At 65.8% G+C, this 55969-nt stretch carries 50 protein-coding genes and 1 other RNA gene (2 of these 51 only partly in view); 16 read left to right on the top strand and 35 right to left on the bottom strand.

All coding sequences use genetic code 11. The features are described from left to right. On the bottom strand, positions 1–831 hold the 5' portion of the coding sequence (locus tag FOC67_RS27815; RefSeq protein ID WP_009314480.1) for a LysR family transcriptional regulator. Its footprint begins 84 nt before the window's first position; the window shows 831 of its 915 coding nt (coding positions 1–831); it begins with the start codon at positions 829–831; its stop codon lies off the left edge, out of view. A 96-nt stretch (positions 832–927) separates the two neighbouring features. On the opposite strand from FOC67_RS27815, the gene FOC67_RS27810 reads away from it, so the two are divergent. Next, positions 928–2121: an MFS transporter gene (locus tag FOC67_RS27810; protein ID WP_009314481.1), complete on the top strand. Its 1194-nt coding sequence runs from the start codon at positions 928–930 to the stop codon at positions 2119–2121. Positions 2122–2159: 38 nt separating this feature from the next. Beyond that, complete coding sequence (locus tag FOC67_RS27805) at positions 2160–2981, top strand: hypothetical protein (protein WP_003096295.1); 822 nt, start codon at positions 2160–2162, stop codon at positions 2979–2981. 36 nt (positions 2982–3017) lie between these two features. Here the strand turns inward: FOC67_RS27805 and FOC67_RS27800 are convergent, their stop codons facing one another. Genes FOC67_RS27800 through FOC67_RS27780 form a run of 5 tightly spaced genes read right to left on the bottom strand, consistent with a single transcriptional unit; the run spans position 3018 to position 7841 of the window. Beyond that, positions 3018–4235, bottom strand: a complete 1218-nt coding sequence (locus FOC67_RS27800) for a 2-octaprenyl-3-methyl-6-methoxy-1,4-benzoquinol hydroxylase (protein ID WP_009314482.1) — start codon at positions 4233–4235, stop codon at positions 3018–3020. A gap of 28 nt (positions 4236–4263) precedes the next feature. Further along, positions 4264–4746 (bottom strand): hotdog fold domain-containing protein, encoded by a 483-nt coding sequence (locus tag FOC67_RS27795; RefSeq protein WP_003099189.1) that lies wholly within the window; start codon positions 4744–4746, stop codon positions 4264–4266. 4 nt (positions 4747–4750) lie between these two features. After that, positions 4751–5935 carry a 2-octaprenyl-6-methoxyphenyl hydroxylase gene (gene ubiH, locus FOC67_RS27790; protein WP_009314483.1) on the bottom strand — a complete coding sequence of 395 codons (1185 nt, stop codon included), beginning with the start codon at positions 5933–5935 and terminating at the stop codon, positions 4751–4753. A 7-nt stretch (positions 5936–5942) separates the two neighbouring features. Beyond that, on the bottom strand, positions 5943–7277 hold the full coding sequence (gene pepP / locus FOC67_RS27785) for a Xaa-Pro aminopeptidase (protein WP_003096308.1): 1335 nt from the start codon (positions 7275–7277) through the stop codon (positions 5943–5945). Between the two features lie 9 nt (positions 7278–7286). Continuing rightward, positions 7287–7841, bottom strand: coding sequence for a YecA family protein (locus tag FOC67_RS27780; RefSeq protein ID WP_003099193.1), 555 nt, complete (start codon positions 7839–7841; stop codon positions 7287–7289). A 188-nt stretch (positions 7842–8029) separates the two neighbouring features. Here FOC67_RS27780 and FOC67_RS27775 point away from each other — a divergent pair, with 188 nt between their 5' ends. From FOC67_RS27775 to FOC67_RS27755, 5 genes are all read left to right on the top strand, one after another. Then, the gene (locus FOC67_RS27775; RefSeq protein ID WP_003096314.1) at positions 8030–8239 is read left to right on the top strand and encodes a TIGR02449 family protein; all 210 of its coding nucleotides are present in this window, start codon (positions 8030–8032) and stop codon (positions 8237–8239) included. Next, entirely contained in the window at positions 8236–8550 is a 315-nt protein-coding gene (locus tag FOC67_RS27770; protein ID WP_003096316.1) for a cell division protein ZapA, read from the top strand. The genes FOC67_RS27775 and FOC67_RS27770 overlap by 4 nt, the downstream gene beginning before the upstream one ends. Positions 8551–8583: 33 nt before the next feature. After that, a non-coding RNA gene (gene ssrS / locus FOC67_RS27765) (6S RNA) lies at positions 8584–8762 on the top strand. Between the two features lie 9 nt (positions 8763–8771). Next, on the top strand, positions 8772–9383 hold the full coding sequence (locus tag FOC67_RS27760) for a 5-formyltetrahydrofolate cyclo-ligase (protein WP_003096321.1): 612 nt from the start codon (positions 8772–8774) through the stop codon (positions 9381–9383). A gap of 366 nt (positions 9384–9749) precedes the next feature. Beyond that, the gene (locus tag FOC67_RS27755; protein ID WP_003096326.1) at positions 9750–10208 is read left to right on the top strand and encodes an EVE domain-containing protein; all 459 of its coding nucleotides are present in this window, start codon (positions 9750–9752) and stop codon (positions 10206–10208) included. Between the two features lie 9 nt (positions 10209–10217). Here FOC67_RS27755 and FOC67_RS27750 read toward each other — a convergent pair whose 3' ends face one another. The 4 genes from FOC67_RS27750 to FOC67_RS27735 all read right to left on the bottom strand — a co-directional run bounded on the left by FOC67_RS27750 (position 10218) and on the right by FOC67_RS27735 (position 15792). After that, the gene (locus tag FOC67_RS27750) at positions 10218–11342 is read right to left on the bottom strand and encodes an ABC transporter permease (RefSeq protein ID WP_003110669.1); all 1125 of its coding nucleotides are present in this window, start codon (positions 11340–11342) and stop codon (positions 10218–10220) included. A 3-nt stretch (positions 11343–11345) separates the two neighbouring features. After that, positions 11346–14096, bottom strand: a complete 2751-nt coding sequence (rbbA, locus tag FOC67_RS27745) for a ribosome-associated ATPase/putative transporter RbbA (RefSeq protein ID WP_009314485.1) — start codon at positions 14094–14096, stop codon at positions 11346–11348. Beyond that, on the bottom strand, positions 14093–15166 hold the full coding sequence (locus FOC67_RS27740) for an HlyD family secretion protein (protein ID WP_003099200.1): 1074 nt from the start codon (positions 15164–15166) through the stop codon (positions 14093–14095). The genes rbbA and FOC67_RS27740 overlap by 4 nt, the downstream gene beginning before the upstream one ends. Positions 15167–15372: 206 nt before the next feature. Next, complete coding sequence (locus tag FOC67_RS27735; RefSeq protein WP_003096328.1) at positions 15373–15792, bottom strand: flagellar basal body-associated protein FliL; 420 nt, start codon at positions 15790–15792, stop codon at positions 15373–15375. Positions 15793–15946: 154 nt separating this feature from the next. On the opposite strand from FOC67_RS27735, the gene FOC67_RS27730 reads away from it, so the two are divergent. Both FOC67_RS27730 and glpT read left to right on the top strand, forming a co-directional pair. Beyond that, a complete protein-coding gene (locus FOC67_RS27730) occupies positions 15947–16924 on the top strand; it encodes an NADPH:quinone oxidoreductase family protein (RefSeq protein WP_009314486.1) in 978 nt (325 codons plus the stop codon). Positions 16925–17173: 249 nt separating this feature from the next. Further along, entirely contained in the window at positions 17174–18520 is a 1347-nt protein-coding gene (glpT, locus tag FOC67_RS27725) for a glycerol-3-phosphate transporter (protein WP_003096330.1), read from the top strand. A 36-nt stretch (positions 18521–18556) separates the two neighbouring features. Here the strand turns inward: glpT and FOC67_RS27720 are convergent, their stop codons facing one another. From FOC67_RS27720 to trxA, 5 genes are all read right to left on the bottom strand, one after another. Continuing rightward, a complete protein-coding gene (locus FOC67_RS27720; protein WP_003096331.1) occupies positions 18557–19525 on the bottom strand; it encodes a CDP-6-deoxy-delta-3,4-glucoseen reductase in 969 nt (322 codons plus the stop codon). Further along, entirely contained in the window at positions 19525–20991 is a 1467-nt protein-coding gene (ubiD, locus tag FOC67_RS27715) for a 4-hydroxy-3-polyprenylbenzoate decarboxylase (RefSeq protein ID WP_003096332.1), read from the bottom strand. The genes FOC67_RS27720 and ubiD overlap by 1 nt, the downstream gene beginning before the upstream one ends. Positions 20992–21069: 78 nt before the next feature. Continuing rightward, positions 21070–23058: an acyltransferase family protein gene (locus FOC67_RS27710; RefSeq protein WP_009314487.1), complete on the bottom strand. Its 1989-nt coding sequence runs from the start codon at positions 23056–23058 to the stop codon at positions 21070–21072. A 69-nt stretch (positions 23059–23127) separates the two neighbouring features. After that, positions 23128–24387 (bottom strand): transcription termination factor Rho, encoded by a 1260-nt coding sequence (gene rho / locus FOC67_RS27705; RefSeq protein WP_003096334.1) that lies wholly within the window; start codon positions 24385–24387, stop codon positions 23128–23130. Positions 24388–24631: 244 nt separating this feature from the next. Further along, on the bottom strand, positions 24632–24958 hold the full coding sequence (gene trxA, locus FOC67_RS27700) for a thioredoxin TrxA (protein ID WP_003096336.1): 327 nt from the start codon (positions 24956–24958) through the stop codon (positions 24632–24634). A 198-nt stretch (positions 24959–25156) separates the two neighbouring features. Between trxA and ppx the strand changes: the two genes are divergently transcribed. Then, positions 25157–26662 (top strand): exopolyphosphatase, encoded by a 1506-nt coding sequence (gene ppx, locus FOC67_RS27695; RefSeq protein WP_003099207.1) that lies wholly within the window; start codon positions 25157–25159, stop codon positions 26660–26662. Here the strand turns inward: ppx and ppk1 are convergent. Together ppk1 and hemB are read right to left on the bottom strand one after the other, a co-directional pair. Next, positions 26649–28859: a polyphosphate kinase 1 gene (gene ppk1, locus FOC67_RS27690; protein WP_003096343.1), complete on the bottom strand. Its 2211-nt coding sequence runs from the start codon at positions 28857–28859 to the stop codon at positions 26649–26651. The genes ppx and ppk1 overlap by 14 nt on opposite strands. Before the next feature lie 17 nt (positions 28860–28876). Next, the gene (gene hemB, locus FOC67_RS27685; RefSeq protein ID WP_003096352.1) at positions 28877–29890 is read right to left on the bottom strand and encodes a porphobilinogen synthase; all 1014 of its coding nucleotides are present in this window, start codon (positions 29888–29890) and stop codon (positions 28877–28879) included. A gap of 243 nt (positions 29891–30133) precedes the next feature. On the opposite strand from hemB, the gene FOC67_RS27680 reads away from it, so the two are divergent. The 3 genes from FOC67_RS27680 to FOC67_RS27670 all read left to right on the top strand — a co-directional run bounded on the left by FOC67_RS27680 (position 30134) and on the right by FOC67_RS27670 (position 32126). Continuing rightward, complete coding sequence (locus FOC67_RS27680) at positions 30134–30724, top strand: DedA family protein (RefSeq protein ID WP_003096354.1); 591 nt, start codon at positions 30134–30136, stop codon at positions 30722–30724. Between the two features lie 164 nt (positions 30725–30888). After that, positions 30889–31557 carry an isoprenoid biosynthesis glyoxalase ElbB gene (elbB, locus tag FOC67_RS27675; protein WP_003096356.1) on the top strand — a complete coding sequence of 223 codons (669 nt, stop codon included), beginning with the start codon at positions 30889–30891 and terminating at the stop codon, positions 31555–31557. 95 nt (positions 31558–31652) lie between these two features. Further along, complete coding sequence (locus FOC67_RS27670) at positions 31653–32126, top strand: thioesterase family protein (protein ID WP_003096359.1); 474 nt, start codon at positions 31653–31655, stop codon at positions 32124–32126. On the opposite strand, the gene FOC67_RS27665 is transcribed toward FOC67_RS27670, so the two are convergent. The 6 genes from FOC67_RS27665 to FOC67_RS27640 form a co-directional block, all read right to left on the bottom strand. Then, positions 32111–32593, bottom strand: a complete 483-nt coding sequence (locus tag FOC67_RS27665) for a YaiI/YqxD family protein (RefSeq protein WP_003136094.1) — start codon at positions 32591–32593, stop codon at positions 32111–32113. The genes FOC67_RS27670 and FOC67_RS27665 overlap by 16 nt on opposite strands. Positions 32594–32659: 66 nt before the next feature. Then, the gene (locus tag FOC67_RS27660) at positions 32660–34561 is read right to left on the bottom strand and encodes a cytochrome c/FTR1 family iron permease (RefSeq protein WP_031627611.1); all 1902 of its coding nucleotides are present in this window, start codon (positions 34559–34561) and stop codon (positions 32660–32662) included. Positions 34562–34665: 104 nt separating this feature from the next. Beyond that, positions 34666–35295, bottom strand: coding sequence for a LysE family transporter (locus tag FOC67_RS27655; protein ID WP_003096365.1), 630 nt, complete (start codon positions 35293–35295; stop codon positions 34666–34668). 229 nt (positions 35296–35524) lie between these two features. After that, the gene (locus tag FOC67_RS27650; protein WP_009314489.1) at positions 35525–36283 is read right to left on the bottom strand and encodes a TerC family protein; all 759 of its coding nucleotides are present in this window, start codon (positions 36281–36283) and stop codon (positions 35525–35527) included. A 6-nt stretch (positions 36284–36289) separates the two neighbouring features. Next, positions 36290–36868 carry a mechanosensitive ion channel family protein gene (locus FOC67_RS27645; protein WP_003123700.1) on the bottom strand — a complete coding sequence of 193 codons (579 nt, stop codon included), beginning with the start codon at positions 36866–36868 and terminating at the stop codon, positions 36290–36292. Further along, positions 36868–38784, bottom strand: a complete 1917-nt coding sequence (locus FOC67_RS27640; protein ID WP_009314490.1) for an ATP-binding cassette domain-containing protein — start codon at positions 38782–38784, stop codon at positions 36868–36870. Before FOC67_RS27640 ends, FOC67_RS27645 begins: the two co-directional genes overlap by 1 nt. Positions 38785–38829: 45 nt before the next feature. Between FOC67_RS27640 and FOC67_RS27635 the strand changes: the two genes are divergently transcribed. Then, complete coding sequence (locus FOC67_RS27635; RefSeq protein WP_009314491.1) at positions 38830–39309, top strand: TIGR02444 family protein; 480 nt, start codon at positions 38830–38832, stop codon at positions 39307–39309. On the opposite strand, the gene algP is transcribed toward FOC67_RS27635, so the two are convergent. Beyond that, entirely contained in the window at positions 39306–40403 is a 1098-nt protein-coding gene (gene algP / locus FOC67_RS27630) for an alginate regulator AlgP (RefSeq protein WP_009314492.1), read from the bottom strand. The genes FOC67_RS27635 and algP overlap by 4 nt on opposite strands. Before the next feature lie 125 nt (positions 40404–40528). Between algP and FOC67_RS27625 the strand changes: the two genes are divergently transcribed. Further along, a complete protein-coding gene (locus tag FOC67_RS27625; RefSeq protein ID WP_009314493.1) occupies positions 40529–41158 on the top strand; it encodes an FKBP-type peptidyl-prolyl cis-trans isomerase in 630 nt (209 codons plus the stop codon). Between the two features lie 61 nt (positions 41159–41219). Here the strand turns inward: FOC67_RS27625 and rsd are convergent, their stop codons facing one another. From rsd to algZ, 8 genes are all read right to left on the bottom strand, one after another. After that, positions 41220–41702: a sigma D regulator gene (gene rsd, locus FOC67_RS27620; RefSeq protein ID WP_003120370.1), complete on the bottom strand. Its 483-nt coding sequence runs from the start codon at positions 41700–41702 to the stop codon at positions 41220–41222. 279 nt (positions 41703–41981) lie between these two features. Further along, entirely contained in the window at positions 41982–42473 is a 492-nt protein-coding gene (locus tag FOC67_RS27615) for a disulfide bond formation protein B (protein ID WP_003099230.1), read from the bottom strand. Positions 42474–42652: 179 nt separating this feature from the next. Next, the gene (locus tag FOC67_RS27610) at positions 42653–43891 is read right to left on the bottom strand and encodes a heme biosynthesis protein HemY (protein ID WP_009314494.1); all 1239 of its coding nucleotides are present in this window, start codon (positions 43889–43891) and stop codon (positions 42653–42655) included. After that, entirely contained in the window at positions 43888–45018 is a 1131-nt protein-coding gene (locus FOC67_RS27605) for a uroporphyrinogen-III C-methyltransferase (RefSeq protein ID WP_009314495.1), read from the bottom strand. The genes FOC67_RS27610 and FOC67_RS27605 overlap by 4 nt, the downstream gene beginning before the upstream one ends. Positions 45019–45044: 26 nt before the next feature. Beyond that, positions 45045–45800, bottom strand: a complete 756-nt coding sequence (locus tag FOC67_RS27600; RefSeq protein WP_003114032.1) for a uroporphyrinogen-III synthase — start codon at positions 45798–45800, stop codon at positions 45045–45047. Beyond that, on the bottom strand, positions 45797–46738 hold the full coding sequence (hemC, locus tag FOC67_RS27595; RefSeq protein WP_009314496.1) for a hydroxymethylbilane synthase: 942 nt from the start codon (positions 46736–46738) through the stop codon (positions 45797–45799). Before hemC ends, FOC67_RS27600 begins: the two co-directional genes overlap by 4 nt. A gap of 108 nt (positions 46739–46846) precedes the next feature. Next, positions 46847–47593: an alginate biosynthesis regulator AlgR gene (gene algR / locus FOC67_RS27590; RefSeq protein WP_003096397.1), complete on the bottom strand. Its 747-nt coding sequence runs from the start codon at positions 47591–47593 to the stop codon at positions 46847–46849. A gap of 4 nt (positions 47594–47597) precedes the next feature. Then, positions 47598–48674, bottom strand: coding sequence for an alginate biosynthesis two-component system sensor histidine kinase AlgZ (algZ, locus tag FOC67_RS27585; protein ID WP_003096404.1), 1077 nt, complete (start codon positions 48672–48674; stop codon positions 47598–47600). A gap of 224 nt (positions 48675–48898) precedes the next feature. Between algZ and argH the strand changes: the two genes are divergently transcribed. Continuing rightward, positions 48899–50293, top strand: a complete 1395-nt coding sequence (gene argH, locus FOC67_RS27580) for an argininosuccinate lyase (RefSeq protein WP_003114030.1) — start codon at positions 48899–48901, stop codon at positions 50291–50293. Between the two features lie 143 nt (positions 50294–50436). Here argH and FOC67_RS27575 read toward each other — a convergent pair whose 3' ends face one another. From FOC67_RS27575 to FOC67_RS27565, 3 genes are all read right to left on the bottom strand, one after another. Continuing rightward, positions 50437–51060: a hypothetical protein gene (locus tag FOC67_RS27575; RefSeq protein WP_019485038.1), complete on the bottom strand. Its 624-nt coding sequence runs from the start codon at positions 51058–51060 to the stop codon at positions 50437–50439. A gap of 578 nt (positions 51061–51638) precedes the next feature. Then, positions 51639–54908: a hypothetical protein gene (locus FOC67_RS27570; RefSeq protein WP_009314498.1), complete on the bottom strand. Its 3270-nt coding sequence runs from the start codon at positions 54906–54908 to the stop codon at positions 51639–51641. After that, positions 54905–55969, bottom strand: partial view of a type VI secretion system tip protein VgrG gene (locus tag FOC67_RS27565; protein WP_009314499.1) — the 3' portion only. Its footprint extends 1011 nt past the window's final position; the window shows 1065 of its 2076 coding nt (coding positions 1012–2076); the start codon falls outside the window, past its right edge — the gene reads right to left on this strand; it ends in the stop codon at positions 54905–54907. Before FOC67_RS27565 ends, FOC67_RS27570 begins: the two co-directional genes overlap by 4 nt.

Genomic DNA, 55969 nt, shown 5'->3' with positions numbered 1-55969 from the left:
GCGGGTGAAGACGAGGAAATCGGCCAGCGCCTCGGGCTCGGCCAGCGGGCGATAGACGACTCCGGCCCGGGCCAGCGCGGTGCTGCAACGCGGCACCAGGGCAACGCCCTGGCCGGCCGCGACCAGGGCGATGATCGAGATGATCTGGCGTCCGGCCGGTCCCCTCGTCAGCGCCAGCCCGGCCTTCCGGTAGAGGCGCTCGATCAGTTCGTTGAGGCCGGAGCCGTAGTCCAGCGGAAACAGGATCAGCGGCCGATCACGCAGATCGTACAGGTCGATCCGCTCTTGCCGCGCCAGCGGATCGCCGTTGGGCACGGCCACCACCAGCGGCTCGCCGCCCAGGGCCAGCACCTCGATGCCGACCTGGCCTTCCGGCGGCGGCAGGCGCCCCAGCCCCACATCGATGCCGCCTTCGGCGATCTGCGCCCATTGCGCCGCCGAAGCGCCTTCGAGCAGCTCCAGTTGCACCTCCGGATGGCGCTCGCGGAACAGTCGGATCGCCTCGGTGAACAGGTTCGACAGGGCGATGGAGCTGGCGTAGCCGAGGGTCAGGTGGCCGGCCAACCCCTGCGCCAACTTGCGGGCGAAGCCGGCGGTGCGCTCCAGTTGGTCCAGCAGGCCGCGTGCGTAAGGCAGGAACAGGCTGCCCTCGGCGGTGAGGGTCACCGCCCGGCTGGAGCGGTCGAACAGGCGAAAGCCCAGCTCTTCCTCCAGCGCGGATATCTGCCGGGTCAAGGGCGGCTGCGCCATGTGCAGGCGCTGGGCGGCGCGGCCGAAATGCAGGGTTTCGGCAACGGCTGCGAAGCAGCGCAGGCGGCGTAGGTCGAGCATGCGGTTCCTCGGTATCGATCGGTCCTGAATCGGTATTGGCCAGCCCGTCGGGAGCGCCCCTATAACAGGGGGTTTCTCGTCCAGACAGAGCGTTCCATGAATTCGTCCCAGGGTTTCCCCCGCCTCGCGCTGTTTCTCTGCGGTTGCGCTGCGTTCCTCAATCTCTATACCACCCAGGGCATCTTCGACGAACTGGCGGCGAGCTTCCACATCAGCGCCCATCAATCGAACTGGAGCATCACCGCCACCACCCTGGCGGTGGCCCTCGCCGCGCCCTTCGTCGGCCGGCTCAGCGGCGGTCGCGAGCGCAGCCGGGTGATCGCCTTCGCCGCCAGCCTGCTCTGCGTGCCCATGCTGCTGGCCGCCCATGCCGGCAGCTTCGCCGCCTTCCTGCTCTGGCGCTTCGCCGAGGGGATGCTGATTCCCCTGCTGTTCGCCAGCAGCGTGGCCTACACCGGCGAACGCTGGAGCGGCGGCGCGGTCATCGAGCTGACCAGCCTCTATGTCGCCGGAACCATCCTCGGCGGCTTCGCCGGACGCTTCCTCACCGGCCTGCTGACCGAGGAGTGGGATTGGCGCGTCGCCTTCCGGATCCTCGCCGGACTGACCCTGCTCATCGCCGTCGCCATCCGCGCGCTGCTCCCTGCCAATTCTGGCAGGCACTCGCCCGCACCCGGGAAACGCCCCTTAGTATCCCGTGAACTGTTCCGGGCTCCGCTGCTGTCGTCCTACGCGGTGGGGTTCTGTGTCCTCTTTTCCCAGGTCGCCATGTTCACCTATATCGGCATCCATCTCAGCCGTCCGCCGTACAGCCTGGACACCGCTCAGCTCGGCTCGATCTACGCGGTGTTCCTCCTCGCCCTGCTGGTGATTCCCGCCAGCGGCCGCCTGGCCCGCGCCCGCCCGCACCGCCAGTTGCTGCTGGGCGCATCGCTGCTGGGCGTCTGCGGCTCGCTGCTGACCCTGGCGCCGGGCCTGCCGACGATTCTCGTCGGCCTGGCTCTCAGCGCCACCGGCGTGTTCCTCGCACAGTCCACGGTCAACGCTTTCACCGCCAGCAACGCCGGGACCGACAAGGCCGGCGCCGTCGGCCTCTACCTGACCTGCTACTACGCCGGCGGCAGCCTCGGCGCGGTGCTGCCGGCGCCATTCTGGGACCGCTGGGGCTGGCCGGGCTGCCTGGGCCTGATCCTCCTGGCCCAGTTGCTGCCGTTGCTGCTGACCCGCTACGGCTGGTCCGCACCACAGGCCGAACGCGCGGCCCTGCGCGCGTCGCAAGGAAGACCGTAACCATCGCAAGAACAACAAGAACCGACAGGAGGTTAGCCATGAACCATGTCATCACCCCCCACAGCAAGCTGCTCGGCGTCATCGAGCCAGTCCTCAACGACATGCCCGCCGGACCCCTGCGCCATGCGCTGTTCCGGGCCTTCTGGGACGAGACGGCGTCGTTGCTGGACATCGAGGACGCCTTCGCCCGGGTCACCGCCCGGCGCCAGGCGGTCGAGCCGCTGCGCAAGTTCTTCGCCAGCTGGTCGAAGACCAACAACTCGGCGGCCAGCGTTTCCGGGCTGGCCAATCGCCTGACCCTGCTGGCCCGTTCGGAACAGGGTTCGGCAGCGGCAGACCAGCTCTATCGAGCCTGCGGCAGCCTGCAACGGATCACCGACGAAGACCTCGGCGCCCTCGGCAACACCGTGCATGCCGATCTTTTCTACACCATGGCCACCACCCTTTGCGGCGACGACCGCTGGCTGCTGCGCGAGAACTGCCTGCCTTCGGCGCAGGCGTTCAAGGACTGGACCGACCGCCAGCGCCTGCGCGAGCGCGACCTGATGCAGGGACTGCTGACCACGCTGGTACACGAGGTCTATACCCACGGCGAGGTGGAGTACATCCACCCGCTGTACAAGGAATGGTTCAGCCGCGACATGGGCGTACCCGCCGAACGCGCCCGCGCCACCGTGGCCTGGGTAACGGTGCACACCGGCGGCACCGAGAGCAATCACTTCGCCCACGCCACGGCGGCGGTGAACGCCTTCGTCGAGGCGATGGAAATCGAGGTGAACGAAGAAGCCGCGCGCAACCTGTTCGGGCTCTACCTGCGCAACAAGGCGCAGGTCATGCGTGACTGCGCGGCGCTGTTCTGAGGACTGGCGGCCCTCCCGTCAGGGGAGCCGCCCCGCTCAGACTCGTGCCAGCGCCGGCAGGTCGCCGCTGAGGCCAAGCGCCTGGCGGACGAACAGCGCCTTGGCCTCGTGATGGCCGTCGACCAGGCGCAGGCCGGCGTTGCGCAGCCAGCGCAGCGGCAACCGGTCGGCCTGGAACAGGCGTTCGAAGCCTTCCATTGCCGTCATCATGCCCAGGTTGTGCGGCATCCGCCGCCGCTCGAAGCGACTCAGCACGCGTTCGTCGGCAAGCCGTTCGCCGCGCTCCAGGGCGTGCAACAGGACCTCGGACAGCACCGCCGCATCGAGGAAACCCAGGTTCACGCCCTGTCCGGCCAGCGGGTGGATGGTGTGCGCAGCGTCGCCGACCAGCGCCAGGCCCGGCTCGACGTAACGCTTGGCGTGCCGCTGGCGCAGCGGGATGCACAGGCGCCGGTCGGCATGCAGGATGGCGCCCAGGCGCTGTTCGAAAGCTTCGCCGAGGGCGGCGCGGAAGCCATCCTCGTCCAGCGCCATCAGCCGTTCTGCCTGTTCCGGGGTGGTCGACCAGACGATCGAGCACCAGTGTTCGTCGCCGCGGTCCGGCAGGGGCAGGAAGGCCAGCGGGCCGTCGTCGGTGAAGCGCTGCCAGGCGGTTGCGCGGTGCGCGTTCTCGCAGCGCACGCTGGTGACGATGGCGTGGTGCAGGTAATCCCATTCGCGGGTGGCGCAGCCGGCCAGGCGGCGTACCGCCGAGTTGGCGCCGTCGGCGGCGACCACCAGCGGCGCGCGCAGCTGACGGCCGTCGGCCAGGGTCAGCAGCCAGTCGTCACCGGAGTGGCGCATCTGTTCCAGGCGCGCGTTGGCCAGCAGGCCGGTGGTGGAATCGTGCAGGCGTTCCAGCAGGGCGTCCTGCACCACCCGGTTCTCGACGATATGGCCGAGCACCTCGGCGTGCACGCTGGCGGCGCTGAAGCCGATCCGCCCGGTGCCGGAGCCATCCCACACCTGCATCTCGCGATAGGGCTCGGCGCGGCGCGCGACGATGCCGTCCCAGGCGTGCAGGCGCTGGAGAATCCGCCGGCTGGCTTCGGACAGCGCACTGACCCGCGGCTCGTAGGGCGCCTCCGGCTTGAACGGCGCCACGTCGAGCGAGCCGCCGTCCACCAGCAGCACCTCCAGGCCGCTGCCCTCCAGGGCCAGGGCCAGGGCGCTACCGACCATGCCGGCGCCGACGATGACCAGATCCGCGTGCATATCCTCGTTCTCCACTCGTGGGCCCTCTTCAGGCCGCGTTCCGCAGGCGCGGCTTGAGCCGCACGTACAGGGTTTTCTGAACCCGCGCCACCAGGGTGCCGGCGTCGTCGCGCACTTCGGCGTGCAGCCGGGGCAGGTACTTCTCGCCGCCGGCGGTCCGCTCACGGACCTCGTCGAGCAGCTTCTGGTCGATGCTGAAATGCGCATGCACCGGGCCCTTGCCCGGGCTGACGAACTCGATGTTGGCCGCCTTGTCCCAGACCACGTAGTCGCGGCCCAGGTTCTCCATCAGCATCAGCATGAAGAACGGGTCGGTCATCGCGTAGAGGCTGCCGCCGAACTGGGTGCCTACATAGTTGCGATTGAGCCGGTTCAGGCCCATGCGCACCCGAACCTCGCGGAAATCGCCGGCGATGTGCCGCACACGGATGCCCGCCCCCAGGAAGGGCGGGTAGAGGTTCATGGCGAAGCGCAGCAGGCGGGCCTTGCGCGCCCTCGACCAGACCGGCATGGCGCTACAGCGGCCGCGCGCCGAGGCCCATGGCCTGACGGGCGAACCAGCGCTTGGCCGGCGGCAGCAGGTCGAGCCCGAGCAGGCCGAGGTTGCGCCCGGCGCCGAGCAGCGCGCGGTCGTTGGAGAACAGCCGGGTCACCCGGTCGGAGAAGCCGACGGTCATCTGCTGGTCCAGGCGCTGCCCATCGAGGTAGCGCTGCAGCACGGCGAACTCGCCCAGCGGCGCGTCGTCGTGGAGCAGGGCGTCGACCAGCGCCAGGGTGTCGCGCAACGACAGGTTGAAGCCCTGGCCGGCGATGGGGTGCAGACTGTGCGCAGCGTTGCCCAGCACCACCAGGTGCGGACGCACCTGCTCGCGGGCCTCGACCAGGTGCAAGGGGTAGCAGTGCCGTGCGCCGACCTGGCGGAAGGCGCCGAGGCGGTAGCCGAAGGCAGCCTGCAGCTCGCCGAGGAAGGCCGCGTCATCGAGGCCACGCAGACGTTCGGCGTCCTTGCCTGGGCGGGTCCAGATCAGCGCGCAACGGTTCTCCGGCAACGGCAGCAGGGCCATCGGACCGCTGGGGGTGAAGCGCTCGAAGGCCTGCCCGAGGTGCGCCTCGGAGGGCGATACGTTGGCGATCAGCGCAGTCTGCCGGTACGGCGTCTGCTCCACGGCGATGCCGAGTTGTTCGCGCAGCCCGGAACGACCGCCATCGGCGAGGATCGCCAGCTCGCAATCGAGTTGCGTCTCGTCGTCGAGGGTAAGCCGGTAACCGCCCTCCCGGGCTTCCAGGATCTTCACTTCGGCCGGGCAGTGCCAGCGCACCACCTCGGGGTCGAGCGCCTTCCACAGGCACTGGCCGAGCCAGGCGTTCTCCACCACGTAGCCCAGCGCCGGCACGCCTTCCTCGATGGCGGTCAGGCGGGTGGCGCCGAAGCGGCCGCGGTCGGAAACATGGATATGCAGGATCGGCTCGGCGCGCTCGGCGATCGCCGGCCACAGGCCGAGACGCTCGTAGATCTGCCGGCTGCCGTAAGACAGCGCCGAAGAGCGGGCGTCGTAGCTGGGCTGGTAGGCATTGCCGGGGGCGAAGGGTTCGATCAGCACGATCGACCAGCCGCGCTCCCGAGCGCCGGCCTGCAGGGCCAGCGCCAGCGAGGCGCCGACCAGGCCCCCGCCGATGATCGCCAGGTTGACCTTGCTCATCGTCACCTCAGGCTGCCTCGCTCTTGGCCGCGGCCATCAGCGCCTCGATCTCGGCGACGGTCTTCGGCACGCCGTTGGTCAGCACTTCGCAGCCATTGCGGGTGACCACCACGTCGTCCTCGATGCGTACGCCGATACCGCGCCACTTCTTCGCCACCGAGGTATTGTCCGGGGCGATGTAGATGCCCGGCTCGACGGTCATCGCCATGCCCGGTTCGAGCACCCGCCATTCGCCGCCGACGCGGTACTCGCCGACGTCGTGCACGTCCATCCCCAGCCAGTGGCCGGCGCGGTGCATGTAGAAAGCCTTGTAGGCCTCGTGGGCGATCAGCTCGTCGACGTCGCCCTCCAGCAGGCCCAGGCGCACCAGCCCGGCGGTGATGACCCGTACGGTGGCCTCATGGGCCTCGTTCCAGTGGCGACCGGGGGCGATGTAGTCGAACGCCGCCATGTTGGCTTCCAGCACCAGTTCGTAGATCGCCTTCTGCTCGGGGCTGAAGCGGCCATTGGCGGGGAAGGTACGGGTGATGTCGCTGGCGTAGCAGTCGATCTCGCAGCCGGCATCGATCAGGATCAGGTCGCCGTCCTTGATCGCCGCATCGTTCTCGCGGTAGTGCAGGATGCAGGCGTTGCGTCCGGCGGCGACGATCGAGCCGTAGGCCGGCATCTTCGCCCCGCCCTTGCGGAACTCGTATTCCAGCTCGGCTTCCAGGTGGTACTCGAACAGCCCCGGCCGGCACACCTCCATCGCCCGGATGTGCGCCCGGGCGGAGACCTCGGCGGCGTAGCGCATGACCTTCACTTCGTTGGCGCTCTTGTACAGCCGCTGGTCGTGCAGCAGGTGGTCGAGGGCAACGAACTCGTTCGGCGGCTGCGCGCCCTGGCGGGCCTTGGAGCGGATCACGTTGATCCAGTCCATCAGCCGGCGGTCGAAGTCGGGATTGGCGCCAAGGGCGTAGTAGACCCGGTCGCGGCCTTCGATCAGGCCGGGCAGGATGTCGTCGATATCGCCGATGGGAAAGGCGTCGTCGGCGCCGTACTGGCCGATCGCACCGTCCTGGCCGGCGCGCAGGCCGTCCCACAGTTCACGCTCCGGATCTCGCTCGCGGCAGAAAAGCACGTATTCGCCGTGGGCACGGCCGGGAATCAGCGCCATCACCGCCTCCGGCTCGGGGAAGCCGGTGAGGTACTGGAAGTCGCTGTCCTGGCGGTAGACATGCTCGACGTCGCGATTGCGGATGTACATCGGCGCCGCCGGCAGGATGGCGATGCTGTTGGGTTCCATCTGCGCCATCAGCGCCTTGCGCCGACGGGCGTACTCCGACTTGGGGATACGGATCATGCAGAAACCTCAGTGCAGTGAAGGCTTGGGAGCGGGCTCCAGCGGCTTGCCGCACTCGGCGAACAGCAGCAACGGAGCGACCCGCAGGTATTCCATGACTTCCATATAGTCCGTCTCGCCGTCCTCGCTGTCTTCCAGCTGGCCCTGGACCTGGGCGATGGCGGCCATGTCCTGCAGCACTTCCTCGGCCTCGCCGGTCAGGCTGCCTTCGCGGGCGGTGAGGCCGAAGCCGGCGAGGAAACCCTGGCACCATTGGCCGAGCGCCTCGGTGCGCTGGGCGAGCGGGGTTTCGTCGTCGGGCAGGAGCATGACGACGGCGACCTCGCCGGCGGAAAAGTCCTGCCGGACCATGCCGAGCAGGCCGGACAACGCGGCCTTGAGTCGTTCGCCCGGCGCGCCGCCGAGCAGTTCGGCGGCGGCGTGTTGCCAGGCGGCCTCGTCGAAGCCGGCGCCGGCGCAGACCCGACCCAGCAGATGGCCGTGCAGCTCGGCCGGCGAGACCGGCATGGCCGCCTCGGCGAGAAGGGAGGAAAAGGCGCTGTAGGCGGAATTCTGAGTGGACATCTCGGGACCCTGACGGCTGGGCGCCATTGGGGCGCTACACGTGAAATGAAGATGGTTATCCTAGCACCGCCCGCCCCGGCAAGACCATGCGACCGGTTGCCGGCGCGCCGGCCCGGCCGGGGCATTGGCCCCGACCGGGGACGATCCTATATAGTTGTCCAATCACCCCAATTCCCAAGCGAGAGCCCATGGAAGACGCCGATCTGCAATTGTTGACGGCCAAGTTCGACCAGCTGCTCCAGAAGCTGGAACAGCTCAAGGCGGAGAACCGGCTGCTGCGGGCGAACGAAAAGTCCTGGCGCGAAGAGCGCGCTCATCTGATCGAAAAGAACGAAATGGCGAGACACAAGGTCGAAGCGATGATTTTGCGTCTGAAAGCCTTGGAGCAGGACACATGAGCCAGTCGAATACCCTCACCGTGCAGATTCTCGACAAGGAATACTGCATCAATTGCCCGGACGACGAGCGCGCCAACCTGGAAAGCGCCGCCCGTTACCTGGACGGCAAGATGCGCGAGATCCGCTCCAGCGGCAAAGTCATCGGCGCCGACCGGGTTGCCGTGATGGCCGCCCTCAACATCACCCACGACCTGCTGCACCGCAAGGAGCGCCTGGACCAGGAAAGCAGCTCGACCCGCGAGCGCGTGCGCGAACTGCTCGATCGCGTCGACCGCGCCCTGGCGAATCCGGCCGATGCCGGCGAAGCCTGACCCGGGCGCGGCCAATTCGGGTATACTGGCCTCCGCTCCCTGGTGTGTTGGCCAGTCGGTGATGTCCCTGAGCCGATAACTGCAACAACGGAGGTTGCCAGTTGGACCGGTGTGCATGTCCGCACGACGGAAAGCCTTAAGGTCTACTGCAACCGCCACCTTGAACTTTCGGGTTCAAGGGCTAACCCGACAGCGGCACGACCGGGGAGCTACCTTTCCACATGATCGAATCGCAAGACCTCAGCCGCCCGGCCCTGCGCCGCAAGCTCCGCCAGGCGCGCCGCGCGCTCTCCCCCCTGCAGCAACGCCTCGCCGCCCGCGCCCTCTATCGACAACTGGCGCAGCATCCCCTTTTTCGCCGTGCCCGCCATATCGCCCTGTACCTGCCCAACGACGGCGAGATCGACCCGCGTCCGCTGCTGCGTGCGGCGCAGAAGCGCGGCAAGGCCACCTACCTGCCGGTGCTGGCGCCCTGGCCGCGGACGCGCATGGTGTTCCAGCGGGTCGGCAGCGGCGAACGCTGGACCCGCAACCGCTTCCGCATCAGCGAACCGCTGGCCGACGCCGGCCGCCAACGCAAGGCCTGGGCGCTGGACCTGGTACTGCTGCCGCTGGTGGGGTTCGACGAACAGGGCGGGCGCCTGGGCATGGGCGGCGGCTTCTACGACCGCAGCCTGGCCTACCTGGCGAGGCGCAAAAATGGTCACAAACCGACGCTGATCGGCCTGGCCCATGAATGTCAGAAGGTGGATCGACTGGCGCTGGCCAGCTGGGACATTCCCCTGGCGGGAACGGTGACCGATGCGGGCTGGTACGTGGCAGGGAAACGCTAGGAAGGAGGGAGAACCCTGGGTACCGCGTTCCATGCGATACCCGGCGAGTCTTACGGCTGTTGCGTCACCTGGGCGGGCGTACTGGCCTGTCGTTCCCAGAGGCTCTGGGTATAACCGGTGGTGACGACCCCAAGTCCGAAGATGATGACCAAAACCCACAGCAAGTCTGGCTTGCGCTTCATCGATTGCCTCCCCCTTCCAGGCAATTTTCGAGGCCGGTCCTTGCGATTATCTTATCGCCTGAGCACCCTGCCCCGCTGAAAAACGGCATTTTCCGATAAGCTGAAGTCATACGCAATTACACCGGCGACCGGTGGTCACGCGCAGACGTTTCCTACGTACATCTACGAAAGAGGAGCAAAGTTCATGCCTGCCTACTGGCTGATGAAATCCGAGCCGGACGAACTCTCGATCCGCGACCTGCAGCGCCTCGGAACCGCCCGCTGGGATGGCGTTCGCAACTACCAGGCGCGCAACTTCATCCGCAGCATGAACCCCGGCGACCTGTTCTTCTTCTACCACTCCAGTTGCCCGCAGCCCGGCATCGCCGGTATCGCCCGCATCGAGGGCGAAGCCTATCCCGATCCCACGGCCCTGGATCCCGCCAGCCCTTACCACGACCCCAAGGCCAGCGCCGAGAAGAATCCCTGGAGCGCCCGCGACGTCAGCTTCGTCGAAGCCTTCGCCGAGGTCGTTCCACTGGCCCGGCTGAAGGCGCAGGACGCCCTGGCCAACCTCGCCCTGGTGCAGAAGGGCAGCCGTCTCTCGGTGATGCCGGTCAGCGCCGAGGAATGGCAGGCGATCCTGCCGCTGGCGAAACGCTGAAGCCATCGCTCAGGCCATCTGCGAGATGGTCCGGCGGAAACGCCAGAGCGCGCCGAAGAAGAACGCCGAACCGATCGCCACGATGCCGGCGAACTGCGGCCAGACGATGTCGAAACCGGCGCCGCGGAACAGGATCGCCTGGGCCAGGCTGACGAAATGCGTGGTCGGCGCCGCCAGCATGATGTTCTGCACCAGTTCCGGCATGCTTTCCCGTGGCGTGCTGCCGCCCGAAAGGATGTTCAGCGGCAACAGCACGAGGATGGTCAGCAGCCCGAGCTGCGGCATCGAGCGCGCCACCGTGCCGAGGAATATGCCCATGGAGGTGGTGGCGAACAGATGCAATCCGGCGCCGAGCAGGAACAGCCCCACCGAGCCGCTGATCGGCACGTCCAGCCAGCCACGCACCACCCACTGCAACGAGAGCCCCGCCGCCACCAGCACCACCAGCCCCATCGACCAGACCTTGGCCATCATGATCTCGAAGGCCGACAGCGGCATCACCAGCAGGTGCTCGACGGTGCCGTGCTCGCGCTCGCGGATCAGCGCGGCGCCGGTGAGGATGATCGACAGCATGGTGATCTGGTTGATCACTTCCATCACCCCGCCGAACCAGGCCTGGGTCAGGTTCGGGTTGAACTCCATGCGCACCTCGATCTGCGCCGGCATGCTCGGCTCCGCGCGGTAGCGGCTGACGAACTCGCGCACCTCGGTGGCGACGATGTTCTGGATGTAGCCCGCGCCGGAGAACGCCTGCCCGGTCTGGGTCGCGTCGACGTTGACCTGGATCGAGGGCTTGCGCCCGGCCAGCACGTCGCGCTGGAAGTCCGGCGGGATATCGAGGGTGAAGGTATACAGGCCGACGTCCATGCCGCGATCCATCTCGGCATGCCCGATCATTTCCGGCGGCCGGAAGTACGGGGGCTGGAAGGCATTGACGATACGCGACGAGAGTTGCGAGCGGTCCTCGTCGACCACCGCGATCGGCGCGTGATGCAAGGTTTCCGGAATACCGGTAGCGGAACTGTAGACGCCCAGGGTGAAGGCCCAGACGATCAGTGCCAGCATCGCGTAGTCGCGGCCGAGGCTGCGGAACTCCTTGATGCCCAGGTTGAAGATGTTGGCCAGGCTGCGCATCGCTCAGTCCTCCTGCTTCTTCAGGCAGGCCACGCTGAGCAGGGTCAGCACCACGATGGAAGCGGCAAGCGGCAGGTAGTAGGCCCAGAGATCGGGCAGGCCCAGCGATTTGGAAAAGGCGCCGCGGCTGACCACCAGGAAATGCGAGGTCGGATAGAGCTTGCCGATCCAGGCCGCCGCACCTTCCAGCGAGGACACCGGGTGGATCAGCCCGGAGAACTGGATCGCCGGGATCATGGTGGCGATCGCCACGCCGAATACAGCGGCGATCTGGCTGCGCATGAACGTCGAGAGGAACAGCCCGAGGCCGGTGCTGGTGACCACATAGAGGAAAGCGCCGATGGTCAACGCCAGGAAGCTGCCCTTGAGCGGCACGCGAAATACCACGATGGCCAGGACCAGCATCAGCAGGAAGTTGATCATGCCCATGGCGACGTAGGGCAACTGCTTGCCGACCAGGAACTCCAGGCGCGTCACCGGGGTGACATAGAGGTTGGTGATCGAGCCCAGTTCCTTTTCGCGCACCACGCCGAGGGCGGTGAGCATGGCCGGGATCATGATCAGCAGCAGCGGGATCACCGCCGGCACCATCGCCTTCAGGCTTTCCACGTCGGGGTTGTAGCGATAGCGCACCTCGGTGCTGGCCGCCGCGCTGGCCTCGGCCCCACCCACCTGCCGCGAGAGGTCCGCCAGGTAGCTGGTGTGCAGGCCCTGCACGTAGCCGAGCACGGTGTTGGCACGGGTCGGCATCGCTCCGTCGATCCACACGCCGATGGCCGGATCGGAGCCACGCTTGAGATCGCGCCCGAAGTTCGGCGGGATCTCCACCGCCAGGCTCAGCTCGCCGCTGCGCAGGCGCCGGTCGAGGTCGTCCGGGTCGGTGATCGGCGCATGTTCGACGAAATAGCGCGAGCCGGCGATGTTCAGCGCGTAGGCCTGGCTGGTGGTGGTCTGGTCACGGTCGAGGACCGCCCAGGAGAGGTCCTCGACGTCCATGTTGATGCCGTAGCCGATGATGAACATCAGCAGCGCGGTGCCGAGCAGGGCCAGGGTCAGGCGGATCGGGTCGCGGCGCAGTTCCATGGCTTCGCGGCGCGCATAGCTGAACAGCCGCAGGGGGCTGAAGCGTTGGCGTTGCGCCTGGCGCCCCTGGCCATCGCCGGGCTGCTCCGCGACGGCCGGCGCCTCGGCCGGTTGCGCTGGCGCGGCGGCACCGGCGGCTTCTTCCAGGTACGCGATGAAGGTCGCTTCCAGGGTCGGCAGGCCACGCTGGCGCACCAGCTCATCGGGAGTATCGCTGGCCAGTACCTTGCCGGCATGCATCAGCGAGATGCGATCGCAGCGCTGGGCCTCGTTCATGAAGTGGGTGGAAATGAAGATGGTCACCCCGTCGCGGCGCGACAGCTCGACCATCAGTTCCCAGAAGCCGTCGCGAGCCACCGGATCGACCCCCGAAGTGGGCTCGTCGAGGATCAGGATCTCCGGCTTGTGGATCACCGCCACCGCCAGCGACAGACGCTGGCGAATGCCCAGCGGCAGGTCGTCGGGCAGCTCGTCGGCCACCTTCTCCAGGTCGAAGCGCCGGAGCATTTCGCCGACCCGTGCCGGGATACCATCCGCCGGCAGGTGGAACAGCCGGGCGTGCAGCACCAGGTTCTGCCGCACGCTCAGCTCGGCATACAGGGAAAAGGCCTGGGACATGTAGCCGACCCGGCGACGGGTCGCCATGTCGCTGGCGTCCACCGCCTGGCCGAACAGCGCGCACGTGCCTTCGCTGGCCGGCAGCAGGCCGGTGAGCATCTTCATGGTGGTGGACTTGCCGCAGCCGTTGGAGCCGAGGAAGCCGAAGATTTCCCCACGCTCGATACGGAAGCTGACGTGATCGACCGCGACGAAGTCGCCGAAACGACAGGTCAGGCCCTCGGCCTCGATGGCGATCCGCGGCGCGCCTTCGCTCTGCGGTCGCGGCGGGATCACCAATCGATGGTGGCCGGCGCGCTTGCTTTCCGGCAGCAGGGCGATGAACGCCGACTCGAGGCTCTGCGTCCCGGTACGCTCGCGCAACTCCTGCGGCGTACCGGTGGCCAGGACCTTTCCATCGTCCATCGCCACCAGCCAGTCGAAGCGCTCGGCTTCCTCCATGTAGGCGGTGGCGACCAGCACGCTCATGCCTTCGCGGCCCGCGCGGATACGGCCGATCAGCTCCCAGAACTGGTTGCGCGACAGCGGGTCGACGCCGGTGGTCGGCTCGTCGAGGATCAGCAGGTCGGGATCGTGGATCAGCGCGCAGCACAGCCCGAGCTTCTGCTTCATGCCGCCGGACAGCTTGCCCGCAGGACGCTCGGCGAACGGCGCCAACCCGGTGCTTTGCAGCAGATCGGCGATGCGCCGCTCGCGCTCGGCCTTGTCGTGGCCGAACAGCCGACCGAAGAAGTCGACGTTCTCGAACACCGAGAGCGTCGGGTAGAGGTTCTTGCCCAACCCCTGGGGCATGTAGGCGATGCGCGGGCAGACCGCCCGGCGGTGGCGGCGGTCGCGCATGTCGCCATCGAGCACGCGGATCTCGCCATCCTGCATCTTCCGTGCGCCGGCCAACAGCGCCAGCAGGCTGGACTTGCCGACCCCGTCCGGACCGATCAGGCCGACCATGCGGTTGGCCGGGATATCCAGGCTGACGTCGTCCACCGCGCGCGTCTCGCCGTAGCGCAGCGAAACGCCCCGGAGGCTCGCCACGCCGCTCCCGCCAGCGGTCATTGCGGAACCTTGATCTGCAGGTTGGCCGGCCACTCGACCTCAGGGTCCAGTCGCAGGTAGGCCATTCCGGGCACGCCGGTCTTGACGTAGGTGATGTATTTTTCCAGCAGCGCCGGATCGAGCCGCGCCTTGACCCGGAACATCAGCTTCTCCCGCTCGTTGGCGGTTTCCACCGTTTTCGGGGTGAACTGGGCGACGCTGGCGACATAGGACACCTTGGCCGGGATCACGTAGTCCGGCACCGCGTCGATCACCAAGCGCACTTCCTGGCCCAGTCCGACCCTGCCGGCCTGCATGGATGGCAGGAAGAAAGTCATGTAGACGTCGGCCAGGTCGACCATGTTGAGCAGCTTGCCACCGGCCGGCAGCACTTCCCCCGGCTGTGCCACGCGGTACTGCACGCGGCCGTTGCGCGGCGCCTTGAGAAGGCTATCGTCGATATCCGCCTGGAGCCGGGCGACGCTGGCCTTGGCCGCCTCGATGGCCGACTGCGCCTCGATTACCTGGGAACGCCCGGCCTCGATCGCCGCCTGCGCCGAAATCACTTGCGAGCGTGCCGCGGACAACGCCGCCTGGGCGCTCTGCAGGGTCGCCCGATCGTCGTCGAGTTGCTGTTGCGGCAGGGCATTGCGCTTGACCAGCGCCTCGGTACGGGTGAAGCGCTTCTGCGCCGCTGTCAGCTCGGCCTGGCGCTGCGCCACCACGGCCTGGGCGGTGCTCTTCTCGCTCTCGCGCTGGGCCACCAGCGAGGTCGCGGTGAGCTTGGCGTTCTCCGCCTGGCGCACCTGGGCCTGGGCCTGGGCCAACTGCGCCTCGAGCACCTGGGTATCCATCCGCGCGACGATTTCGCCGGCCTTGACGAAGTCGCCCTCGTCGACCTTGATCTCGGCGACCCGCCCGGGAAGCTTGGCCGCCACGTCCACCTCGGTGGCCTCGATGCGTCCGTTGCCGCTGGCGAATCCCTCGCCCAGGCCGGTCGGTCGCGATACCTGCCAGACCAGCACGCCTACGCCGAGCAGCGCCGCCACGATCAAGGCACGGCTCAGCCACCGTTTGCTTTCCTGTTTCATCCCTTCTCCTCGCACGTCCGGCCAGGCCGCGGCGATGGCGCTCACGCTGGAAAGCGCGGCCGCCGCGGACTTCACTGGCTCGATTGTCCCTCCAGGTCGGCGCGCGGGTGTTGATGCACGTCAGACGCGCCCGACCGAACCTCACAGGAAAGCAGAATCCCCGGTGCCTCGCATCCGGGAGCGCGGGACAGAACGGATAGTTGACCTCAGGGCTGGACGATGAGGTTGTTGAACAGCAGGTCGGTCACCAGCGGCTTGCCCTCTTCCTGCTCGAGGGTCTGCTGGACCTGCTTCAGCGCCTCCTGGCGCAGGCTTTCCTTGGCCTCGACCGTACCCAGGCTCTGGTCGGTCTGCTGGGCGAACAGCATGATCAACTGGTTGCGGATCAAGGGCTCGTGATGCTCGACCTTGGTCGCCGCGTCCTTGTCGGCCACCTGCAGGGCGATGTCGGCCTTGTAGTACTGCAGGCGCGGCCCGCTGCCGTAGTTGCCGACCAGCGCCGGGGTCAGGTCGACGTAGACCGGCTTGTTCGCGCCCTCGCCTTCCGGCGCGGCCTCCTCGGCCGAGGCGAACGACGGGAACAGACTCAGGCACAGGGCCAGCGACAGGGCAATGGGGGTTCTCACGGGCGCATCTCCTCGACGAATGCCGGCAAGCATAGCCAGACTCTCGGCCGGGCCCAAGCCCGGGGTTTATGGACAACCATCAGTTGCGGCGATGCTGATTGACCCCCAGCGTCTCCCTCCTACACTGGCCGGACCGCAAACTGGAGCGTCCCCGATGAAAGCCGTCCTCTGCAAAGCCTTCGGCCCGGCCAGCAGCCTGGTCCTGGAAGAAATCGCCAGCCCGAGCCCGGCGAAGAACGAAATCCTCCTCGATGTGCACGCCGCCGGGGTCAACTTCCCAGACACCCTGATCATCGAGGGCAAGTACCAGTTCAAGCCGCCCTTCCCCTTCTCCCCGGGCGGCGAGGCGGCCGGAGTGGTCGCCGCGGTCGGCGAAAAGGTCGCCCACGTCAGGCCCGGCGAACGGGTCATGGCCCTGACCGGCTGGGGCAGCTTCGCCGAGCAGGTCAAGGTGCCCGGCTATAACGTGATGCCGATACCCGAAGGCATGGACTTCGCCAGCGCCGCCGCCTTCGGCATGACCTACGGCACCTCGATGCACGCCCTGAAACAGCGCGCCAACCTGCAACCCGGCGAGACCCTGCTGGTACTCGGCGCTTCCGGCGGGGTCGGGCTGGCTGCCGTGGAGATCGGCAAGGCCATGGGCGCCCGGGTGATCGCTGCCGCCAGTACCCCCGACAAGCTCGCCGTGGCCAAGGCCGCCGGCGCCGACGAACTGATCAACTACAGCGAAGGTAGCCTGCGCGAGCAGCTCAAGGCCTTGACCGGCGGCCAGGGCGTCGATGTGATCTACGATCCGGTGGGCGGCGAACTGTTCGAGGAGGCCTTCCGCAGCATCGCCTGGAACGGACGGATGCTGGTGGTCGGCTTCGCCAGCGGCAGCATCCCTTCGCTGCCGGCCAACCTGACCCTGCTCAAGGGCGCCTCGCTGGTCGGCGTGTTCTGGGGATCGTTCGCCCAACGCCAGCCGCAGGACAACGCTGACAACTTCCGCCAGCTGTTCGCCTGGCACGCCGAAGGCAAGCTGAAACCGCTGGTGTCGCAGCGCTTCCCGCTGGAACGGGCCGGTGACGCCATCGACGCCCTCGGCCAGCGCAAGGCGGTCGGCAAGGTGGTGGTGGAGGTTCGCTGAGCCACGAAGGCGGCGAGTATTGCCTCCCGCCCCTGCGGAGAAAGGCATGGCGGGCCGGAGCGATACACCGGCCGAGGCCCACGCTGTCAGATGTTTTTCCCCTATGAAGGCCCCGGTTTCCGACCGGGGCTTTCTTATTTCCGACCAATGCACTCAACCTGTAACATTTCCGCTATTTTTTCATTTACGAAAAATGTAGTGTTCGCAACCGCGTAAAAAGGCGCGACACAACAACAAGCGGAGCTCGCGATGTTCGGAATCTTTCGTCCCGCGCCACACCAGGCGCCACTGCCCGATGCCGAGGTGGACAGCACCTACCGGCGCCTGCGCTGGCAGATCTTCGCCGGTATCTTCATCGGCTACGCGGGTTACTACCTGCTGCGCAAGAACTTCTCCCTGGCCATGCCCTACCTCATCGAGGACGGCTACAGTCGCGGCCAGCTGGGCGTCGCGATGTCGGCCATCGCCATCGCCTACGGCCTGTCGAAATTCATCATGGGCCTGGTCTCGGACCGTTCCAACCCACGGGTCTTCCTGCCGTTCGGCCTGTTGGTGTCGGCGGCGGTGATGTTCATTTTCGGATTCGCGCACTGGGCTACCTCCAGCGTCGCCATCATGTTCGTCCTGCTCTTCATCAACGGCTGGGCCCAAGGCATGGGCTGGCCGCCGAGCGGACGGACCATGGTCCACTGGTGGTCGCAGAAGGAGCGCGGCAGCGTGGTCTCGGTGTGGAACGTCGCCCACAATGTCGGCGGCGGCCTGATCGGCCCGCTGTTCCTGCTCGGCCTGGCGCTGTTCGGCGACTGGCGCTCGGCCTTCTACGTGCCGGCCATCGTCGCCGTGGGCGTAGCCGTGTTCGCCTATTTCGCCATGCGCGACACCCCGCAATCCTGCGGCCTGCCGCCGATCGAGAAGCACAAGGACGACTACCCCGAAGGCTACGACGAACACCACGAGCGCGAGCTGTCGACCAAGGAGATCTTCGTCACCTACGTGCTGCGCAACAAGCTGCTCTGGTACATCGCCCTGGCCAACGTGTTCGTCTACCTGCTGCGCTACGGTGTGCTCGACTGGGCGCCGACCTACCTCAAGGAGGCCAAGCACTTCAACGTCGACAAGTCGTCCTGGGCGTACTTCTTCTACGAATGGGCGGGGATTCCCGGCACCCTGCTCTGCGGCTGGCTGTCGGACAAGCTGTTCAAGGGCAATCGCGGCGCCACCGGCGTGGTGTTCATGATCCTGGTGACCGTCGGCACCCTGATCTACTGGCTGAACCCGGCCGGCAACCCGGCGATCGACATGGCCGCGCTGATCATGATCGGCTTCCTGATCTACGGCCCGGTGATGCTGATCGGCTTGCAGGCCCTGGAGCTGGCGCCGAAGAAAGCGGCCGGCACCGCCGCCGGCTTCACCGGTCTGTTCGGCTACCTCGGCGGCTCGGTGGCAGCCAACGCCCTGGTCGGCTACACGGTGGACCACTTCGGCTGGGACGGTGGCTTCAAGCTGCTGATCGGCGCCTGCCTGCTGGCCATCCTGTTCCTCTGCCTGACCCTGCGCAAACCCGCGGTCCAGGCCGCGCCGCAGCAAGCCGGCTGATGACGCGGCGGCTCCGGCGCCAGGCCGGAGCCGCGTTCAGTCCCGCGGCGCGTAGGCGAACACGTCGGCGCGCATCTGGTGCGCGTCCATCCCTGCTTCGACCAGGGCATCCAGGGTCGCGTAGACCATCGCCGGCGAGCCGCTGGCGTATACATGCAGGCTCGACAGGTCGGCGAAATCCTCGCGCACCGCCTCATGCAGCAAGCCGCAACGCCCCTCCCAGCCACAGAGGTCGCTGACCACCCGGTGCAGGAACAGGTTCGGCAGGCCTTCCCACTCCGTCCAGTGCGGCAGTCGGTAGAAATCCTCCGGACGCCGAACGCCCCAGTAGAGATGTACAGGATGGGCGAAGCCGGCGGCGCGGCAGTGCTCGATCAGGCTGTGCATCTGCGACATGCCGGTTCCCGCGGCGATCAGCACCAGCGGACCGTCGGGCAGTTCCGCCAGGTGCGCGTCGCCGAACGGCAGCTGGATCCGTGCCAGGCGCTCGCGCTGCAACTGCGCGATCAGCGCGACGGCACTGTCTTCCTTGGCCAGGATGTGCAACTCAAGGTCGCGTCCCGCATGCGGCGCGGAGGCCAGGGAAAACGCCGCGCTGTCGCCGCCGTCACGCTCCAGCAACAGGTACTGCCCGGCGTGATAGCGTGGCGGCTTGCCGGCCGGCGCGCGCAGGCCGACCCGGTAGACGTCGCCGCCGACCTCTTCGCAGAAGCTCAACTGGCAGGTCAGCTTGCGCAGAGGCAGTTCACCCGGCGCCAGCACCCCGTCCCAATGCAGCACGCAGTCTTCCAGCGGCTCGGCGAGGCAGGTGAAGAGTTCGCCATGATCGCGTACCTCGCCGTTCTGGCGTACCCGCCCCTCCACCAGCAGCGCCGCGCAGATATGGCAGTTGCCGTTGCGGCAGCTCTGCGGACAGTCGTAGCCAAGCCGCCGGGCGCCATCGAGGATGCGTTCCCCCGGCAGCAGCTCGAGGCAGGCGCCGGACGGTTGCAGGACGATACGCATCAGTCGATCCCGAGGCTCGACCAGAGCGCGTCGATGCGCCGTGTCACCGCTTCGTCCTTGACGATGGCGCGCCCCCATTCGCGGCTGGTCTCGCCCGGCCACTTGTGGGTGGCATCAAGCCCCATCTTCGAGCCGAGGCCGGAGACCGGCGAGGCGAAGTCGAGGTAGTCGATGGGCGTGTTGTCGATCATCACCGTGTCGCGCTTGGGGTCCATCCGCGTGGTGATGGCCCAGATCACATCGTTCCAGTCGCGCGCATCGATGTCATCGTCGGTGACGATGACGAACTTGGTGTACATGAACTGCCGCAGGAACGACCAGACCCCGAGCATCACGCGCTTGGCGTGCCCTGGGTACTGCTTCTTCATGGTCACCACCGCCATCCGGTAGGAACAACCTTCCGGCGGCAGGTAGAAATCGACGATTTCCGGGAACTGCTTCTGCAGGATCGGCACGAACACTTCGTTCAGTGCCACCCCGAGGATCGCCGGCTCGTCCGGCGGACGCCCGGTGTAGGTGCTGTGGTAGATCGGTTTCTGCCGGCGGGTGACGCGCTCGACGGTGAACACCGGGAAGCGATCGACCTCGTTGTAGTAGCCGGTGTGATCGCCATAGGGACCTTCGTCGGCCATCTCGCCGGGGTGGATCACCCCTTCGAGGACGATCTCGGCGCTGGCCGGCACCTGCAAGTCGCTACCGCGACACTTGACCAGCTCGGTACGATGCCCGCGCAACAGGCCGGCGAAAGCGTATTCGGAAAGGGTGTCCGGCACCGGCGTCACCGCACCGAGGATGGTCGCCGGATCGGCGCCCAGCGCCACGGCTACCGGATAGGGCTGGCCCGGATGCTTCTGGCACCACTCGCGGTAGTCCAGTGCGCCGCCGCGATGGCTGAGCCAGCGCATGATCACCTTGTTGCGGCCGATCACCTGCTGGCGGTAGATGCCCAGGTTCTGCCGTTCCTTGTTCGGCCCGCGGGTAACGGTCAGGCCCCAGGTGATCAGCGGCCCGACATCGCCCGGCCAGCAGGTCTGGACCGGTAGCCGGCCGAGGTCGACGTCCTCGCCCTCCTCGACCACTTCCTGGCAGGGGGCGTCCTTGAGCACCTTCGGCGCCATGGACAGGACCTTCCTGTACATCGGCAGCTTGGCCCAGGCGTCCTTGAGGCCCTTCGGCGGCTCGGGCTCCTTGAGTTGCGCCAGCAACTTGCCGATCTCGCGCAGCGCGCCGACGTCCTCGGCGCCCATGCCCAGCGCCACGCGCTCCGGCGTACCGAACAGGTTGCCGAGCACCGGCATGTCGAAGCCGGTCGGCTTTTCGAACAGCAATGCCGGGCCCTTGGCGCGCAACGTGCGGTCGCACACCTCGGTCATCTCGAGCACGGGGGAAATCGGCACCTGGATGCGCTTCAACGCACCGCGCTGCTCCAGCTGGGCGATGAAATCGCGGAGATCCTTGAACGTCATTGGCCTAACCATTCACTGCAAGACCCCACATCCTACCTGCTCCCGGCCCATCCGGCAGCAGGCAAACGCGGCATTCGGTCACTGCTGGCTGGCGATCCTCGAGTCGTCGAGGCTCTGTAGCATCGGCTCGAACAAAGGCCCGAGTTCATGGGCCCCCTGGGTCGAAAGGTGGTTGTTATCCATGTACAGCGACCAGCCATCACGTTCGGCGAAACAATCCAGGCCATCGCAGAGCACGCTGGAGGGGTCGAGCACGCTCACCCGCGGGTTGCCTTCGGCCAACGCATCGAACAGCGCATTCACGTAGGCGACGCGCGCAGCGTGCTCAGCGAAGGGAAAACGTGCGCGCCCGACATCCTCCCCGCTCAGACTCAGCCGCACCAGCCGCGCCGGTGCCTTGAATGGCAGCAGCGGTACGTCCTTGACCAGCCAGACATGTACGTCGGCCGCGTTCAGCCTTTCGATCATCCCGCTCAGGCGTTGCCGCAGCAGCGCCTCGGCGATCGAGCTGTCCGGCGTGTCGTCCGGCTCGCGGAGAATGTTGCGGGTGCCGTCCTGCGAGTCGCCGTAGACATACATGTCCCAGCGTCCGGCGAGGATCACCCCGCCCGGCCGCTGCTGTTCGACGAACTCGAGCATCTGCTGGTTGAAACGCAGGCAATTGTCCTTTTCCAGCATCCCCAGCAACGGCGGACAGCCCGCCAGCGAAGCCTGCCAGATCGGCACCCGGCGACTGGCAGCCAGTTCGCGCAGCAGCGGGCTCAACGCCGCGGAATGGCTGTCGCCCCAACTGACCAGCAGCGGTCGTTCGGCAGCCAGTTCCGCCGGGAAGCGGCAGATGCTTTCCTGACTGAGCGCCTTCTTGTCGAACATGCAGTCGGTCTGCCCATCGCGCCATTTGGACGCCTTGGCATAACGCAAGGCTTCCTCGGAAAGACGCGACGGCACGCCGTCGTAATGCCGCACCAACTGGCCGACGACTCCCAGCAGCAGCAAGCTGCACAGCGCCGCGCCAAGCATCTGCTGGCGCCCGGCGAACAGCTTGCGCTCGCGGAACGGTGCCTCGACGTAGTACAGCGACAGTGCCGCCAGGCCGATGCTCGCCGCCAGCAACCCCAGGCGTGCCGGCAGGCCCAGGGTTTCCAGTGCGTGGTACTGGACGAAGACGTACAGCGGCCAGTGCCAGAGGTACAGCGAATAGGAGATCAGACCGAACCAGACCAGCGGTTGCCAGCCCAGCAGGCGGCGAACCCAGGTGTCGCCGGCGCCGTTGGCCCAGATCAGCAGGGCGGTGCCAAGCACCGCCGGCAGCGCCGCGAGGCCGGGGAAAGGAGTGTCGCTGTCGTAGAAGAACACCGGCAGGAGAATCGCCGCTATGCCGAGGGTGGCCGCCAGTTGCAGGGACCATTGCGAATGACCGCGGCTAGCGCCCGGCAGCAACGCCAGCGCGGCACCCGCCAGGAGTTCCCAGGCGCGCATCGGCAGGAGGAAGAATGCACTGCCAGGTCGCTGGCTCACCGCCCAGACGCTGGCCGCCAGCGATAGCGCCAGGACCGCGAGGAGGATGGCGAGCCGCCAGCGCAGCAGTCGCCCGGAGATCGCGGCCAGCAGTAGCGGGAAGAGAATGTAGAACTGCTCTTCCACCGACAACGACCAGGTATGCAATAGCGGCTTGAATTCGGACGCGGCGTCGAAATAGCCATCCTGCTTCCAGAACAGGATGTTCGAGGCGAACATCGTCTGGTAGCGAACCGAACGCCCTAACTCTTCGTAGTCGCGCGGCGCCATGAGGAACCAGCCGATCACCAGGCTCGCCGCCATCATCACGAACAGCGCGGGGAGAATGCGGCGTGCCCGGCCCGCCCAGAAGTCGACGAAGCTGAAACGTCCGGCCTGCTGCTCGCGCCGGATGATCGAAGTGATCAGGTAGCCGGAAATGACCAGGAAAACATCGACGCCCACATAGCCGCCGGTGATGCCCCCCAAGCCAAGGTGGTAGAACACCACCGGCAGAATGGCCAACGCTCGCAAACCATCGATGTCCCTTCGATAGGCCAGGCTCGACATCCACGTCCCTCCAGATATGCAAAAGGCGCCCCGGTCAACCGGAGCGCCTTTGTTTGGTACTCTCGAAGACTACTTTCGTTTCATCGAATCGAAGAACTCATCGTTGGTCTTGGTCTGCTTGAGCTTGTCGATGAGGAATTCGATCGCGGAGATCTCGTCCATCGGGTGCAGGATCTTGCGCAGGATCCACATGCGCTGGAGCTCGTCCTCGCTGGTCAGCAGCTCTTCGCGGCGGGTACCCGAACGGTTGATGTTGATGGCCGGGAACACGCGCTTCTCGGCGATCTTGCGATCCAATGGGAGTTCCATGTTGCCGGTACCCTTGAATTCCTCGTAGATCACCTCGTCCATCTTCGAGCCGGTTTCCACCAACGCCGTGGCGAGAATCGTAAGAGAACCGCCCTCTTCGATGTTCCGCGCGGCGCCGAAGAAGCGCTTCGGCTTCTCCAGGGCATGGGCGTCGACACCGCCGGTGAGCACCTTGCCGGAGCTGGGGATCACGGTGTTGTAGGCCCGCGCCAGACGGGTGATGGAGTCGAGCAGGATGACCACGTCCTTCTTGTGCTCGACCAGGCGCTTGGCCTTCTCGATCACCATCTCGGCGACCTGTACGTGACGGGTCGGCGGTTCGTCAAAGGTCGAGGCGACCACTTCGCCGCGCACGGTGCGCTGCATTTCGGTCACTTCCTCAGGGCGCTCGTCGATCAGCAGGACGATCAGGTGGCATTCGGGGTTGTTGCGGGTGATGTTGCTGGCGATGTTCTGCAGCATGATGGTCTTGCCCGCCTTCGGCGGCGCCACGATCAGGCCGCGCTGGCCCTTGCCGATCGGCGCGCAGAGGTCGATGACGCGGCCGGTCAGGTCTTCGGTGGAGCCGTTGCCGGCTTCCATCTTCATCCGCTCGTTGGGGAACAGCGGCGTCAGGTTCTCGAAGAGAATCTTGTTCTTCGCATTCTCCGGACGATCGAAGTTGATCGAGTCGACCTTGAGCAGGGCGAAGTAGCGTTCGCCCTCTTTCGGCGGCCGGATCTTGCCGATGATGGTGTCGCCCGTGCGCAGGTTGAAGCGCCGGATCTGGCTCGGCGAGACATAGATGTCGTCGGGGCCGGCCAGGTAGGAAGAGTCGGCGGAGCGCAGGAAGCCGAAGCCGTCCTGAAGAATCTCCAGCACGCCATCGCCGGAGATCTCTTCACCACTTTTCGCGTGCTTCTTCAGCAGGGCGAAGATGATGTCCTGCTTGCGCGAACGGGCCATGTTTTCCAGGCCCATGGCATCGGACATTTCCAGCAGTTCGGCAATCGGCTTTTGCTTGAGTTCGGTCAGATTCATAGGAAAGAGATAGGTACGCAGAAAGAGGAATTGGAGAAAGCGTCGAGCTTGGGAAAGCCGTGTCGCAAGGGGGCGACAGGAGCGCTAGAAAGTTCGAGTAGGAAGTGCGTCCGGGACGGCATGCAGAAGGCGACGGAAAAAACGTCGCGAACCCGAATTTAACACCGTGGCCGCGTGGCGTCTATAGAAACGCAAAAAAAAGCCCCGCGAATCGCGGGGCTTTCCAGCGAGGCCTGGGCCCGGCTCAGATATTGGCGTCGAGGAAGGCCGCCAGCTGCGACTTGGACAGTGCGCCGACCTTGGTCGCCTCGACATTGCCGTCCTTGAACAGCATCAGGGTAGGGATGCCACGCACGCCGTACTTCGGCGGGGTGTCCTGGTTCTCGTCGATGTTCAGCTTGCAGACCTTCAGCTTGCCCTGATAGTCCCTGGCGACTTCGTCCAGCACCGGCGCGATCATCTTGCACGGACCGCACCACTCGGCCCAGTAGTCCACCAGCACAGGGCCGTCGGCCTTCAGCACGTCCTGCTCGAAGCTGGCATCAGTAACGTTGACGATATGTTCGCTCATGAAATCTCTCCGTAGTCGGACGCGAATTGAAACGCGAAAGTGCCGACCATCATATCCCGCCTTGACCCTCGCCGGAAGGCGCAGCCGATTGAGAGTCTCTATCGTTGGTCGGCTGATTCCCGATTGATCGGCTGCCGCATTGGCGACCCTCGCCCTATCGTGGCAGGATGGCGCAGTTTTCCAATGGACTTGCAAAGCATGCCGCAAAAACCTGCCGAGGCATTCCCGCTGATTGCCGCCCTGGACCTGGGTTCCAACAGTTTCCACCTCTGTCTGGCCAAGGCCAATATCCACGGCGAAGTCCGCATCCTCGAACGGCTGGGCGAGAAGGTCCAACTGGCCGCCGGCCTCGACGAGGAGCGCAATCTCAGCGAGGAGGCCACCCAGCGCGGCCTCGACTGCCTGCGCCGCTTCGCCCAGTTCATCAGCGGCATGCCCCAGGGTTCCGTACGCGTGGTCGCGACCAACGCCTTGCGCGAGGCGCGCAACCGCAGCGATTTCATCCGTCGTGCGGAAGAGGTTCTCGGCCATCCCGTGGAAGTCATCTCCGGCCGCGAGGAAGCCCGCCTGATCTACCTCGGCGTCGCCAACAGCATGCCCGACAGCGGCGGTCGCCGGCTGGTCAGCGACATCGGCGGCGGCAGCACCGAGTTCATCATCGGCCAGGGTTTCGAGTCCGAGCTGCGGGAAAGCCTGCAGATGGGTTGCGTCAGCTACACCCAACGCTACTTCCGCGACGGCAAGATCACCCCGGCCCGCTACGCCCAGGCGTACACCGCCGCACGCCTGGAACTGATGGGCATCGAGAACAGCCTGCGGCGCCTCGGCTGGCAACAGGCGGTCGGCGCCTCCGGCACCATCCGCGCAGTGGCGCTGGCGATCAAGGCCGGCGGCCACGGCAACGGCGAGATCAGCCCGGACGGACTGGCCTGGCTGAAGCGCAAGGTGCTCAAGCTCGGCGACGTGGAGAAGCTCGATCTGGAAGGGATCAAGCCGGACCGCCGGACCATCTTCCCGGCCGGACTGGCCATTCTCGAAGCGATCTTCGACGCGCTGGAACTGGAACAGATGGTTCACTCCGAGGGCGCCCTGCGCGAAGGCGTTCTCTACGACCTGGTCGGCCGTCACCAGCACGAGGACGTGCGCGAACGCACCATCAGTTCGCTGATGCAGCGCTACCACGTCGATCCGGAGCAGGCTTCGCGGGTGGAGGCCAAGGCCCTCAAGGTGCTTGCCGAAGTCGGCGACGCCTGGGAGCTGAACGACGAACTGCACCGCGACCTGCTGAGCTGGGGCGCACGGGTCCACGAGATCGGCCTGGACATCGCCCATTACCACTACCACAAGCACGGCGCCTACCTGATCGAGCACTCCGACCTGGCTGGCTTCTCGCGCCAGGACCAGCAGATGCTGTCGCTACTGGTACGCGGCCACCGCCGCAACATTCCGGCGGATAAGCTGGCGGAGTTCGCCGCGGAAGGCGACAAGTTGGTGCGCCTGTGCATCGTGCTGCGCTTCGCGATCCTCTTCCACCACATTCGCGGCACCCAGGAAATGCCCTCGGTGCGCCTGAAGGCAGAGCCCAAGAGCCTTTCGGTGACCTTCCCCGAGGGCTGGCTGGAAGCCAACCCGCTGACCCAGGCCGACTTCGCCCAGGAAGCCGAATGGCTCAAGCGGGTCGGCTACAGCCTCAACGTGCGGTAAGCACCGGCGCGGCCAGCTTCTCCAGCAGGGTCGCCTGGGTATTGCGGGGGTTCTGGTTACCGGTGGGGCTGAGCCGCTGGTAGCTACCGTCGGCCTGCAACACCCAGGCCTGGGTGTTGTCGGTCAGGTACGTTTCCAGTTCCTTCTTGACCCGCTGCACCAGCTTCTTGCCTTCCACCGGGAAGCAGGTCTCGACGCGCATGTCGAGGTTGCGCTCCATCCAGTCGGCGCTGGAGAGATAGAGCTTCTCGTCGCCGCCGTTGAGGAAGTAGTAGATGCGGCTGTGCTCGAGGAAGCGTCCGATGATCGAGCGCACGTGGATATTGTGCGAGACCCCCGGGATGCCTGGCCGCAGGCAGCACATGCCACGCACCACCAGGTCGATCCTGACCCCGGCCTGGCTGGCCTTGTACAGGGCGCGGATGACCTTCGGATCGGTCAGCGAGTTGACCTTGGCCATGATGTGCGCCGGCTGGCCGAGCGCCGCCTGGGCCGCCTCGCGGTTGATCATTTCCAGCAGGTTCTTCTTCAGGGTGAACGGCGCATGCAACAGCTTCTTCATGCGCAGCGTCTTGCCCATCCCGATCAGTTGGTTGAACAGCTTGTGCAGGTCCTCGCAGAGCGCCACGTCGGCGGTCAGCAGGCTGTAGTCGGTGTACAGGCGAGCGTTGCCGGCATGGTAGTTGCCGGTGCCCAGGTGCGCGTAGCGGCGCAGTTCGCCGTCCTCGCGACGGAGGATCAGCATCATCTTGGCGTGGGTCTTGAAGCCGACCACGCCGTAGATCACTACCGCGCCGGCCTGTTGCAGGCGGCTGGCCAGTTGCAGGTTGGACTCTTCGTCGAAGCGGGCGCGCAGCTCGATCACCGCGGTGACCTCCTTGCCGTTGCGTGCCGCCTCGACCAGGGCGTCGACGATCTCAGAGTTGGCACCGCTGCGGTACAGGGTCTGCTTGATCGCCAGCACGTTCGGATCCTTGGCGGCCTGGCGCAGCAGGTCGATCACCGGGGTGAAGGACTCGAACGGGTGCATCAGCAGCACGTCGAGCTTGCTGAGGACGTTGAAGAGGTTTTCCTTCTTCTGCAAAAGACGCGGGATCGCCGGGGTGAAGGGCGGGTACTGCAGCTCCGGATGGCTTTCCAGGCCGGTGACGCTGAACAGGCGGGTCAGGTTGACCGGGCCGCTGACCTTGTACAACTCGCTTTCGGACAGGCCGAACTGCTTGAGCAGGTAGTTGGTCAGGTTCTGCGGGCAGGTATCCACCACCTCCAGGCGTACCGCGTCCCCGTAGCGACGCGAGAACAGCTCGCCGCGCAGCGCGCGGGCCAGGTCCTCGACATCCTCGGTGTCCACCGACAGGTCGGCGTTGCGGGTCAGGCGGAACTGGTAGCAGCCCTTCACCTTCATGCCGGGGAACAGGTCGTCGGCGTGGGCGTGGATCATCGACGACAGGAACACGTAGTTGTCGCCCTCGCCGCCAACGTCTTCCGGCAGCTTGATGATCCGTGGCAGCAGGCGCGGCGCCGGGATGATCGCCAGGCCGGAGTCGCGGCCGAAGGCATCCATCCCCTCCAGCTCGACGATGAAGTTGAGGCTCTTGTTCACCAGCAGCGGGAACGGGTGGGTCGGGTCGAGGCCGATCGGGGTGATGATCGGCGCGATCTCGTCGCGGAAGAAGCGCCGCACCCAGGTCTTGATCTTCAGCGTCCAGTGACGCCGGCGGATGAAGCGGATCTGGTGCTTGGCCAGCTCCGGCAACAGGGTCTCGTTGAGGATCCGGTACTGCCGCGATACCTGCTCGTGGACCAGCTCGCTGATCCGCGCCAGGGCCTGGTGCGGCAGCAGGCCGTCGGCGCCGGCCTGCTCGCGGGCGAAGGTGATCTGCTTCTTCAGGCCGGCGATGCGGATCTCGAAGAACTCGTCGAGGTTGCTCGAGAAGATGAGGAGGAACTTCAGCCGCTCCAGGAGCGGGTAGGACTCGTCCAGCGCCTGTTCCAGCACGCGGATGTTGAACTGCAACTGGGAGAGCTCGCGATGAATGTACAGGCTGCTGTCATCCACGCTGGGAACCACCGCAGGTGGCGTTTCCACCGGGATCGTTTCGGCCATCTTCACTTCTGCTTCGCTTTCCACGTTCGCCACTACGGTTTCGTCGGCGGCGATACGTTCGATCTCATCAAGTCCTTGCTGCGTATTCATTCATCTTCCCGAGGGGGTCAACGCCCCCGTCTTAATTGTTCTGCGGCCTGCTTGGCGAAGTAGGTCAGAATGCCATCGGCGCCGGCACGTTTGAAGGCGGTAAGGGATTCGAGGATCACCGATTCGGCCAGCCAGCCGTTCTGGATGGCGCCCATGTGCATCGCATACTCGCCGCTGACCTGGTAGACAAAGGTCGGGGCGCGGAATTCATCCTTCACCCGACGCACGATGTCGAGGTAGGGCATGCCCGGCTTGACCATCACCATGTCGGCGCCTTCGGCCAGGTCGGCGGCCACTTCGTGAAGTGCCTCGTCGCTGTTCGCCGGATCCATCTGGTAGGTGGCCTTGTTGCCCTTGCCGAGGTTCGAAGCCGAGCCGACCGCATCGCGGAACGGACCGTAGTAGGCGCTGGCGTACTTGGCCGAGTAGGCCATGATCCGCACATTGGTGTGACCGGCAGACTCCAGGGCCTCGCGGATCGCACCGATGCGACCGTCCATCATGTCCGAGGGCGCTACCACCTGGGCGCCGGCCTCGGCGTGGGACAGCGCCTGCCGTACCAGCACGTCGATGCTGACGTCGTTGAGGACGTAACCATCGTCATCCAGGATGCCGTCCTGGCCATGGGTGGTGAACGGGTCGAGCGCCACGTCGGTGATGATGCCCAGCTCCGGAAAGCGCTCGCGCAGGGCGCGGGTGGCGCGCTGGGCGATGCCTTCCGGGTTGTATGCCTCGGCGGCGTCCAGGGACTTCTTCTCCACCGGGGTCACCGGGAACAGCGCCAGCGCCGGAATGCCCAGGGCCACCCACTCTTCCGCCTCGATCAGCAACTGGTCGATGGACAGGCGCTCGACGCCGGGCATCGACGGAATGCTTTCACGCTGGTTGACCCCATCGAGGACGAACACCGGCAGGATCAGGTCGTCGACGGTGAGGACATTCTCGCGGACCAGGCGGCGGGAGAAGTCATCGCGGCGATTGCGCCGCAGGCGGGTGTAGGGATAGGCGCGGTTGGCGGGAGTGAAGCTCACGGTTTACTCCAGGGCCCAGATAACGGGCACAGTGTGACAGTTATAGTCCCTGATTATGACGGATTGGCAACAAGCGACGACAGTGACTCAAGGTCGCGGCATCCTGCCGCACCGCCAATCATCGCAAAAAGCCAGCGGCAAAGGCCATTCATTGCACAATCAATGACCTGGGCCGTGACGATCGCGCTTTCCCCACGCCCTCAACCGAGTTAGGCTGCGCGTTCATTTCGCTTCGCTGCCCCGATGATGCTCCAACAATTCCTGCAGGACTTCGGCTATTTCGCCCTTTTTCTCGGTACTTTCTTCGAGGGCGAAACCATTCTCGTGCTGGCCGGGTTCCTTGCCTTCCGCGGCTACATGCAGCTGGATACCGTGATTCTCACCGCCTTCCTCGGCAGCTACGCCGGTGACCAACTCTGGTACTTCCTCGGACGCCGCCACGGCCGCCGGTTGCTGGCGCGCAAGCCGCGCTGGCAGAAGCTCGGCGACAAGGCGCTGGACCATGTGCGCCGCCATCCTGACCTGTGGGTGCTGAGTTTCCGCTTCGTCTACGGCCTGCGTACGGTGATGCCGGTGGCCATCGGCCTGTCCGGCTATCCACCGGCCCGCTATCTTCTTCTCAACGGCATCGGCGCCATCGTCTGGGCCGCCGCGCTGGGCTCCGCCGCCTACTATTTCGGCAGCGTACTGGAAGGCATGCTCGGCAACATCAAGAAATACGAACTCATGGTCCTCGGCGGCCTGATCGTGCTGGGCCTGCTGCTCTGGCTATGGCGGCGTTTCAAGACACCGCGCGGCAACGGCGCGGGCGGCAACGCCGACAAATCCGAGTGAACCCGCGCCGGCGCGACTGAACAGCCGGCCCCTTCGCACACTCCAACTCCTTGTACCCTCCGCTCCGGCTGGCCGCCGGGGCCGGCGGCTCGCTATGCTTGCGCGATACCGACCCCGGCCAGGCCCGTCCGGTCCGGATCCTGCGTTCCCAAGGAGTAAGCCTCATGCACAAGAAAGTTGCCGTCATCCTCTCCGGTTGTGGCGTCTACGATGGCGCGGAAATCCACGAAAGCGTGATCACCCTGCTCCGCCTCAGCCAGCGCGGCGCCGAGGCACAATGCTTCGCGCCGAACATCGCCCAGCACCATGTGGTCAACCACCTGACCGGCGAGGAAATGCCGGAAAGCCGCAATGTCCTGGTCGAGTCCGCGCGTATCGCCCGCGGCGAAGTCAAGGACCTGCGCGAAGCCCGCGCCGAGGACTACGACGCGCTGATCGTGCCCGGTGGCTTCGGCGCTGCGAAGAACCTCAGCGACTTTGCCATCAACGGCGCACAATGCCAGGTGCAGCCGGACGTGCTGGCGCTGGCCAAGGCTTTCGCCGAAGCCGGCAAGCCAGTCGGGCTGATCTGCATCGCTCCGGCGATGGCGGCGAAGATCTACGGCGCCGGCGTCCAATGCACCATCGGCAACGACGCCGACACCGCCGACTCGCTGAAGCAGATGGGTGCCGAGCACATCGACGCGCCGGTGGACGAGATCGTCGAAGACAGCGCGCGCAAGCTGGTGACCACCCCGGCCTACATGCTCGCCCAGTCGATCGCCGAAGCCGCTTCCGGGATCAACAAGCTGGTCGACCGGGTGCTCGAACTGGTGGACCAGGACAAGGCCTGATCGGCCAAGCACGAGGGCGGTCGCGCCGCCGCCCTTTTCAAATCCGTGCCGCTACGCCAGCGTGCGTCTCGAAACCATCGAATCGAGACGCCGCGATGAGCGAAACGCCCTCCCCCGCCCTGCCTGACGACGTCCACCAACTGGTGGCGGATTTCTTCCAGCGCATCCCCTTCAACCGCATGCTCGGGATCCGCGTGGCGAGCCTGGGCCGCGAGCGGGTAGTCCTCGACCTGCCGATGAAGGACGAACTGATCGGCAACTTCGTCCAGGGCATACTCCACGGCGGGGTGATCTCCAGCCTGCTCGACGTCACCGGCGGTGCGATGGCCCTGATCGGCGCCCTCGAACGGCATCGCGAACTGCCAGGCCACGAGCGCATGGCGCGGCTGTCGAAGCTCGGCACCATCGACTTGCGCGTCGACTACCTGCGCCCGGGACGCGGCCGGACGTTCACCGCCCATGCGGTGCCGCTTCGCTCGGGCAACAAGGTCGCAGTGGTGCGCTCGGAACTGCATAGCGACGACGGCACGCTGGTCGCCGTCGGTACCGGTACCTATCTGTGCGGCTGACTCGCGCGTAGATCGGCTTCCCGCTGCAGGCGGGTGAGCAGGCGGTCCAGAGCGTTGGCGAACGCCTGGCGGTCACGCTCAGCGTAGGGCGCCTGGCCGCCGCCCATCTGCCCCTGGTCACGCAGGTCGGCCATCAGGTTGCGCATGGCCAGCTTATCGCCCATGTTCCGCGCGTCGAACTCGCGGCCGCGAGGATCGAGGGCGGCAACCTGTTTCTTGATCAGCCGATCGGCCAGCGGTACGTCGCTGCAGATCGCCAGGTCGCCCGGCTCGGCCTGCTCCACCAGGTAATCGTCAGCCGCATCCATCCCGCTTTCCACCACCACCAGACGCACGCAGGCGAACGGCGGCTTGACCTGCGGCTGGCCGGCGACCATCCAGACTTCCAGCTTGCGCTTGAGGGCGAACTTGCAGACCAGTTCCTTGGCCGCCTTGGGGCAGGCGTCGGCATCGATCCAGATACGCATGAACGGACTTCCGTAGAAATGACGACGGCCAGTATCGCACTGGCCGTCGTGGTTGCGCGAACCCGCTCAGTCGGCCGCGTTGGCCGCCGCACGCCGGCGCTCGACGATCCGGCTACGTCCGTAGAGCAGCGCGATGGCCACCAGCGCCATGGCCTGGGCCGACAGCGAATAGGCGTCGGCCTTGATCCCCAGCCAGTCGAAGTCGAAGAACGGCACCGGACGGGTGCCGATCACCCCGGCTTCCTGCAAGGCGATGACGCCATGTCCGGCGAACACCGCCGAGAGCGCACAGAGCAACGCCGCGTTGATGCTGAAGAACAACCCCAGCGGCAGTTTCGCCGAGCCACGCAGGATCACCCAGGCCAGGCCGATCAGCAGGACCACGGCGGTCGCCGCACCGCCGATCACGGCATTGTGCCCGGCCGGTCCGGCCTGCAACCAGAGGGTTTCGTAGAACAGGATGACCTCGAACAACTCGCGGTAGACCGAGAAGAACGCCAGCACTGCGAAGCCGAAGCGTCCACCACCGCCCACCAGGCTGCTGCGGATGTAGTCCTGCCAGGCTGCCGCGTGGCGGCGGTCGTGCATCCAGACGCCGAGCCAGAGCACCATCACGCAGGCGAACAGCGAGGTGAAGCCCTCCATCAGCTCGCGCTGGGCACCGCCGATATCGATCACATAGGCGGCCAACGCCCAGGTGGCGAAGCCGGCGACGAAGGCCAGCCCCCAGCCGACGTGCACGCCACGCACGGCGCTTTCCTGCCCGGTATTGCGCAGGAAGGCGAGGATGGCGGCAAGCACCAGGATTGCCTCTACCCCTTCGCGCAACAGGATCAACAGGGCGGAAACGAAACTGATGGAGAAACTCAGCGAGTCGCCGCCAAGCTGCTTGGCGGCCTCTGCCAGCTTGCCCTTGGCCAGCTCCAGCTGTTGCGCCACCTGGGTTTCCGGGAGGCCATCGCGCAACGCCTGGCGGTAGGCCATCAGCTGCTTCTCGGTGGAGCGGCGCAAATCGGCGTCGACGTTGTCCAGCGAGCTTTCCACCAGCTCGAAGCCTTCCAGGTAGGCCGCCACCGACAGGTCGTAGGCCTGGTCGCGGTCGCCTTCGCGATAGACCGCGAAGCTCTTGTCCAGGGTGGCGGCGGTATAGTCGATCAATTGCCCAGGACCGCGCTGCTCCAGCGGCGGATGCGCACGCAAGGCGCGGAAGCTCTCCGCAGCGGCCTCGCCGTCGTGCTCGGCGACTTCGGCCGGAGTCTGCGTGGCCAGGGTCGCCAGCGGGTAGGCATGGGCCTTGTCCGGCTGCGCACTGCCGGCGCTCAGGCCGGCCACATAGCTGGCCAGGTCCCAGCGCTGGCGTTCGTCGAGCTGGTCGGCGAACGCCGTCATGTCGGTGCCGGCCACGCCCAGGCCAATGACGTTACGCAGGTCGTAGAGGCTCAGGTGGTCGAGGCGCTGGCGATCGGTGAGGTTCGCCGGCGGCGGTTCCAGGCCGATGCCGGCGGGGCCGTCGCCCTTGCCCGCATCGCCATGGCAGATCGCGCACTGCTGGGCATAGATCGGCGCTGCGCGGCTCGGGTCGGGGGTGATCGCGGGGGTCTGCACCACCTGGTAGATATCCGCCACCCGTGCCTCGAGGTTGCGCGCCTGGAGGGCCACGTCCCTTCCCGGCAAGCGCTGCTCGATGGCCTGGCGCAGGCTGGCGACCCCCCTCTCCAGCTCGGCGCGCTCGGGGCGCATCGGCAGGGTCAGGACCAATGCCTGCAGGTTGCCAACGAACTCCACCTGTTCCTGGTATTCGCTGGGGTCGACGATCTTGCCGTCAGCCACGGTCGGCGGATAGTCGGCCGCCAGGTAACTCAACAGATGCAAGGCTTGGGAGGGGTCGACGGCCGTGTCGGCAATAGCTCCAAGGCTGAACGCGCAGACCAGCGGCAGCAGCCACAGCAGGATTTTCGGAGGGTGCATGGCGAAGACGAAGTGAGAATGGAAGAGATTAAATTGTCCCTTCGCCTTCCCGCCCATGCAAGAAATACTCTGTAACAATCACGCCCGTCGGCGTGTCGGTCGGCTCAGAGCGGCGCTCGGCGCACCGTCGCCAGCAGCCCCGCGGCGCCGACGAACAGGCTGGCGAAGGTACGGTTCACCAGCTTCTGCTGGCGCGGCGAACGCAGTACGCGTAGCACGCGCGCAGCCAGTCCGGTGTAGCCGGCCATGACGATCAGGTCGACGACGATCATGGTGCCGCCCATGATCAGGTACTGCGCCAGCAGCGGCTGGTGCGGGTCGATGAACTGCGGCAGCACCGCGAGCATGAAGATCACCGCCTTGGGATTGCTGGCGTTGACCAGGAAACCACGCAGCACCAGGGTCAACGGTCGCCCCAGAGGCCGTTCGCCATCGGTGCTCAAGGCCTGTGGCGGCGCCTGCCACTGGCGCACCGCCAGGTACACCAGGTAGGCCACGCCGAACCACTTGATCAGGCTGAAAGCCAGTGCCGAGGTCGCCAGCAACGCACCGACGCCGGCGGCGACGATGGCGATCTGCAGGGCCAGGCCGATCTGCAGGCCCAGCGCGTTCCAGTAGCCTCGCGCAAAGCCGTACTGCAACCCGCAGGACATCGAGGCGATGGCTCCGGCGCCCGGCGACAGGCTGATGGCCCAGCAGGCGAGAAAGAAGGCGAACCAGGTACTGACGAGCATTGCACACCTCGGAAAGCGAACGCGGCTGGCGGCGGGAACGAAAAAGCCAGTGTGCACCAAGGCGGAGCAGCCGCACAGGTTTTCCGACCACGCGCCTCGCCCAACCTTTGCGGGCGCAACCTGGCCGACAGAAAAAACCCGGCAGATGCCGGGCTTTCCCGAGGATACGCGCTCAGCCATGTTGGGCGGACCACCGCGATGCGGCTATTCGCCCTGGCCCCGAACGCTCTCAGTCCGGCGAACCCTTGCGCAGCTTCACCGGCTCTTCGCCGCGCTTGCGCGCCATGGCCCCGCGCAAGCGGATGTTCAGCGCCTCCACCGCCAGGGAGAAGGCCATGGCGAAGTAGACGTAGCCTTTCGGCACGTGCACTTCGAAGGACTCGGCCACCAGCACGGTGCCGACCACGATGAGGAACGACAGGGCGAGCATCTTCAGCGATGGGTGTTTCTCGATGAAGTCGCTGATGGTGCCTGCCGCCAGCATCATCACGCCGACCGAGATGACGATCGCCGCGACCATCACCGGCACGTTCTGCACCAGACCGACGGCGGTGATCACCGAGTCCAGGGAGAAGATGATGTCGATGATCGCGATCTGGACGATGATGCCCATGAAGCCGTGGGCCTTGCCGCCGCTCTTCTGCTCTTCTTCCGCGCCTTCCAGGCTGTGGTAGATCTCCATGGTGCTCTTGAACAGCAGGAACAGGCCGCCGAAGAAGAGGATCAGGTCACGCCCGGAGATGCCCTGGCCGAACAGGTGGAACAGGTCGGTGGTCAGGCGCATGACCCAGGTGATCGAGAGCAACAGCAGGATCCGCGTGCCCATGGCCAGGGCCAGGCCGAAGAAGCGCGCCCTCGGTTGCTGGGCCGGCGGCAGGCGCCCGACCAGGATCGAGATGAAGATGATGTTGTCGATGCCGAGGACGATTTCCAGGGCGGTCAGGGTCAGGAACGCGACCCAGATTTCAGGACTGGCGAGCCATTCCATAGATGGTTATTTCCCGTTTTTTGTTGGAGTTGAAAAACCTGGCCCACGCCAGCGACGCACGGCTTTCTGGAAGAACAGGCTGTTGGGAACCTGCAGCAGCGGGCCCGGCGAGCCATCCTCGAGGGTTTCTTCCAGTGTCGTATACAAGAGATTGATGGCAACCACGCGTCCGGTGACGCCCGGTTTGTCGGCGCTATCGATCAGCTCCACGCGGTCGCCGATGCGGAACGGCCCGACGGTGAAGATCAGCAACGCACAGAACAGGTTGGAGAGCACGCTCCAGATGGCGAAGAAGGCTACCGCCGCCACCGCGGCGAAACCGGTCAGCGCGGTCCACAGCACTTCGGCGGACACGCCCAGGCGCTCCAGCACCATGATCAGTGCGCTGACCATGATCAGCCAGCGCAGGCCGCCACGCAGCGGCAGGAGCAGCTCCGGCGGCACCGGATAACGCTCGCCGATACGGGTCACCGTGCGTCGGACCAGGCGCTGGAGCAGCCAGGCGACCAGCAGGATGAGCAGGATCTGCAGCGCCACCACCAACGGCCCGCTCCAGGTCTGCGTCAACATCTGCAGGTTATCCATCACTCACTGGCCTCCAGTTCTTTCTGCAAGGCTTCGAGGGTTTCCAGGGCCTCCAGCCAACGTTCCTCCAGCTCGCCTTCGCGAACCTTCAGGCTCGATTGTTCGGACAGCAACTCGCGCAATTCGTCCTTTCGCGATACGTCGTACAGGGCGCTGTCGCCCAGCCGCGCCTCGATAGCGGCTAGCTTTTCGTGCAGGCCGCCGAGTTCGCGCTCCAGCTTGTCGGCCTCGCGCTTGTGCGGCGCCAGCTGCTGGCGCAGCGCGGCCGCTGCCTGGCGCTGGGCGCGCTTGTCGGTGCGTTCGGACGGCGCGCCCGGCGCAGTCTCGGCCTGCGGCGCCTTGCGCGCGCGATAGTCGACCAGCCAGCGGGCGTAATCGTCGAGATCGCCATCGAACGGCACCACGCGCCCATCGGCGACCAGGAGGAATTCGTCGGTGGTGCTTTTGAGCAGGTGCCGGTCGTGGGAAACCACCAGGACCGCCCCGGAAAACTCCTGTAGAGCCAAGGTCAGGGCCAGGCGCATTTCCAGGTCGAGGTGGTTGGTCGGCTCGTCGAGCAGCAGCAGGTTGGGCTTCTGCCAGGCGATCAGCGCCAGGGCCAGGCGCGCTTTCTCACCACCGGAGAAGTTCAATACCGGCTCGTCCACCCGAACGCCGCGGAAGTCGAAGCCGCCAAGGAAGTCCTTGAGGGTCTGTTCGCGCTCGCCGGGGGCGATACGCTGCAGATGCAGCAACGGGCTGGCCTGTGGGTCCAGCGAATCGAGCTGGTGCTGGGCGAAGTATCCGATGGCCAGGTTCTCGCCGCGCAGCAGGCGGCCGCCCAATTCGGGCAGGTCCCCGGCCAGGGTCTTGATCAGGGTCGACTTGCCGGCACCGTTGGGACCGAGCAGGCCGATCCGCGCACCGGGCACCAGTTGCAGCTTGACCTTCTCCAGCACCGCCTTGTCGCCATAGCCGAGACGGCCTTCGCCGAGATCCAGCAACGGCCGGGAGATCTTGTCCGACTCGCGGAAACTGAAATTGAACGGCGAATCGACATGTGCCGGCGCCAGTTCCTCGAGACGCTCCAGCGCCTTGATCCGGCTCTGCGCCTGGCGCGCCTTGGTGGCCTTGGCCTTGAAGCGGGCGATGAAGCTTTCCATGTGCGCACGCTGCGCCTGCTGTTTCTCGTAGGCCTGCTGTTGCTGAGCCAGCCGCTCGGCGCGGGTCCGCTCGAAAGCGGAATAGCCGCCGCGATAGAGGGTCAGCTTGCGGTTTTCCAGATGCACCACATGGTCCACCACCGCATCGAGGAAGTCGCGGTCGTGGGAGATCAGCACCAGAGTGCCGGGATAACCCTTGAGCCACTCTTCCAGCCAGAGGATGGCGTCCAGGTCGAGGTGGTTGGTCGGCTCGTCGAGCAACAGCAGGTCGGACGGGCACATCAGCGCCTGCGCCAGGTTCAGGCGCATCCTCCAACCGCCGGAGAAATCACCGACCCGGCGCTCCATCTGCTCGCTGCTGAAGCCGAGTCCGGCCAGCAGCTTGCGCGCCCGTGCATCGGCGGTGTAACCGTCGGCGTTGTCCAGTTCGGTATGCAGGCGCGCCAGGGCAGAACCGTCGTGCGCCGCTTCGGCGGCGGCCAGTGCCGCCTGGATCTCGCGCAGGCGACTGTCGCCGTCGAGCACGTAATCCACCGCCAGGCGATCCAGGGTATCGACCTCCTGGCGCATGTGCGCGATGCGCCAGTCGGCGGGCAACAGGCAGTCGCCAGCATCCTGGCCGAGCTGGCCGCGCAACAGCGCGAACAAGCTGGACTTGCCAGCGCCATTGGCCCCGATGAGACCGGCTTTCTGGCCGGCGTGCAGGGTCAGTTCAGCAGCTTCCAGGAGGCGCTGCGGCCCGCGCTGTAGCGTAAGATTGAGGAGTCGGATCATGGCGGCGGAGTTTATCAGTTTCGCCCTTGCGGAGCGTGAGGCTGTATGACTGGAAATGTCTGGAAATTCGCGGTGGACGTCTATGCCCGGCCGGGCGTGGAAACGGCTTGCCTCGCGCTTCAGGAGCAAGGTGCGGACGTCTGCCTGTTGCTGGTCGCCGCCTGGCTTGGCAGGCGCGGTGTGAGCTGCTCGAAAGAACGCGCCCAGATCCTGGAGAACGCCGCGCGCCCCTGGCGCGAAACGGTCATCGAACCCCTGCGCAGATTGCGTTGCGCCTGGCGCGAAGCGGCAACCCACGATGCCTGCCTGGCCGAACTCCGCGAGGAAATGAAGGCCCAGGAACTACGAGCGGAACGGGAACACCTGCAACGCCTGGCCGACCTGGCCACAGCCTGGCTGGAGGGCCAGGAGGCGAATCGTAATGCGGATGCCTGGCTGCAAGCCTGCAGCCGGGACATCTGCACGGAAGCAGAGCGCCGGGCTTTGCTGGTGCTTGGCTCGGCGGCTTTGCAGACAGCGCCTTAGGAGGCGCTGGTCGGGGCGGCGCCGTTGCTGCCCGCGGCAGGCGTTGCCGAAGCAGCGCTGGAGGCGGCTGCCGGGGCGCTGGGAGTCGCCGCAGGCTTCGCAGCAGGAGCGGTGGCGGGCTTGGCTGCGGCAGGTTTCGCGGCTACGGGTTTCGCCGCAGGCTTGGCCACCGGTTTCGCCGCAGGCTTCGCAGCCGGCTTGGCTGCAGGCTTCGCGGCCGCGGGTTTCGCCACAGGCTTGGCCGCCGGTTTCGCCACAGGCTTCGCCGCCGGCTTGGCTGCGGGCTTCGCGGCTGCGGTTTTCGCCGCGGGCTTGGCCGCCGGTTTCGCCACAGGCTTCACCGCCGGCTTGGCTGCGGGCTTCGCGGCTGCGGTTTTCGCCGCGGGCTTGGCCGCCGGTTTCGCCACAGGCTTCGCCGCCGGCTTGGCTGCGGGCTTCGCGGCTGCGGTTTTCGCCGTGGGCTTGGCCGCCGGTTTCGCAGCAGGCTTCGCCACCGGCTTGGCTGCGGGCTTCGCGGCTGCGGTTTTCGCCGCGGGCTTGGCCGCCGGTTTCGCAGCAGGCTTCGCCGCCGGCTTGGCTGCGGGCTTCGCTGCCGCGGTTTTCGCCACAGGCTTGGCCGCAGGCTTCGCCGCTACGGTTTTCACCGCAGGCTTGGCTGCCGCCTTCGCAGCAGGTTTGGTCGCGGGTTTCGCCTTGCGGCTCTCCAGAGCCTTGCCAGCAGCTTCCTTCACCTTGCCGACACCCTGCGCCAGCTTGAGGCTTTCCTGTACGTCACGCTTGAGGCCGACGATGTAGGTACGGGTGTCCGCCTGCCGGGCCTTCAGGGTATCCAACGCTTCTTCCAGGTCGCTGATGGTCTCGCGCGCCTTGGCCTGTGCCTTGGTCTTGCCGGCCTTGGCAGCATCCTGCAGCTTGGTGCGAGCCTTGTGCAGTTTTTCCTGGGCTTTGCCACGTTGCTTTTCAAGTTTGGCCAGGAGCTTTTCCGAATCGACCAGCGCTTGTTTGCACGCACCTTCCAGGTGCTCGACAAGGCTGTGGGAAAGTTGCTGCAACAGGTGCAAGGGGGTGGTGACGGGCTTCTTGTTGGCCGACATGACGTGCCTCCAGGCGGACGTGGTTGCGCCCATACTAGACCCGCACACCCCCTCTCGCCAACGGGTTCGATGTGCTACAAGCGACGTGCGCCAGGATTGCCCGCCGATTCGTCTGGAGAAACCGCATGCCGCGCCGCCTTTTCATCGGTCTTTTTCTACTGCCGCTGCCGCTTTTCGCCGCGCCCCCCAAGGACGAACTGGCCTATGCCGTAGGCGCCCGCCTGGGCACGCGCCTACAGCAGGAAATGCCCGACCTAGAGCTATCCGAACTACTTCTCGGACTGCGCCAGGCCTATCGCGGCGAGGCACTTGAAATCCCCCCCGAACGCATCGAACAACTTCTGCTGCAACACGAGAACGCCACGACGGAAACACCGCGGATCACACCCGCCGAGGCCCGCTTCCTGGCCAACGAAAAAGCCCGCTTCGGCGTCCGCGAATTGACCGGCGGCGTCCTCGTCAGCGAATTACGTCGTGGCCAAGGTAACGGCATCGGCGCGGCAACCCAGGTACACGTCCGTTACCGCGGCCTGCTCGCCGACGGTCAAGTGTTCGACCAGAGCGAAAGCGCCGAGTGGTTCGCCCTGGACAGTGTGATAGAGGGATGGCGCACAGCGTTGCGAGCGATGCCTGTCGGCGCGTGCTGGCGAGTGGTGATTCCTTCGGCGCAAGCCTATGGCCACGAAGGCGCTGGCGACCTGATCCCGCCCGACGCTCCGCTGGTCTTCGAGATCGACCTGCTGGGCGTCCGCTAAAATGCAAAAACGGCGCTCTCCCGCATGGAGACGCGCCGTTTCGTAACGACTCGCCGGTGAATCAGACCGGTACTGCCGAACCCTCTGCGCCGCTCTGGCTGTGGGCGTTGTGCAGGACTTCGATGAGGCAGTCCTCCAGCTCGAAGCGTTCGTGCAACTGTTGCCGCAGGACCTTCAGCTCCGCGATGAGGCAGGCTCCTTCACGGCAATCGCCGTTGTCGCAGCGATCGTTGAAGTTCAGCGCGGATTCGGTGATGGCTTCCAGCCGGGGGAAGATCTGCTTGGCCAGCTCCAGGCCGCGCTGATCGCCGAAGGCCTTGCCTTCCGCCGTCAGTTGCTCGTAGACCTCGAAGTGTCCGGCAGATACGTAGTCCAGCAGCAATTGGCAAAAATGCTGGAGTTCTTCGGCGTTGGGCGCCGGTGCCTGAATACCGCTCAGGGCATCGAAGGCCTGCACCAGTTGCTGGCGCTCATGCAGCCAGCGATCGATCAGTTGGTGCACGCCCCCCCACCGCTCTTGGGCATTACGGCAGCTTTCGAGCATGTTGTCCTCGCTTCCCTCTTCGGACGTCCCGGAGAATCATCGTCCGCTCCGAGACGCATTGCTGACGCACTCTCTGCGCTCTGTGGGAGAACGCCTGTGCAAGGGGCGGACTCCGGCGCTACGGAAAGCCAGATTATGCCCCCGGGATGACCCCATCAAGACGCCCGTACAGAAAAATTCATACGGATGTTTGATCGGTATCCCGCATCCGCTCTGGTTTTCGCCAAATCGATACGGCCGACGCTCGAGAGCTGACGAAAGGCCACGGGACAGCCCGCGTCAGGCACGTCGGAGGAACTGCACGATGGAGAAACCGAGATAGGCAACGAACGCCAGCAGGCTCCATTCCGGAATGCTCAGGGTGAACAGCGTCCAGCTCACCTGGGCACAATCCGCGGTGCCATGCAGGACCAGGCGGATCACTTCCTGGAAGGGAAGCGCCTGCATCATGTAGTCGAGGCTGGGCAGGCAGGCCGGCAGTTGGTCCAGCGGAACGGTCTGCAACCATACCTGGCGGGCGGCCGTGGCCCCGCCGCCGAGAGCGAGCAGGAACACCAGCACGGAGTAGATACGCCGCCCACGCAGGCCGGGCCCCTGGATCGCGCCAGCGAGGCAGGTCAGGCCGATCAGGATGAAGAAGATCCGCTGCACGACGCACAGCGGGCAGGCCTCCAGGCCAACCACATGTTCCAGGTACAGCGCCCCGCCCATGATGGCGACGCAGGCCAGGAACGCGAGAAGGAAAAGCTGACGGGGGCTGGCCAGGGGCATGGCGGATCCACAGGTACACAGGGGAAAGGCCGCCTACGGTAGTGGAAAGCCTCCGGCCGTTTCAAGCCGCAAGGCAGCTCTGCGGCAAGACATCCCGAATCATGCCGGGCGCCCGCGACAAGCCGCCACAGTCCTGCCGATGGAGCCGAACGGGGAACGCCGGGTGGCGTTCCCCATGCTCAAATGCCCGCCACCACCACGGGCAGCCCCGGAGTACGCCGATCGAGCAGGACCAGGCCCTCCTGGAACAACTGGTTGCTGCGCTCGACCTCGCCGAGCTGCGCCAGCAGGCGTCCCAGCTCGGCGCAGGTCTCGGCACTGCGCTGGAAGCTCAGGCTGGCCTCCAGGTATTCCCGGGCCTTGCCCCAGAGCTTGTTGATCAGGCACAGGCGCCCCAGGGTCAGCAGCAGGCCGGGATCGTTCGGATGTTCCTTGAGCCAACCTTCCGCGGCCTGCAATTGCTTGCCCGGATCGCGCCCGCGCACCTGCCCGTAGAGTTGCACCAGGGTCGCGTCGAAGCCTTGCTTGAGCGCATGGCGGAGGACTTCCTCAGCCTCTTCCTCGGCGCCCAGGCGAAGCAGTTGGGCGGCATAGCCCGCGACGATCGCCGGGTCTGCACGCAGCGCCGAAGGCACGTTCTGCCAGCGCTGGGTCAGCGGCTGCAACGCCGTCTCGCCCTCGTTCAGTCCACGCTCGCCGGCTTCCTGCAAGGAAGCCACCCAGGCACGGCGTTCGAGGTCGCGCAGTTCGGAATCCTTCAGCACACGCTCCTTGCGCAGCTCCGGCAGCAGGACGCAAATGGCCTGCCAGTCGTGCTGGGTGACGTACAGCTGCTGCATCAGCCGCAATACCGTGCGGTGCTGCGGCTGGAGCCCGTGCAGCTCTTCGAGGGTATTGCGTGCCTGCGGGTAGTCGCCGCGATTGATCAGCAGTTGCGCACGGGTCAGGCCGACCAGCAATTGGGCGTCCGGCTCGCGCTCGCGAGCCCGGTTCAGCAGGTCGTCGGCCTCGTCGTAACGTTCGAGTTCGTTGGCGGCCCGCGCCGCGCCGAGGTAATGCATCAGCGGCCGCTCGCCCATCTCCGCCGCCCGCCGCAAGTGACGCAGTGCCTGCGGCCAGTTGCCTTCGCCGAGATCGCGCAGGCCGCTGTGCTCGGCCATCTGCACCCGACGCCGGCGGTTGTAGCGCGACCAGGGGTTTACCACCCGCCCCGAGCTGCCGAGCAGGCGCAGGACCAGGCGCACCAGCACCACCAGCAGCCAGACCACCGCCAGCAGGGCGAGGAACGACCACAGGCTGGATTCGTAACGGAAGCTCTTGTAGGCGATCAGCACATAGCCGGCCTGCTCGGAGATCGCCAGCCCAACCAGCGTGGCGACCAGCACCACCGCCAGAACCAGGAGGTAGATGCGTCTCATGGACGGCCCTCCGTGGCCGGAGCCGCCTGCGCCTCGGGCACCAGGTTGCCAGCGGCCTCGCGGCGCGACACGTAGGCCTGCAAGGCGCTCAGGGCCGGTGCGAGGTCAGGGACCTGCACGGTGACCGGCTGCTTCGCCAACTCATCGATACGCAACTTCAACGCGCGGCTGTCGGCCAGCTCTACGTTGAAATAGCCGTCCAGCACGTCCTGGGCCTGCTTCAGCGCCTGCTCGTAGACTTCCTGCTTGCCATTCAGCGCCGCCCACTGGGCTTGCTCCAGGGCCAGGCCGATGGTCAGGCGCACCTGCGCCAATTGCTCGCCGGCCAGCAGCGGACGAATGTCCTGGCCGGCATTGAAATCGATGCGGATGTAGCGCGAGATCTTCTCCCACCACAGCTCCCAGGTGCTGTTGCCGTCGCCCCAGGCGACATTGCTGGCACCGCTTTCGCCTTCCTTGAAGGTCGGCGTGAGCGGTTGCAACTGGTTGACCTGCTCGCGCAACGCCGCCAGTTGCACGAACAGCCCGGTACGGTCCGGCTCCGGCAACGCGCGCAGGGCCTCGAGGCTGGCCGCCAGCTTGGCGCGGGCGGCATAGGCGCCGGGATCGTTCTGCGCGCGCAGGATGTCATCGGCGCCCTGCACCAGTTCGGTGGCGCTGCCCACGTCCTGCAAGGCGGACAGGCGCAGGCTGGCCAGGCGCAGCAGGTGTTCGGCCTCGGCCAGTCGCCATTGCTGGCGGCTCTGGCCGAGGACCTTCTTCAGTTGCTCGCTGAGATGCTGCTGGTCGCCCTGCAACTCCACCACAAGGCGTCGCCGGGCCTCCAGTTCGTCCGCGGTGGGCAAAGCGTCCAGGCGGGCAACCAGTTGCTGGTTGCGCTGGGCCAGGGATTCAGTCTTGCCACGGGCATCTTCCAGCTGCGCCAGCTGGTCGCGCTCGGTGCCCTGCAACTGCTGGACCTGCCAGAAGCTCCAGCCACCCGCGCCGAGTCCCGCCACGCCAACCAGCAGGGCGAGCAACGCCAGGCCGGTGGCGGTACCGGAACGCCTGGATGCATCGGGTGCAACGGGAGAAGGGGTGGAAGTGGAAGTTCTTGCGTCGTCTTGGGGAGTGACTGCTTCGCTCACAGGTCCATCCTTTGGTCAAGAAAGTTCTAGGCGGCGCTCGTCAGGGCCGCCAGCAAGGCCGGCGCGCTCGCGCCCCGGCAATCAATCACCCGTTGCGCACCCAGTTCGCGCGCCATCTCGGCGACCCGCGGGCTGGGTACGAACAGCGGCAACCGGCCTATCTCGGGCCAATCGGCTGCCGCCAACTGATACAGATTTTGCAAACCCTGTCCACTGCTGACCACCAGGCCGTTCAGGCGTTCCGCCCGCACCCTTGCCAGCAGCTCTCCGGCCGGATAGTCCGGAGCCCGGCGCCGGTAGAGTGGCAGGTAGTCCACCTGCACGCCTTGGCCGCGCAGGCGCTCGGCGAGGAATTCTCGGCCACCTTCGCCGCGCATGATCAGCACTTTCGGATCGTGCACGCGCAGGGAATCCTGGAACGCCGGCAGCGCCAGCAACGCTTCGCTGTCGTCGCCCTGTTCAGGGTAGGTTACGTCGAGGCCGTAGGCCTCGAGGATCGCCGCGGTCGCCGCGCCGACGCTGCACCAGGTCTGCTGCGGCGGCTGCGGCCAGTAGCGGTCGAGCCGCTCCAGCCCCAGGCGCGCCGCCGGCTTGCTGACCACCACCACCGCGCAGTAGCGGTCCAGGTCGAGCATCAGCGTACGCTGCTCCGGGGTTTCTTCCAGCGGATCGATCGCCAACAGCGGCAAGCTGCTGCTATGGACGCCCGCCTCGCCGAGGCTGGCGGCCAGGGCCGCGCACTCCTCGTCGGGACGCGTCAGCAGGAGCCGCCAGCCGCTCACGGATGTCCGGCCTCGCCGTAGACGGCTTCGAGAATCGCTTCGGCGCCCTGCTCCAGCAGGTCCTCGGCCACCCGCACGCCCAGCGCCTCGGCTTCCGCCAGTGGCGCCCGCCCCTCGGCGCGCAGCAACTGGGTGCCATCAGGCTGGCCGACCAGGCCGCGCAGCCACAGCTGGTCGCCCTCGCGGATGGCGTAGCAGGCGATCGGCACCTGGCAACCGCCGTTGAGCCGCTTGTTCAGCGCGCGCTCGGCAGTGACCCGCAGAGCCGTGTCGGTATGGTGCAAGGGTTCCAGCAAGGCATGCAGGGCGCTGTCGGCCGTACGGCATTCGATGCCGACGGCGCCTTGTCCGCCGGCGGGCAGGCTGTCGTCGACACTGATCGAGGAGCGGATGCGCGACTCGAAGCCGAGGCGGATCAGGCCGGCGGCGGCGAGGATGATCGCGTCGTATTCGCCGGCATCCAGCTTGGCCAGGCGGGTATTGACGTTGCCCCGCAGGAAACGGATCTGCAGGTCCGGCCGGCGCGCCAGCAGCTGCGCCTGGCGGCGCAGGCTGGAGGTGCCGACCACGCTGCCGGCTGGCAGTTGCTCGAGGCTGGCGTAGGTGTTCGAGACGAAAGCGTCACGCGGGTCTTCGCGCTCGCAGATGGTGTAGAGGCCGAGCCCCTCGGGAAAGTCCATCGGCACGTCCTTCATCGAATGCACCGCGATGTCGGCGGCGCCTTCGAGCAGGGCGGTTTCCAGTTCCTTGACGAACAGGCCCTTGCCGCCGATCTTCGCCAGCGGTGCGTCGAGCAGCTTGTCGCCGCGACTGGTCATCGGCAGCAGGGTGACGGTCAAGCCGGGATGCGCCTGTTCCAGGCGCGCCTTGACGTATTCGGCCTGCCACAAGGCGAGGGCGCTCTGGCGAGTGGCGATGCAGATTTCGCGGGACGACATGGGATATTCCGTGCACAGGGATGCGCCCATGATAACAGTTCGAACCCGAGTGCGCGGACGCTGGGCCCGATAGCCGCACCCGGGTCGCTGGCGAACCGCCGACCGCCGTCAGAGCTGATGCATCAGACGCCTGACCCCGGCCACGTGCCGCCGGCTGACGGTCAGCGCATCGCCGTCGAGGCCTTTCAGGTAGAGCTGGAAATGCCCCAGCGGCGTACGCTGCAGGCGTTCGATCCGTTCGCGGGCGACCAGCGCGTTGCGGTGGATGCGCACGAAGCGCTCGCCGAATTCGTCTTCCAGCGCCTTCAACGGCTCGTCCAGCAGCACCTCGCCCTGCGCATGGCGCAAGGTCACGTACTTGTGGTCGGCAATGAAGAAGATCACCTCTTCCAGCGGGATCAGCTCGATCCCCTTGCGGGTCCGCGCACTGATGTGGCTGCGCGGACCGCTGCCGCCGGAGGCCGGGGGCTTGGTCAGCGCGGCCAGTTGCACGCGGTTCGGTCGCGAGGCTTTCTTCAACGCCTCGGCCAGGTCTTCGCTGCGCACCGGCTTGACCAGGTAGCCCACGGCGCTGACCTGGAAGGCTTCCAGGGCGAATTCGTCATGGGCCGTGCAGAAGATCACAGCCGGCGGCGCTTCCCGCTCGCAGAGTCTGGCCGCGACCTGGAGGCCGTCCAGACCGGGCATGCGGATATCCAGCAGGACGATATCGGGCTTGAGGCTGTCGATCAGCGTCAGCGCTTCTTCGCCATTGCTGGCCGAGGGCTCGAGGACGCGATAGCCGTCCAGTTGCCCTACCAATCGGGCCAGGCGCTCTCGCGCCAGAGGTTCGTCATCGACAATCAGGACATTCATAAGCTCAGGCTTCCTGCATGAGTCGCGCACATGGATAGCGTAGACAGGTGTAGTGCCGTCCGTCACGGCGCTCGACGCTGAGACTCGCTTTAGGCCCGAAAAGTGCCCCAAGTCGTGCATCGATATTGTGTAACGCCTGTCGCGTGCCTTTCGACGGGGGCGACTCGAGCGCCTCGTCGTAGGGGTTGCTCACACATAGCTGGAACACTCCTTCACGATAAACCGCCTCGACCTGCACCAGGCCACCTTCGACCCGCGGCTGGATGCCATAGATAAGCGCATTTTCCAGCAGCGGCTGCAAGGTCAGTTGGGGGATCGGCAGGTTGGCCGGCACCCCGTGCACCTGCCAGTCCAGTTGCAGGCGATCGCCAAGACGATACTGCTCAATGGAAAGATAGCGCCTTGCCAGCGCCAGTTCCTCCTCCCAGGAAACTAAAGTGCCGGGCTTCGCCAGGCTGGCCCGGAACAGGTCGGACAGGTCCAGCACCGCATGCTCGGCCTTCAGCGGGTCCAGCTCGATCAGGCTGGCGATGCTGTTCAGGCTGTTGAACAGGAAGTGCGGGCGAATCCGCGCCTGCAGCGATTCCAGGCGCGCCTGCAACTCGGCCTGCTGCTGCCGGCGCCACTGGCTCTGCAGGTAAAAGTAGCGCAGCACCAGGGCGGACATGATCAGCGCGATCAGCGCGTGCCGCAGATACAGATTGACCTCGCCGGCACGCGTCAGTTCTCCGCCCAGTTGATAGTGCTCGGCGACCGCCGTGCAGCCCAGGGTGAGGGCCACCACCAACAGGCAGCAGGCACTCCCCGCCAGCGCCACCGGCAGGCGCGCGAGCAATGGCCGCAGGCGGCAGAACAGCGCCGCCGAGAGCAGTACGATCCACTGCACGAACAGCGACGCCAGGGCCAGGCGCACCCAGTTGAAGCTCGGCGTCATCGGCTCCGCCAGCACCAGCACCAGCACCAGCAGCTCCGCCAGCAGCACCAGGGTGAACAGGGCTTCGGCTTCGCAGAGCTCGGGAATGAAGAAGTCGTCTTGGACGGCCGGCCGGGTCGAGCGGCCGGGCTTGAATCGGATAGGCATCGACAGAGTTTCCGCAAGGCCCGGGGCGCCCGCAAGACAGCCGCGGGCGTACGGGCGAAATAAAGCACCGAAATGCCATCTGCCGCAAAAAACCGCGAAACAGCGCTCGTTCCGGCTTCGTCGACGAGCCGCCGGTTTTTCCTCCCGGCCTGCTATCATCGTCGCACTTTGCCCGTCACGCAGGCCGCGCGGCCTGTCCGTTTCTTGTTGCAGCGAGAGATACCATGAGCGTAGAGAAGACCAACCAGTCCTGGGGCGGCCGCTTCAGCGAGCCCGTCGACGCCTTCGTCGCCCGTTTCACCGCCTCCGTCGACTTCGACAAGCGTCTCTACCGCCACGACATCATGGGTTCCATCGCCCACGCCACGATGCTGGCCAAGGTCGGCGTGCTGAGCGACGCCGAGCGCGATGCGATCGTCGACGGCCTGCAACAGATCCAGGCGGAAATCGAAGCCGGCAGCTTCGACTGGCGCGTCGACCTGGAAGACGTGCACATGAACATCGAGGCGCGCCTGACCGACCGCATCGGCGTCACCGGCAAGAAGCTCCACACCGGCCGCTCGCGCAACGACCAGGTGGCCACCGACATCCGCCTCTGGCTACGCGACGAGATCGACACCATCCTCGCCGAGATCACCCGCCTGCAGGAGGGCCTGCTGGGCCTGGCCGAAGCGGAAGCCGACACCATCATGCCCGGTTTCACCCACCTGCAGACCGCCCAGCCGGTGACCTTCGGCCACCACCTGCTGGCCTGGTTCGAGATGCTCGGCCGCGACTACGAGCGCCTGGTCGACTGCCGCAAGCGGGTCAACCGCATGCCGCTCGGCTCGGCGGCCCTGGCCGGCACCACCTACCCGATCCAGCGCGAGATCACCTGCCAGTTGCTGGGCTTCGACGCGGTTGGCGGCAACTCCCTGGACGGCGTCTCCGACCGCGACTTCGCCATCGAATTCTGCGCCGCCGCCAGCCTGGCGATGATGCACCTGTCGCGCTTCTCGGAAGAGCTGGTGCTGTGGACCAGCGCGCAGTTCCAGTTCATCGACCTGCCCGACCGCTTCTGCACCGGCTCCTCGATCATGCCGCAGAAGAAGAACCCCGACGTGCCGGAGCTGGTACGCGGCAAGTCCGGCCGGGTGTTCGGCGCCCTCACCGGCTTGCTGACCCTGATGAAGGGCCAACCGCTGGCCTACAACAAGGACAACCAGGAAGACAAGGAACCGCTGTTCGACGCCGCCGACACCCTGCGCGACAGCCTGCGCGCCTTCGCCGACATGGTCCCGGCGATCCGGCCCCGGCGCGAGATCATGCGCGAGGCGGCACGCCGCGGTTTCTCCACCGCCACCGACCTGGCCGACTACCTGGTGCGCAAGGGCCTGCCGTTCCGCGACTGCCACGAGATCGTCGGCCACGCAGTGAAGTACGGCGTGGACAGCGGCAAGGACCTCGCCGAGATGAGCCTCGACGAACTGCGCCGCTTCAGCGAGCAGATCGACGCCGACGTCTTCGACGTGCTGACCCTGGAAGGCTCGGTCAACGCCCGCGACCATATCGGCGGCACCGCGCCGAACCAGGTCCGTGCCGCCGTCGCCCGCGGCAGAAAACTGCTGGCACAGCGCTGAAGTCGCGCCCAGTGCCCGGCAGACCTCCCTGTCCTACCCGAGACTTGATCGCACGGCGGGACAGGAACGCCCTTGTAGGTCGACAGCCACTCTAGTGAAAGTCCTTCTTCGCTAACCGGTCGCAATGGCGGAATAACTCAGCATCAGTGCTCATCATTGAAATCATCGGCCCTGGGCGTGGCAAAAATGCCCTTGGCTTCCTGGCGCCGGTAATAGGCTTCGATGCTTAGCCCGGGATCGATGCGCGCCCTGACGATGCAGGGCTGCTGTTGCCAGGGATACCCATGCAGGCGTCGGTCCAGCTCCTTGCGCTCCTTGGCTGGCCAGCCCTGGTAGGTGCGCTTGCGCCAGTAATGGGGATCGCGTCCGGTATGCCGATCATGCTCGGCGGTGACCGGATCTAAGGGGCGGCTCGGCTCCAGGACCGGCAGGTCGGGCAACGGCTGGGTCACGTCCATGTAGCGTTGCAGGCAGTCCCAGAAGGCCAGGGCATTGGCCTTGTCGAGACCGAGGGAGTGGACGCGGGTGGCCAGACAGACCTTGTTGTCGGTATAGCGGTGATGCAGCCAGAGCGCATAGTCGTGGCTGCCGTAGCCACTGGGGAGCAATTGCAGCACCGGATCGAACTCGTCGAAGGGAGCGACGAACAGGCGGCGAAAGCGACGCTTGAAGCGGAGCATGCCGTCCAGGCGATTGAATTCACTGCCATCGTGCTTGAAGACTTTGCTGTAGAGCCAAAGGATGGCGTTGAAGCCGACTGCACCCATAAAATAAGTAGTTACGCCTATCCAAATTGCTATTTGCAAACCATTGGTTCCAAATATTGTTCCATACTGGTACAAAGCCAATGGGATTGAGAATAAAAAACCCGAAATCTGAATAACGTGAAGATATTTTTTATTCGAAAGAAAGGCGACCATGGATATTACTGAAACAGCCACCGCAAAGAATGAGCAAACCAAGGTGTAGAGTTGCTGCATGTCCCTCCTCCACTCTCCGGTGGCTTCTCCCATTATGCCAATCCCCAAAGCAATCCATACAAAAAAATAGCACAGCATCCTAAGCGTGAATATTATATAAGAAATTCTGCTGGAGTTCTGAAACTGCCAACGCATAGAGTTGCAATATGCCTCAACACCTCCAACCTCTGACTTATCCTCAGCCCCGATCGAAAGCTGCCCTACAATCTCCATTTCCGGATCTAGATTGGCATAGTTCCCAAAGGCAAGATGGGTGTCAAAAATACCATTACGGTTAGACTCCTCCTTCCACCTTGGCGGCGGTAAAGAGTCGTTGACTTCACTGCGATAAGCACTGGCTGAGTACGTGGCATCCATGTGTACGGTCATACGTTGAACTCACTGTTCTCTATCAACCAATAAGGTGGCGCAGCATGTGGGCCCAAGTCATCCGGGGGAAGGTACCGATTGGCGGATGTGAATGCACTCCAACTCTTCGGGCTGGGTTGAGGCAGGACAAGCCGCTCCTCAGGCTGGTCGGCATTGAGTTCGAACTGTGCGCTGATCTTCAAACCCTGGGTCATGCGCACGCTATAGCGGGCCCGAGGAGACAACTGCGGAATCGGTAGGCTGGCCGGCAGCACGTAGAGCACGCTGGCAGCATCCAACGGCAAGGCTTCGAGCTTGGCGGGGCCCGCGGGGACCCGATGGTAGCGCTTGACGCCGAACAGGGTGCCCGGATCGATCGGCAAGCTGCTGAGAAACTCCTGGGCCACCAGGCGGAACGCCTGCTGGCCATTCTCGAACATGGCCAGGAGCGGGGAACTCAGCACCACGGCCCAATCGTTTGCCTCCAGCGCCTGCAACTTGGGGTCGATGCAGGATAGCGCAGTGCGGCTGACCGCTTGGCGACCCCGTTCCGCTTCCTGCAAGACAGATCGATGCGCCGCCGGCGCCAATTTGCGCCAGTCTTCCAGGCGATGGACAAAGACCCGCGGATGGCCGAGGACTCCCAGCAATTGGCGATAGGCCGTTTGCGGGTCTTTCAGATGGACGAAGCGCTGGTCCTGGCCCATCAGCGAATCGAGCAGGCCAGCCTCGGCGAATTGCCGGCCGAAGGGGCCTTTCTTGACGATGGTTTCCGCATCGCTGTCAGTCAGTAGATTAGCGACCACAGTGCCTCCGATCGCCAAAAACGCACCAGCCAGCAAAGCATAAGGGTTTACTATCCATCCTAGGACGTAGGCACCCCACAGGCCCCCACCCACTGCGGCCACACCGTAGGCTGCAGCCGCATCGCTATCTCCCTGCCTCAAAGCTCGGTAGCCATCCCATACACTGATGCCTGCACCAAATAGTGTGGCTGCGCCACCAAGCCCACGTAGCAACCCTAACTTAGGGCTGCCGGTTTGAACTTCTAGATTCCTGGCCCACCGAGGGGATATTTGGGCTACCGATATACGTGGGGTTTCTAGATACTTTGCAGTAGATGGTCCGAAAAGCAGCTTTGCATGGCTTCCTCCAGCGGCTGTTAAATCGATTACTGCACCGACAGCCCCGATCGTTCCTCTGTGCTTTTCTCCACTGTCTATAAAGCCACTGTGTGCCTGTACCTGCACATTCAAGTTATAAATCGCAAACCCCAGCATCATCGTCGGCACGATGCGAGTGTTCTCCATCACCTGGGTCAACGTGCCTAACTGCGTACGGAATTTCGTGTAGGCAAGCAGGTCCGGGTGATCCTTGGGTACCGCCACCACCATGACGTTGCGCAGGTTGGCGCGACTCATGCCGGTGCCGCGGGGACTGGTGCCGGCCAGGGGATTGCCGGCACCGTCCTGGACGATGGCGCGCCGATAGCTCTTGCGCCTCAGTTCCTGGCGCTCGACCTCGGTCAGACCGTTGCGCAGGCCGGCTCCGCGCACGCCGACGACAACCATGTCGAGCGGTACCTGACCGTCGGGCAGCAGGCGGATACCTTTCATCTTCACCGAGAGGGCGCTGAGAGTATTGAAGGTCGGTGCGAACAAGCGGTCGAGCTGGATCTGGGTGGCGCCCTGGGACAGCCGGCCGAGTTGCTCGACTACGCTGGCGCCGAACACGTCCAGCAGGTCGCCGAGGAAGTAGGCGAGGCTCTTGCCGGCGCTGGGCTGGTCGACCTCGCCCAGCAGACTGGCTCCCAGCATCAGCGTGCTGAGGCCCATCGCGTCGGGGTCCGGTGTCCGTGGGCTATCGCGCAACGCCTGCAGGCGCCGAACCGGCTCGGGAAGTTGTCCTTCGTCCTTGGCCAGGAGCATGGCACCAAGCGGGTGGCTGGCCTGCAGAACCGTGCTGACCACCCGCTCGACATGGGCCGCCAGCGCCCGGTAGGCGGTACCGCTGTACAGTGCGTCGCAGCGGTCGGGAAGCTGGTTCAGCGCAGCCAGTGCCTCGCTCATCAGGCTGTAGGGCTCCAGCAGGGCTTCGTCGCACTGGTGGGTCCAGTCCTGCAACACCGGGTGCAAGGGGCCTTCAAGCAGGGCGACCAGATGCTCGACCTGATGCGTCAGGTGGATCCGGCAAGACTGTCGCTCCTCGGCGAAGATCGCCTCGTCCAGTTCGGCCTGATCGACCTCGCCCCTGAGCTTGGCGAGCGGGCCGTCGAGCATGTTGCTCAGCACCTGTGCATAGCGTCCGTTGGGACGGTGCGGCAGCAGTGCATTGAGGCTGCGCAAGTAGGCAGCGCAGTGGCGCGCCTGCGCCGCAGCGTGGCGCAAGGCGAACAGCGAGTCGTCGAGCATCAGCCCGATGAGGTTGGGATGGCCACGCAGCTTGAGGGTTTCCAGTACGTCCTCTCCGGCCTCCAGAGTAGGTAGCGCAGAGGGCGGAGCCTGCTTCAGCAGGAGCGCCAATTCCTGCTGGCGTCGCTGCAACTGGCACACCAGCGACTCTTCGCGAAAGGCGGCGAACGCAGGTGTGAATTCCGCCGGGTCTTCCAGCGCGCTCTCGACGTTGAAGTCGCGAGGTCGCAAACCCTGGGCGTGATGATCAATGACCAGCGCGGGATGATGGATGGAGGCTTTCCAGTGCTGGTTGGCCACCGAGGCGTTCCAAGCGGACGCCATCTGCTGGCAGCGCCGGTTGACCCGCTGCGGGTCCTCCTCCAGCCAGTCGATGTACGACCAAGGCCAGGGAGTTTCGCTATAGGCCATGGTGTAGCGTGGGATCACGAACTGCCCCTTGACCAGCACCGGCACCAGGATCAGCGCTTGTGTCTTGCCTACGGCCGGACGCTTGTCCGCACGCTGGCTGCGCCCCTGCAGGAGGTCGACTTCAAACAGGTTGCCCTTGCCATCACACTCCAGTTCGCGCCACAGCTTGCCGTCCTGGAACAGGTAGATCCGTCCCGCCCGCGGTAGCGCGCCGGCGGGCAGCTGGTCGCCATAACCGGCCTTGCCCAGCGTTGGCAGGCGGACCAGCGGCATCACGGCCAGGAAGGTGTTCTGCTGGATACGCTCGTGCTCCTCATGGCCGAGCATATCGCTGGCCACCGGAATCTGCAGGATACCGCCGTCCTGTCGCTCGACGTTCAATGCCAGTCGTGCACGCCGATCGTTCTGGTAGGCGGTGCGCTTGCGCACGCCTTCGTCGATACTCTGGTCCTGGAATCCGCTCATGCCTCGCTCTCCGGTGGCAACAGTACGACCTGGCTTCCTTGCGCCGGGTCTCCCCAGACATCGACGATCAGTTGTTCCGGCCCCTTCCGCTCGGAACGGCTACGCGCCGGGTTGTCCAGTACCTGGCCCACTGTCGCCGCATCCGCGTCGAGCGGCGGCCCCGGCAACAGCGGCGCCGCGCCGCTGCCGCTGCCCGGGCTGCCGCCGGAGTTGACCCGGACGTTGGCCCCGGAGAGGGTCACGCCGCTGGCGTCGAGCTTGAGGAAGCTGCCGCCGCCCTTGAGGGTCAGTTCGGCGCCGGCCTCCAGCACCACCTTCAGGCCGCTGCTCAGGTGGATCTCCTGGCCGGCCTCGACGAACTGGCCGCTGGCGATCTTCAGGTGCTGGTCGTTGGCTACGGTGAGGTGGTCGCTGGCGCGGACCTCCACCTTGCGCTCGGCGTGGGTGGTGCGGTGTTCCTCGGCCTTGAACTCGCTGTAGCTGTTCGCCTCCACGGTGTCGTGGCGTTGGTGACCGACGCGGATCTTCTGGTCGTGCTCGATGTTTTCGTCCCAGTCGCGCTGGGCATGGACGAAGATCTGCTCCTGGCCCTTGCGGTCCTCGATGCGCAGCTCGTTGTAGCCACCGCCGCCAGGGCTGCTGAGGCTCTTGAAGACGCTGCGGGTCTTGTGCGCCGGCAGTTCGTAAGGCACCGGATGTTCCCTGTGGAACAGGCAGCCGGTGACCAGCGGCTGGTCGGGATCGCCTTCGAGGAAGGTCACCAGCACCTCCATGCCGACCCGCGGGATGGCGATGGCGCCGTAGTTCCTTCCCGCCCAGCCGGAGGCAACGCGTAACCAGCAACTGCTGCTGTCGTCGGCCTGGCCCTCGCGATCCCAGTGGAATTGCACCTTCACCCGACCGTAGCGGTCGCAGTGGATTTCCTCGCCCTTCGGGCCGGTCACCACCGCGCTCTGCGTGCCGAGGATGCGCGGCTTCGGCGGCGTCGGCGGGGGACGAAAGAACGCCTCCCAGGGCGTGGCCTGGAAGCGGTTGCGGTAACCCTGCCGGAAGTCGTCCGG

It is taken from the genome of Pseudomonas sp. FDAARGOS_761 (genome assembly GCF_013343155.1).
GTDB classification, from domain to species: domain Bacteria; phylum Pseudomonadota; class Gammaproteobacteria; order Pseudomonadales; family Pseudomonadaceae; genus Pseudomonas; species Pseudomonas aeruginosa.
This window is presented reverse-complemented; position numbering and strand designations above follow the sequence as displayed.

What these genes read in the sequence shown, in the direction of transcription:
- FOC67_RS27810 (WP_009314481.1), top strand. Translation starts at nt 928, where the DNA reads ATGAATTCGTCCCAGGGTTTCCCCCGCCTCGCGCTGTTTCTCTGCGGT.
- FOC67_RS27805 (WP_003096295.1), top strand. Translation starts at nt 2,160, where the DNA reads ATGAACCATGTCATCACCCCCCACAGCAAGCTGCTCGGCGTCATCGAG.
- FOC67_RS27800 (WP_009314482.1), bottom strand. Translation starts at nt 4,235, where the DNA reads ATGCACGCGGATCTGGTCATCGTCGGCGCCGGCATGGTCGGTAGCGCC.
- FOC67_RS27795 (WP_003099189.1), bottom strand. Translation starts at nt 4,746, where the DNA reads ATGCCGGTCTGGTCGAGGGCGCGCAAGGCCCGCCTGCTGCGCTTCGCC.
- ubiH (WP_009314483.1), bottom strand. Translation starts at nt 5,935, where the DNA reads ATGAGCAAGGTCAACCTGGCGATCATCGGCGGGGGCCTGGTCGGCGCC.
- pepP (WP_003096308.1), bottom strand. Translation starts at nt 7,277, where the DNA reads ATGATCCGTATCCCCAAGTCGGAGTACGCCCGTCGGCGCAAGGCGCTG.
- FOC67_RS27780 (WP_003099193.1), bottom strand. Translation starts at nt 7,841, where the DNA reads ATGTCCACTCAGAATTCCGCCTACAGCGCCTTTTCCTCCCTTCTCGCC.
- FOC67_RS27775 (WP_003096314.1), top strand. Translation starts at nt 8,030, where the DNA reads ATGGAAGACGCCGATCTGCAATTGTTGACGGCCAAGTTCGACCAGCTG.
- FOC67_RS27770 (WP_003096316.1), top strand. Translation starts at nt 8,236, where the DNA reads ATGAGCCAGTCGAATACCCTCACCGTGCAGATTCTCGACAAGGAATAC.
- FOC67_RS27760 (WP_003096321.1), top strand. Translation starts at nt 8,772, where the DNA reads ATGATCGAATCGCAAGACCTCAGCCGCCCGGCCCTGCGCCGCAAGCTC.
- FOC67_RS27755 (WP_003096326.1), top strand. Translation starts at nt 9,750, where the DNA reads ATGCCTGCCTACTGGCTGATGAAATCCGAGCCGGACGAACTCTCGATC.
- FOC67_RS27750 (WP_003110669.1), bottom strand. Translation starts at nt 11,342, where the DNA reads ATGCGCAGCCTGGCCAACATCTTCAACCTGGGCATCAAGGAGTTCCGC.
- rbbA (WP_009314485.1), bottom strand. Translation starts at nt 14,096, where the DNA reads ATGACCGCTGGCGGGAGCGGCGTGGCGAGCCTCCGGGGCGTTTCGCTG.
- FOC67_RS27740 (WP_003099200.1), bottom strand. Translation starts at nt 15,166, where the DNA reads ATGAAACAGGAAAGCAAACGGTGGCTGAGCCGTGCCTTGATCGTGGCG.
- FOC67_RS27730 (WP_009314486.1), top strand. Translation starts at nt 15,947, where the DNA reads ATGAAAGCCGTCCTCTGCAAAGCCTTCGGCCCGGCCAGCAGCCTGGTC.
- glpT (WP_003096330.1), top strand. Translation starts at nt 17,174, where the DNA reads ATGTTCGGAATCTTTCGTCCCGCGCCACACCAGGCGCCACTGCCCGAT.
- FOC67_RS27720 (WP_003096331.1), bottom strand. Translation starts at nt 19,525, where the DNA reads ATGCGTATCGTCCTGCAACCGTCCGGCGCCTGCCTCGAGCTGCTGCCG.
- ubiD (WP_003096332.1), bottom strand. Translation starts at nt 20,991, where the DNA reads ATGACGTTCAAGGATCTCCGCGATTTCATCGCCCAGCTGGAGCAGCGC.
- FOC67_RS27710 (WP_009314487.1), bottom strand. Translation starts at nt 23,058, where the DNA reads ATGTCGAGCCTGGCCTATCGAAGGGACATCGATGGTTTGCGAGCGTTG.
- rho (WP_003096334.1), bottom strand. Translation starts at nt 24,387, where the DNA reads ATGAATCTGACCGAACTCAAGCAAAAGCCGATTGCCGAACTGCTGGAA.
- trxA (WP_003096336.1), bottom strand. Translation starts at nt 24,958, where the DNA reads ATGAGCGAACATATCGTCAACGTTACTGATGCCAGCTTCGAGCAGGAC.
- ppx (WP_003099207.1), top strand. Translation starts at nt 25,157, where the DNA reads ATGCCGCAAAAACCTGCCGAGGCATTCCCGCTGATTGCCGCCCTGGAC.
- ppk1 (WP_003096343.1), bottom strand. Translation starts at nt 28,859, where the DNA reads ATGAATACGCAGCAAGGACTTGATGAGATCGAACGTATCGCCGCCGAC.
- FOC67_RS27680 (WP_003096354.1), top strand. Translation starts at nt 30,134, where the DNA reads ATGATGCTCCAACAATTCCTGCAGGACTTCGGCTATTTCGCCCTTTTT.
- elbB (WP_003096356.1), top strand. Translation starts at nt 30,889, where the DNA reads ATGCACAAGAAAGTTGCCGTCATCCTCTCCGGTTGTGGCGTCTACGAT.
- FOC67_RS27670 (WP_003096359.1), top strand. Translation starts at nt 31,653, where the DNA reads ATGAGCGAAACGCCCTCCCCCGCCCTGCCTGACGACGTCCACCAACTG.
- FOC67_RS27665 (WP_003136094.1), bottom strand. Translation starts at nt 32,593, where the DNA reads ATGCGTATCTGGATCGATGCCGACGCCTGCCCCAAGGCGGCCAAGGAA.
- FOC67_RS27660 (WP_031627611.1), bottom strand. Translation starts at nt 34,561, where the DNA reads ATGCACCCTCCGAAAATCCTGCTGTGGCTGCTGCCGCTGGTCTGCGCG.
- FOC67_RS27655 (WP_003096365.1), bottom strand. Translation starts at nt 35,295, where the DNA reads ATGCTCGTCAGTACCTGGTTCGCCTTCTTTCTCGCCTGCTGGGCCATC.
- FOC67_RS27650 (WP_009314489.1), bottom strand. Translation starts at nt 36,283, where the DNA reads ATGGAATGGCTCGCCAGTCCTGAAATCTGGGTCGCGTTCCTGACCCTG.
- FOC67_RS27645 (WP_003123700.1), bottom strand. Translation starts at nt 36,868, where the DNA reads ATGGATAACCTGCAGATGTTGACGCAGACCTGGAGCGGGCCGTTGGTG.
- FOC67_RS27640 (WP_009314490.1), bottom strand. Translation starts at nt 38,784, where the DNA reads ATGATCCGACTCCTCAATCTTACGCTACAGCGCGGGCCGCAGCGCCTC.
- FOC67_RS27635 (WP_009314491.1), top strand. Translation starts at nt 38,830, where the DNA reads ATGACTGGAAATGTCTGGAAATTCGCGGTGGACGTCTATGCCCGGCCG.
- algP (WP_009314492.1), bottom strand. Translation starts at nt 40,403, where the DNA reads ATGTCGGCCAACAAGAAGCCCGTCACCACCCCCTTGCACCTGTTGCAG.
- FOC67_RS27625 (WP_009314493.1), top strand. Translation starts at nt 40,529, where the DNA reads ATGCCGCGCCGCCTTTTCATCGGTCTTTTTCTACTGCCGCTGCCGCTT.
- rsd (WP_003120370.1), bottom strand. Translation starts at nt 41,702, where the DNA reads ATGCTCGAAAGCTGCCGTAATGCCCAAGAGCGGTGGGGGGGCGTGCAC.
- FOC67_RS27615 (WP_003099230.1), bottom strand. Translation starts at nt 42,473, where the DNA reads ATGCCCCTGGCCAGCCCCCGTCAGCTTTTCCTTCTCGCGTTCCTGGCC.
- FOC67_RS27610 (WP_009314494.1), bottom strand. Translation starts at nt 43,891, where the DNA reads ATGAGACGCATCTACCTCCTGGTTCTGGCGGTGGTGCTGGTCGCCACG.
- hemC (WP_009314496.1), bottom strand. Translation starts at nt 46,738, where the DNA reads ATGTCGTCCCGCGAAATCTGCATCGCCACTCGCCAGAGCGCCCTCGCC.
- algR (WP_003096397.1), bottom strand. Translation starts at nt 47,593, where the DNA reads ATGAATGTCCTGATTGTCGATGACGAACCTCTGGCGCGAGAGCGCCTG.
- algZ (WP_003096404.1), bottom strand. Translation starts at nt 48,674, where the DNA reads ATGCCTATCCGATTCAAGCCCGGCCGCTCGACCCGGCCGGCCGTCCAA.
- argH (WP_003114030.1), top strand. Translation starts at nt 48,899, where the DNA reads ATGAGCGTAGAGAAGACCAACCAGTCCTGGGGCGGCCGCTTCAGCGAG.
- FOC67_RS27575 (WP_019485038.1), bottom strand. Translation starts at nt 51,060, where the DNA reads ATGGGTGCAGTCGGCTTCAACGCCATCCTTTGGCTCTACAGCAAAGTC.
- FOC67_RS27570 (WP_009314498.1), bottom strand. Translation starts at nt 54,908, where the DNA reads ATGAGCGGATTCCAGGACCAGAGTATCGACGAAGGCGTGCGCAAGCGC.